Below are 57671 nucleotides of genomic sequence, written 5' to 3' on the forward strand. Positions count from 1 at the left end.
CCCTGACCAGTTTTTCACATATTACAAAAGACCCTGTTATTCAGAAATATATTAACGTGCTGGGTGAGGCAGTGGATATGGTAGGAGGACCTCAGATACGCAATATAGGAACCATCGGCGGAAATACCTGTAACGGTGTGACTTCTGCGGATTCGGCGTCTACATTATTTGCCTGGGATGCTGTCATTGAGGTGACAGGACCGGAAGGAGTACGCAGGCTTCCGATTCAGGAATTCTATATCAGAGCCGGGGTGGTGGACTTGAAACCTGCTGAAATACAGACGGCCATTCTGATACCAAGAAAATCCTATGAGGGATATTTTGGACATTATATAAAATATGCCATGAGAGGTGCTATGGATATTGCTACATTGGGGTGTTCTGTCAATGTAAAGCTGTCTGAAAATAAAAGATATCTGGAGGACGTCAGGATTGCATATGGTGTGGCAGGTCCGGTTCCTATGCGTGCAGTACATGCAGAAGCAGCAGGAAAAGGGATGGAAATCAGTGATGAGACCATTGAGAAAGTGGGAGATACAGTTTTAGAAGATGTGACTCCCCGGGATAGCTGGAGGGCAAGCAAGGCATTCAGGGAACATATTGCCAAGGTACTGTGCAAGCGTGCGCTGAGGGAGTCGGTGGAACTTGGCAGCAGATAATAAGTCAAGGTTCAATGATCCGGTGGATTGAGAATGTCTGCCTTAGTTTAAGGAGGTTTGGTTCATGAGTGAAAAGCAATATAAGCTGGTAAAATGTATTATAAATGGCGAAGCAAGGGAGGCCATGGTGGATGTGCGGGCATCTCTCACTGATATGTTAAGGAATGACTACAGACTGACCAGTGTGAAAAAGGGCTGTGAAGTGGGAGAGTGCGGAGCCTGTAATGTTATCATTAACGGAGAGTGTTATAATTCTTGCATTTACCTGGCCATATGGGCAGATGGAAAAGAAATCCGGACAGTGGAGGGCCTGATGGGGCCGGAAGGAGAACTGTCTGACATCCAGCAGGCGTTTATTGACGAAGCAGCAGTACAATGTGGCTTTTGTACGCCGGGGGTCGTTATGAGTGCGGTGGAGATATTAGACTCCGGCGAGGAATATACCAGGGAAGAGCTGCGGAAGCTTCTGGCGGGGCATCTTTGCAGGTGTACCGGATATCAGAATATACTGAATGCGGTTGAGAAAACCATGTACCGGAGGCTAGGAAGGGAATTTCCGGATTACCTTGAAAACAAATAGTGCCCCGGTGCAGGGTGGAAATACATAAAAACCTGCATGGAAAGTCATTTTACTTTTCATGCAGGTTTTTTATAAGAATTATTTAGTTGTTTTCATCAAGTGCCGTTTCCGGTACTGTCTCTTTATCTTTCGGAAGAATGATATTCAACAGTATGGCGACTAATGTGGCAATAACAACCGGTGATTTTCCGAATATAGTAGTGAACCAGGCCGGAAAAGATGCAAGTGAACCACTTGCCTGGGTAACTCCCATTCCTAAAGCAACGCCAAGCCCTACAATGGAAGTATTTCTATAGGACATCTTTTCGCTTGTAATTAACTTCATACCTGTCATAGCAATTGATGCAAATACAGATACAGTTGCTCCGCCGAGAACACAATACGGAATTGTAGTCAGCAGGGATGAGAATTTCGGAATCAGCCCTGCAATCAGAAGGATAACAGCGGCAAGGCCAAGTACACAGCGGTTTACTACTTTTGTTGTAGCTACGATGCCTACATTCTGGCTGTAAGTTGCTGTAGGAAGTCCCCCTAAAAGAGCACCGAAGATATTGGTAATACCATATCCTACGATTCCTCCCTGTAATTCATTATCTGTCGGCATACGGTCAAGGCCTCCGCTTGTTGTGGCGGAAAAGTCTCCGATAGCCTGTACAGAATTAACAACAAATAATAAACCAATTGCGATACTGGAGGAGATTTCAAATTTTACTCCGAAATGCAAAGGTGCTGTAATCTGGAAAACAGATGCCTGAGCAACAGGAGAGAAGTCTACCATACCGAAAAATAGGGCAACAATATAACCGCCGACAATTCCGATCAAAATGGATGCCAGTTTCCAAAGTCCCTTTCCGAAATGATTAAGTACTGTTACAATAATCAGCGTAATAATAGCAACCAGCCAGTTCTGCCATGAACCATAATCTGGTTTTCCTACCCCTCCTGCCATATAATTAATCGCAGTAGGATACAGAGAAAGACCAATGGTAAATACTACAGTTCCTGCAATCAACGGAGGGAAAAACTTGCGAATCTTTTTAATAAATAAACCGACAATGATTGCCGCACAGCCGCCTACAATCTGAGCTCCCAATATAGTAGGAATGTCAAAGCCTTCCGCAATGGCCTGCATACTTGGCAGGTAGGCAAAGCTGATACCCATAATAACCGGAAGACCGGCACCTATACCGAATCCCTTTGTCTTAATAAAGGGAAAAAGCTGAACGAATGTGGAGAGTGCAGATACCACTAACGCTGCCTGAATCAATTTGATACTGTCTGCTTCTGAAAGACCGGCAGTTGCTGCAACAATAATCGCGGGGGTTACAATACCGATAATTGCAGCAACAACGTGCTGAAAAGCAAGTGGGAGAGCCGCGCCCAGGGCGGGCATCCCGTTCATTTCAAATACACTTGCTTGTTTTACTTCTCTTTTCATATATGGCTCCTATCTAGGATCGGCTAATCCGGGTGCCTGTATCCCCTAAAATTCCGTCTTTGGCTTTCTCCAGTAAAGTAATCAGGGCATGACGTCCTGGTGCGGACTCTGCAAATTCTACAGCAGCCTGTACTTTTGGAAGCATGGAGCCGGGGGCAAAATGTCCTTCAGCCATATATTGTTTTGCTTCATCTACTGTGATATTATCCAGCCATTTTTCATCTGGTTTACCGTAATTGATTGCTACTTTTTCAACAGCAGTCAGAATAATCAGAAAATCTGCATCCAATTCACGTGCGAGCAGGCTGCTTGCAAAATCTTTATCGATAACAGCGCTGGCGCCTTTTAAATGATTTCCCTGACGAGTAACGGGAATTCCGCCGCCTCCGCAGGCAATCACTAAATCACCGGATTCTACCATAGTGCGGATAGTACCGATTTCTATGATTTCCTGTGGCTTTGGAGAAGATACTACACGGCGGTAGCCGCGTCCGGAATCCTCTTTCATAATATAATCATATTTTGCAGCCATTTCGTCAGCCTGCTCTTTTGTCATAAAGCGGCCGATTGGCTTGGACGGATTTTGAAATGCCTCGTCATTTTCATCTACACGAACCTGTGTAATCATGGTGGCTACCGGAATGTCTGTAATATTCCGGTCCAAAAGCTCCTCACGCAGGGCATTCTGCAAATCATATCCGATATATGCCTGGCTCATTGCCACACAGACAGACAGAGGCGTATTCGGCTGCTGTGGGTCTTCGTGGGTCAGTGCTATCATAGCGTTATTTACCATTCCAACCTGGGGGCCGTTGCCGTGGGCAACCACGACCTCACAGCCCTCCTCGATCAGGTCTACAATGGCACGGGCAGTAATTTTTACTGCAGTCATCTGCTCAGGCAGGGTGTTGCCGAGGGCATTCCCGCCAAGAGCAATAACAATTCGTTTTTTCTTTGCCATTTTATTTTCCTCCGACATATGCGATAGTTTCTACTTCACACAATACTCCCTTTGGCAGAGCCTTTACAGCAACACAGGAACGTGCCGGTTTTCCAACAAAATATTTTGCATAGATTTCATTGAATGCAGCAAAGTCACCCATATCTGCCAGAAAGCAGGTTGTCTTTACAACATCTTTAAATTCAGCTCCCTGGCTCTCCAGAAGTGCAGCCACATTTTTCATAACCTGCTCTGTCTGTTCTTCAATAGTTGTTCCCACAACTTCTCCGGTTTCTGCAGAAAGCGGAATCGCACCAGAGAAAAATGCGATATCATTTACAATGATTCCCTGTGAGTATGGTCCAATTGCTGCCGGTGCATTTTTTGTGTCAACATATTTCAACATGTTCTATACCTCCTGTATAGTTATCAGCTTATTATTTGAAGATTCTTGGTGTCTTGTTTTCTTCTAATTTCTTTAAAACCTCAGCAGGATCTGCAAATTTTGCAAGGAAAATCATAGCTGCAATAATGTATGGCTTGTAGCTGGCTTCTTTATATAAAGGATCTCTGTAACGATCAAATACAGTTGCGTCTACTTCGCCTTCTTCACAGCTTACGCCAGTAATATCAGCAGGCAGGCAGTGCATGTAGAGAGCTTTTCCGTCTTTTGTAGTAGCCATCAATTCTTCTGTACAAGCCCAGTCTTTGTGCTCTGCGTTCTGAGCAAGCAGTTCTTTTTCAAGAGCTTTAATTCCGTCTAAATCGCCTTCTCCGTAAAGGTCTGTACGTTTTTCCATAGCAGCAAATGGAGCCCAGCTCTTTGGATATACGATGTCGGCATCTTTGAAAGCTTCTGCCATATCGTTTGTCTTAGTAAATGTACCGCCGGATTTTTTAGCGTTTTCAGCAGCAACAGCCTCTACTTCCGGGAATACTTCATATCCCTCTGGATGAGCCAGAACAACATCCATTCCAAAACGTGTCATCAGACCGATGATCCCCTGAGGAACAGACAATGGTTTTCCATAAGAAGGAGAGTAAGCCCATGTCATAGCCAGCTTTTTGCCCTTCAGGTTTTCAACACCGCCGAACTCGTGGATAATGTGAAGCATATCAGCCATAGACTGAGTTGGGTGGTCAATATCGCACTGCAGGTTTACAAGAGTAGGTTTCTGCTCCAGAATACCATCTTTGTTTCCCTGTGTTACAGAGTCAACAACTTCGTGCATGTAAGCGTTACCCTTTCCGATGTACATATCATCACGGATACCGATTACATCAGCCATGAAAGAAATCATGTTAGCAGTCTCACGAACAGTCTCGCCGTGTGCTACCTGAGACTTACCTTCATCTAAATCCTGAACTTCCAGTCCAAGCAGGTTACAGGCAGAAGCAAAGGAGAAACGTGTACGGGTAGAATTGTCACGGAAAAGGGAAACACCCAGACCGCTCTCAAATACTTTTGTAGAGATGTTGTTTTCTCTCATAAAACGAAGTGCGTCAGCAACTGTGAATACAGCTTCCAATTCTTCGTCTGTCTTTTCCCATGTAAGGAAAAAGTCTCCGTTGTACATTTCCTTAAAGTTTAACGCGTTCAATTTGTCGATATAATCCTGTAAAGTTTTCATAGCAAAAATCCTCCTAATTGTTTAATTTTTAGTTATAGTCCGGCCAAAGGCTAAATTAGCATGACCGATTTGTTTTCTAAATACTCTGAATATTCTGAAAATGGTCGTCAAAAGGGTCAGTCCCTTTTCAAAAGGGACAGTCCCCTTTGCGATTATTTACAATAAAGTGTTGGCAGTGCAGCATAGACAGCAGCGCATACTACAAGGTCTGCTTTCCATGTTTTTTCATTTGGTGCATGTGCCTGTGCTTCTGCACCAGGTCCGAATCCGATACATGGAATTCCGTTTCTTCCCATGATGGATACACCGTTTGTTGAGAATGTCCATTTGTCTGTTAATGGACGTGCTTTTCTCATTTCTTCTGTCTCAGCAGTTCCGATTCTGGTTTCACCGTAGAGTCCTTTGTAAGCTTCCTCTAATGCTTTTGTTACTTCATGGTCTTCCGGAATTACCCATGTTGGGAAGTAGCACTCGATTGGATAAACAAGTCCTGTGTAAGATGGACGGTCATAGTTGTACATAGACACTTTTACGTCATCTCCATATTTCTTTACATTAGGAAGCGCACGGATTTCATCCAGGCAGCTTTCCCATGTCTCGCCTGCGGTCATACGGCGGTCAAGAGATACGGAACAGGAGTCAGCAACTGCACAGCGGCTTGGGGATGTAAAGAAAATTTCGGAAGTCGTAACAGTTCCTCTTCCGAGGAAACGTGCTTCTTTCCACTCTGGATTATATTTTTCATCCAGCATTTTTACAAGGCCTTTGATTTCTGTGCTGTCTTCAGCATCATTTTCGTTTAATGAGCGGATATCCTGAAGGATGTCAGCCATTTTGTAAATTGCGTTGTCACCGCGTTCTGGTGCGGAGCCGTGGCAGGAAACACCTTTTACATCTACACGGATTTCCATACGTCCGCGCTGTCCACGGTAAATACCGCCGTCTGTAGGCTCTGTGGATACTACGAATTCAGGACGAACCTTGCCTTCGTTGATGATGTACTGCCAGCAGAGACCGTCACAGTCTTCTTCCTGTACAGTTCCGGTTACGAGAACAGTGTATTTGTCGCTTAACAGTCCCAGATCTTTCATGATTTTTGCGCCGTATACTGCAGAAACGATACCGCCGCACTGGTCAGAAACACCGCGTCCGCCGATTTCTTCGTCATTTTCATAACCTTCGTACGGATCGAATGTCCAGTTTTCAATATTTCCGATACCTACAGTATCGATATGAGCGTCAAATCCAATAATCTTTTCGCCTGTTCCCATGTAACCAAGAACGTTGCCCTGTGGATCGATTTCTACTTTGTCAAATCCAAGTCTTCTCATTTCTTCTGCAATGCGGTCGATATGAGCCTTTTCATCACAGCTCTCGCCTGGGTATTTTACAATGTCCCTCAGGAACTTTGTCATATCTGCCTGATAATTTTGCGCAGCTTCTTTGATTTTGTTAAAGTCCATTTTCATACACTCCTTTTTAGAAATAGGTTTTAAAGTTTGTTGTTACATTATTCATAGGATTATTACATTTATCTCGATTGCCTAGCGGTCATTTCCACCCCAGACAATAGATTCATATCTTTCAGGGTCTGTATCACCCTCAGTAGAGAAGAGAAGAACTTTGGAGTTTTTATCCAGTCCAAGATGTTCTCTCAATTCTTTATATTCATCCATACACATGATGCAGGACAATGCGCCGAAAGGTGCTGCGCCTGACTCTCCGGATGTGACAGCCGGATCTCCTTTAACAGGAGCTGCCAGCATACGCATTCCTTTTGCAGCCACCCAGTCCGGTGCGGCAACAAATGTATCTACATGGTTTTTTAAGATATCCCAGGAAATGGTGTTTGGCTCTCCGCAAGCAAGACCTGCCATAATAGTAACCATATCGCCGTCTACAATCTGAAGGCTTCCGTCACCTAAAGCGGCGCCCTTGTAAAGGCAGGCAGCAGCTTCGGCTTCTACGACAACAACCTTCGGAGGATTTTCAGGATAGCGGTTTGCAAAATATCCCTGAACAGCTCCGGCGAGAGAACCTACACCAGCCTGTATGAATACATGGGTCGGTCTGTCGCAGCCCAATCCTTCTAACTGTTCTTTTGCTTCCATAGCCATTGTTCCATAACCCTGCATGATCCATGCCGGAATTTCTTCGTATCCGTCCCAGGCGGTATCTTGTACCATGATTCCGTTTTCAGTCTTGTTTGCCATGTCATTAGCCATACGTACACATTCATCATAATTGTATTCTTCGATAGTTGCTTTTGCACCCTCTGCCAGGATGTTATTCAGGCGGGTCTGGGTTGTGCCTTTGGGCATCAGTACAACAGATTTCTGGCCCAGTTTGTTAGCTGCCCATGCGACACCACGTCCGTGGTTACCGTCTGTAGCTGTGAAGAAGGTTGCCTGGCCGAATTCTTTTCTCAATCCTTCGGAAGTAAGTACCTGATAAGGCAGTTCGGAAACATCCTTGCCGACCTGCTGTGCAATGTAACGTGCCATTGCAAAAGAGCCTCCCAATACCTTGAAAGCGTTCAGTCCAAATCTGTAGGATTCATCCTTTACGTATACTTCTTTTAATCCGAGTCTGTCAGCCATTTTCTCTAACTTGACAAGGGGAGTAATTCTGTACTGAGGAAAACTCTCGTGAAAGGCCCGGGCTTTTTCTACCTCAGTAAGTGCCATAACCTTCAGTTGTGCATCGTCTGTTTTGGGCATGTGGTTTACTGCCCATTTGATTGTTTCCATGTGTAAAAAACCTCCTTCTTTCTATTTGCCTGCGTCCATGTAACTATAAAGTGTAAATTTTGAAATTCCCAAAAGCGAAGCAACTTTGTCTCCGGATTTTGTAATCAGGAAAGCACCGGCATCATTTAAGTATTGCACAACTATGACTTTATCATCCTTATTCATTAAAGCAACGGGTTTGCCGACAAGCGCTAAAGCTTGCTCAATTAATGTATCCAGCAGTTCGTTCACATTGTGAGTGATTTTTTGAGGCTGGCTATTTTTGGCTTCTGATTCTTTTGTTGTATCTGTGCTGATTAATGATTGGATTGCAGTTTCAATAGTGAGCAGTGATGTGATGTCGTAATTCAGAGAAAAAATGTAGGCAACACGGTTGTCATCATTCCGTATATACATTGTGCTGGATTTTAGAATTCGTCCGTCCTCTGTTTTTGTAAGATAAGAAAGACGGTCATGAATTTGTGAAGGGTTCCGGCTTAATGTTTCTAATACTACGCGGGAAGGTCCATCACCTAGCTTTCTATTGGAGATATGTCCGTTTTCAATATAGACGATGGAGTTCTCCAGTTCTTTTCTTGTAAGATCGTGAATAACAATCTCACATGAGCTTCCAAACTGCATCGCAAGTCCGTGTGCAAGTTGTTTTAATAAGTCCAGTTTCTGGCCCAAAGTTACCGCTCCTTTCACATGAGGTCCAGGAAATACTTCCCGAAAACTTTTTGCTTCTGAAACCATAATATCATAAAAAAAAATTAAATCAATACCTTTTCTAAAAATTTTTTAGGTAGCCTAATTTTTTTTTAGAATTTGTGTTGCAATTCTTTTATATTGATGATATTCTATATATAGCGATAGACACCTAATGACTAAAAAAGTAGTTCAAAGAACGCAAAAATACGCGCGCATACGCGGGGATTTTTGGGCAAACTAAAAAGAAAAGGAGACGAACAGTATGCTGATTTTAGGAAATGGCAGGGTGATTACAAGGGACGAAAAAAATCCGTACATGGATAATGGCGCAGTAGCCGTCGAAGGCACGGCAATCAAAAAAGTGGGGAGCCTGGATGAAGTCAGGGCAGCTTACCCTGATGCGGAGTTTATTGATGCAAAAGGAAAGGTGATTATGCCTGCATTTATTAATGCACATGAGCATATTTACAGTTCTTTTGCAAGAGGGCTATCCATAAATGGATATAATCCAAATGGCTTTTTGGATATATTGGACGGCCTGTGGTGGACAATTGACAGGAACCTTACATTGGAGGACACTTATTTAAGTGCCATGGCAACATATATTGACTGCATCAAAAATGGTGTAACAACAATTTTTGATCATCATGCAAGCTTTGGCTCCATCCGAGATTCTCTTTTCCATATTGAGAAAGCGGCAAAGGAGACAGGGGTACGTTCCTGCCTGTGTTATGAGATTTCTGACCGAGACGGTAAAGAGAAGGCAAGAGATTCCGTGATGGAAAATGCAGAGTTCATCCGCCACGCGTTGAAGGATGACAGCGGCATGATAGCAGGTATGATGGGAATGCATGCCCAGTTTACCATCTCTGATGAAACAATGGAACTGGCGGCAGCGAATAAACCGGAAGGTGTTGGGTATCATATCCATGTTGCTGAGGGAATTGAAGATTTACATCACTGTCTGAAGCATTACGGCAAACGCATTGTAGACAGGCTCATGGATTGGAACATATTAGGGGAGAAGACTCTGCTTGGCCACTGTATTTATATCAACGGGCATGAGATGGACTTGATTAAAGATACCAATACTATGGTAGTACACAATCCGGAATCCAACATGGGCAATGCCTGCGGATGTCCTCCGACTATGGAGCTGGTACACAGAGGAATCCTGACAGGGTTGGGGACAGATGGATATACCCACGATATGACGGAATCTTACAAGGTGGCAAATGTGCTGCATAAACATCACTTATGTGATGCCACAGCCGCATGGGGAGAAGTTCCGCAGATGCTTTTTGAAGGCAATGCTAAAATTGCAAACCGATACTTCAGCCAGGAACTGGGTGTCTTAAAAGAAGGTGCGGCAGGAGATGTCATAGTCGTAGATTATGACCCACTGACACCAATCAGCGGAGATAACTGCAATGGACATATCCTGTTTGGTATTAACGGAAGAAATGTAGTAACCACAGTGGCAAATGGAAAAGTTCTGATGAAAGACCGTGAACTGCAGCATATAGATGAGGCAAAAGTAATGTCAGACTGCAGACAGGCAGCGGCGGAACTCGGAAAGAGAATCAACGGATAGTTCAAAGGGGACAGACCCTTTTGAAAAGGGACTGTCCCCTTTGAACGTCGTTTTCAGAATATTCAGATAATACAGGAGGTTTACACAAATGAGTGATATTATGACCCCGATATCTTTCGGGCAGTTAGTGGATTGGATTATAACAGAACATGAGAAGTCTGGTACGGTATTTGCGGAGCACCGGGCATATCATGCGGATGAGAAGTTTAACCGGACTATTTTTGGACGGCGCCTGGAGACTCCGGTGGGGCCAGCAGCAGGACCACATACTCAGCTGACACAGAATATCGTAGCCGCATATTATACGGGAAGCCGTTTTTTTGAGCTGAAGACAGTTCAGACTATGGACGGCGCTGAGTTGGCTGCATGTGTGAATAAGCCATGTATTCGGGCAGAGGATGAGTGCTATAACTGTGAGTGGTCTACAGAACTTTATGTTCCTGAGGCTATGGAGGAGTATATTAAGGCATGGATCCTTTTGAAAGTTATGGCAAAAGAGTTTGACCTGGGAAGCATGGATGGATTCCAGTTCAATATCAGTGTAGGATATGATTTGGAAGGAATTAAGTCTGAGAAGATTGACAATTTCCTGAATACAATGAAGGATGCAAAGAATTCAGAAGTTTTCCAGTCATGCAAGCAATATCTGTTGGATAATGTGGACAAATTCCAGAAGGTTACAAAGGAAGACATTGAAAATATCCAGTCTGATATTTGTAATTCTGTGACAATTTCTACTCTTCATGGATGCCCTCCACAGGAGATTGAGAAAATTGCTATGCATCTGATTACAGAAAAAGGATTCCATACTTTCATTAAATGTAATCCTACCTTATTAGGATATGAATTTGCCAGAAAAACCATGGATGAGATGGGATATGATTACCTTGCATTTGGTGACTTCCATTTTAAAGATGATTTACAGTATGAAGATGCAATACCAATGCTTACCCGCCTTATGAAGGTATGTGAAGAGAGAAACCTGGAATTTGGTGTAAAGATTACAAACACCTTCCCGGTAGATGTAAAGCAGAACGAGCTGCCCAGCGAAGAAATGTATATGTCAGGGAAGTCACTCTATCCGCTGTCTATTTCACTGGCTGCGAAGCTGGCGAAAGAATTTGACGGGAAACTTCGGATTTCTTATTCCGGCGGAGCCGATTTCTACAATATAAAAGGAATTGTGGAAGCAGGAATCTGGCCTGTGACAGTGGCAACTACTCTGTTGAAGCCAGGCGGATATGAGAGAATGATACAGATAGCTGAGGCTGTAGAGCAGGAAAACGCCGTGTTTGAAGGTGTTAGTGTGGAAGGCTCTCAGGCACTTGCTGATGAGGCAAAAGTAAGTCCTCACCATGTGAAGGCAATTAAACCTCTTCCATCCCGTAAGCTGGATAAAAAAGTACCGCTTTTAGACTGCTTTTTAGCTCCATGTAAAGGTGGCTGTCCAATAAATCAGGATATCCCGGAATATCTGCAGCTTGTAAGCGAAGGAAAATATGAAGAGGCTATGGAGGTAATTACAGATAAGAATCCACTGCCATTCATTACAGGAACAATTTGCGCGCACAACTGTATGACCAAATGTACCCGCAACTTTTATGAGGAACCGGTACATATCCGGAATATGAAATTGGTAGCAGCACAGAATGGCTATGATGCATGGATAAAAAAAGTGGTTCCCGCAGCTATAACGCAAGAAGGAAAAGCAGCAGTTGTCGGCGGAGGCCCGGCAGGTATGGCGGCAGCATATTTCCTGAGAAAAGCAGGAATGGAAGTTACATTATTTGAGCAAACGGATTCTTTGGGCGGTGTGCCCCGCCACGTGATTTCTGGATTCAGAATGACAGATGAGGACATTGATAAAGATGCGGCAATTATGGCAGCCGTTGGCGTGGACGTTCAGTACAATACAAAGATTGAAAATGTACAGGAATTAAAGGATAAAGGCTATACATCAGTGATCCTTGCAATCGGTGCACCAAAACCAGGTGTATTGAAGCTGGAAGAAGGAGAGACTGTAAATGCCATTGAGTTCCTTACAAAATTCAAAGAGACAGCCGGAAATCTGGACATAGGAAAACATGTAGTGGTTATCGGCGGCGGAAATACTGCAATGGATGCTGCAAGAGCGGCAAAACTCACGAAAGGCGTGGAGACCTCTTCTCTTGTTTACAGAAGAACAAAACGCTTTATGCCGGCTGACGAGGAAGAGTTAATAATGGCACTTGAGGATGGTGTGGAATTTAAAGAACTTTTGGCACCTGTCAAGCTTGCAGACGGTGTTCTGACCTGCAGAGTCATGAAACTGGGAGATTATGATTCATCTGGAAGAAGAGGTGTTGTTGAGACTGAGGAAATTCGGGAAGTGCCTGCAGATACCGTTATTGTTGCAGTAGGTGAGAGTGTTCCGACTGAATTTTATGAAGCAAATGGTATCAATGTAAATGAGCGCGGAAAAGCCAGGGTAAATGAAGAAACCTGTGAAACAAGCCAGGCGGGTGTTTATGTGGTAGGAGACGGACTTGGCGGACCAGCTACAATTGTAGAAGGTATCCGGGATGGAAAAATGGCAGCGGAAGCAATCATTGGAAGAGTTCTTTCCACAGATTACCATATACAAGCCGACGAGGATCAGGTGTATGATAGAGAAGGCATCTTAAAGAGAATTGAGACAGGACGCGCTGAATCAGAGCGGTGTCTCTCATGTTCCAGCATATGTGAGAACTGTGTGGAAGTCTGTCCGAACAGAGCAAATGTTTCTGTAAGGGTTCCGGGTATGCAGCAGCATCAGATTATCCATATAGACTATATGTGTAACGAATGCGGCAACTGTAAGAGCTTCTGCCCATATGACAGTGCTCCGTATCTGGAGAAGTTTACCTTGTTCGCTGGAGCAAAAGATATGGAAGACAGCAAGAATGAGGGATTTGCAGTATTGGATGCAGAGAATGTAGTATGCCAGGTAAGATATCTTGGTGATACCTTCACATGGACAAAGGGAGAAGAAACAAGACTTCCTGTAGGTCTGCAGCAGCTGATTGAAACTGTAATCCGGGATTATCCATACTTTTTGGTATAAAGTCCCAAAGAGCTTCTAAAAATAAAACAGAATAATAAAAATTAATAAAAAGCCCATACAGAGATGTGACCAGACATATCTCTGTATGGGCCAAAAAACAATACCGGCCCAATCCCCGAGTTTTTGTTAAAGGGATTCAATTTGATTACAAGATAGAAAGAAGGAATGGCTATGAAACGTTTATTTAAAGGCGGAACAATTATCAGCGGAGATGGCATGAAACAGCTTGATATCCTTGTAAAAGGGGAGAAAATCCTTGCTGTGGGCGAGAATATGGACTTTCAGGATGCCGAAATCGAGGATGTCCGGGGAAAATATCTGTTTCCTGGCTTTATTGATCCACATACCCATATGGCTCTGGAAGTAAGCAATACCATAACTGCAGATAAATTTGATACGGGAACAAAGGCGGAAGTTGCAGGAGGAACGACCTGCATAATCGACTTTGCCACACAGAACAAAGGGGAGACACTGGCGGAAGCTCTTGATAACTGGCACAAAAAAGCTGACGGAGAGTCATCCTGTGACTATGCATTTCATCTTGCGATTTCTGACTGGAACGAGAATGTAAGCCAGGAATTGGCACAGGTAGCAGCCGATGGAATTTCTTCTTTCAAGTTATACATGACATATGACAGTATGATAGTGGATGATAAAACCATGTACGAAGTTCTCACAAGGCTTAAAGAGCTTGGCGGGATAGCCGGCGTACACTGTGAGAACAGCGGAATTATAGAAGCCAGACTGGAAGAAGTTCTGAAAAACAAGGGACACAGAAGGGATGTGTCCGATTATCCGGGAACAAGGCCGCCTGCGGCAGAAGCAGAGGCGGTGAACCGTCTTCTGAAAATTGCGAAATGCGTGGACACTCCTGTGATTGTTGTACATTTAAGTTCTGCCGAAGCCTATCGGGAAATCCAACGTGCAAGGGAAGACGGGCAGACAGTTTATGTGGAAACATGCCCACAATATTTATTACTGGACGAAAGTAAATATTCTTTGGCTGATGGAGAAGGCAGAAAATACATGATTGCACCTCCCCTCAGAAAGAAGAAAGACCAGAAGGTTCTGTGGGAAGCTCTCTCGGAGGGACGAATACAGACCATCGGCACAGACCATTGCAGCTTTACCTGGGACCAAAGGAGTGCAGGCATGGAGGACTTCACAAAGACGCCATGCGGAATGCCGGGAGGAGAAGAACGCCCTGCATTAATCTATCAGTTTGGTGTAAACGAAGGCAGAATTACCTTGGGACAGATGTGCCAGTACCTGGCGGAGAACCCGGCGAAGCTCTATCGTCTTTATCCTCAGAAGGGGACACTTTCTCCGGGAAGTGATGCAGATATTGTCGTATGGAACCCCCAGACAGAATGGGTTCTGTCAAAAGAGACACAGCAGACGAACATTGACTATTGTCCTATGGAAGGCACAAAAATAAAAGGCCGGGCAGAAAAAGTATTTCTCCGCGGGCAGTTAGTTGCAGAAAATGGGGAAATTAAGGCAGAAAAAGCAGGCAAGTATGTCCTTCACGGAGTAAAACCAGAAGAATAAATAGGATTAGATAAATTTAAAAGGAAATGCAGCTTATGGTGAAAACGTATCAGGCAGGCATCCTGAAAGAACAGCCGTCTCTCCTTCATGCACTGGGGATAGAGGATTTGAAAAGCCCTGTTGTGTCTGTAGTAGGAGCGGGAGGGAAAACAACCTTAATCAGGCAGACAGCGGAGGAGTATAGAAGGAAGGGGATTCCTGTTATTGTGACAACAACGACTCATATGATGGCAGAGAACCACCCTTGGTTTTTGCTGAGCACTTCTGTAGATAAGATGAAGGAGATTCTAGCAAGAGAAGGGATGGTCTGGATCGGATGTCCAAATAAGGCCGGAAAGATGAGGAGTCCTTCTTTGGAATTCCTGCATCAGATTCTGGCCATAGGCTGTCCTGTTCTGATAGAGGCAGATGGCTCCAGAAGGCTTCCTTTAAAGGTACCTGCCGCACATGAACCAGTACTTTTGCCGGAGACAAGTCATGTGGTAAACGTTTACGGACTGGATGCCTTGGGGAACTCCTTTGAAAATGTATGTTTCCGGGCGGATATAGCTCTGAAGCTGCTTGGAAAAAGGGAAACGGACTTGGTCTCGGAAGAGGATATTGCAAAATTGGCATTGGATAGTCTGGCGGGACGGAAAGGAATTACTTCCTCCATGTCGTACCAGATTGTTTTAAATAAAGCAGATACTCCAGAAAGAGAGGCTGCTGCACTTACCATCTGCAGGATTGCGGAAAAACAGGGTCACGCAAGTCTGACAGTGGCAGCAGAAGGGAAACGGACACAGAGATGAAAATATTAATCAAAGGGGCGGGAGACCTGGCAACAGGGATTGCTTCACGTCTCTATCACGGCGGACATCAGATTATCATGACGGAGATATCCATTCCCCTGACTGTACGCAGGATGGCGGCACTCTCCAGAGCGGTCTATGAAGGACGGGCAGCAGTGGAAGATATGACAGGTATTCTGGTGCACTCCATGGAAGAGGCAGAACAGGTTCTGGAAGTAGGGGATATTCCCGTAATTGTAGATGAGAAGGCTGAGATTTCTGAGGAATACAAACCGGATGTCATTGTAGACGCTATCCTTGCAAAAAGAAACCTGGGAACCAGAATTACTGATGCTCCTTTTGTAATAGGAATCGGTCCCGGATTCACCGCAGGCATAGACTGTCACTGCGTGGTAGAGACCATGCGCGGACACACACTGGGAAAGACCATATATAAAGGTGGTGCCATCCCGAATACAGGAATTCCGGGCAATTTAGGAGGCTTTACCACAGAACGCCTCATACGTGCCTCAGCAGATGGTGTGATGGAACCCCGTGCAGCTATCGGTGATATTGTGGAAAAAGGACAGCTTGTTGCAGTAACCGGGGATAAAGAAGTATATGCACAGATGGGCGGTGTTGTCCGGGGAATGCTCCAGCCAGGGGTAAAGGTATGGGAAAACCTTAAAATCGGGGACATTGATGCCCGCTGTGAGACAAGACACTGTTTTACTATTTCAGATAAGTCAAGGGCAATAGGCGGCGGGGTGCTTGAGGCAGTTGCGCGTTTTGAGCATATACAGGGCAAATATGCAATTGTAGTCCTGGCGGCAGGAAAAGGTGTACGCTTTGGAAGCAACAAACTGATGGCAATGGTTTCAGGTAAACCGCTGTATCAGCATACGCTGGATACAGTGAAGGCATTTTTGGATTTTCCTGTTTTTTTGGTGACGGGTTATGAGGAAATCACAGAAGCGGCAAACGGGATGGGAATAGAGACAATTATAAATAAGGAGCCGGAGCTTGGGATTTCCCACTCCATCCAACTGGGGCTGGAGGCATGTGTAAAGCAGTATCCATATATCCAGGGGATCTTATTTTCCGTATGTGACCAGCCAAACCTGCAGTCATCTACAATTCAGAAGATTTTTAATGCAGCAGGTCTGCATAAAGGGCAGATTATCTGCACAAGCCATCAGGGCAGACCGGGCAATCCGGTTCTGTGGGACAGACAATTTTTCCCCCGGTTGATGAAACTTACCGGGGATAACGGCGGAAAGCATATTATGTCGGGCATCCTTGAAAAGATTAGATATGTGGAGGCGCAGGAAAAAGAGTTGGAAGACATTGATTTTAAGATTGACATTTTAAAACAAGGCTACGGGGAATGAAAGTTTCCGGAGAAAGAGAGGTATCATATGTATACGGTTCATGTAAATGGTAAGGATTATCAAGTTGAACAGGATAAAAAGCTGATGCGTTTTTTGAGGGATGATCTCCGTCTTACGTCAGTGAAAGACGGCTGCAGTCAGGGGGCATGCGGCACTTGTACAGTTCTTGTGGATGGAAAAGCAATGCGCGCCTGTATTCCCATGATTTCCAAAGTGGAGGGAAAATCCATTGTAACGGTGGAAGGCTTGAGTGACAGAGAGAAGGAAGTTTATGTATATGCCTTCGGGAAGGCAGGCGCCGTACAATGCGGGTTCTGTATTCCAGGTATGGTAATGAGTGCAAAAGGGCTGATTGATGCAAAGCCGGACCCCACCCGTCTGGAAGTGATTGCGGCAATCCGCAATAACATCTGCCGCTGTACAGGATATAAGAAGATTATTGATGGTATTCTGCTGAGTGCTAAGATTCTTCGGGAAAATCTCCCTGTTGCGGATGATGAAGGTATTATTCTGGTGGGAGATGCCATTCAGAGAATTGATGCAAAGGAAAAGGTGCTTGGTACGGGCGAATATACGGATGATATGTATCTGGACGGCATGATATATGCAAGTGCAGTGCGTTCAGAATATCCAAGAGCAAAAGTGCTGGCCATCCATATGGAAGAAGCAAAAGCTTTGGAAGGTGTGGTTGGCGTATTCACAGCGGAAGATATTCCCGGCAGTGTAAAAGTCGGACATTTGAAACAAGATTGGGATACCATGATTGCAGTAGGGAAAACCACCCGTTATCTGGGAGATGCAATTTGCCTTGTTGCGGCTGAGACACCGGAAATTCTGGAGCAGGCGAGGAATCTTATAAAAGTAGATTATGAGGTGCTGGAGCCAGTACTGGATCCTTTTGAAGCTATGAAAGAAGGTGCTCCGCTTATACACTCTACCGGAAATATTCTGGCTCATGAGCATTTGGTACGGGGAGATGCAGATGATGTAATCGCCAAGTCCAAATATAAAGTGACAAGGCATTACGAAACCCCGTGGACAGAGCATGCATTTTTGGAGCCGGAATGTGCTGTAGCCATGCCTTTTGATGAAGGTGTTCTTATATACTCCTCAGACCAGGGTACTTATGATACACAGCATGAATGCTCTCTTATGCTTGGCTTGCCTCCGGAGAAGGTGGTTGTGGAAAACAAACTGGTAGGCGGAGGTTTTGGCGGAAAAGAAGATATGAGCGTACAGCATCATGCCGCTCTTGTCGCCTATCTGACAAAAAAGATTGTAAAGGTAAAACTCTCCAGGCAGGAAAGCATTGTAATTCATCCAAAACGTCATCCTATGTGGATAGATATTACATCAGCCTGTGATGAAAACGGCAATTTGACAGCAATGAAAGCAGAGGTTGTATCAGATACAGGAGCCTATGCATCTCTGGGCGGCCCTGTGCTGCAAAGAGCCTGTACTCACGCCGCAGGACCCTACAATTTCCAGGTAATTGATATTGACGGAAAAGCAGTTTACACAAACAATCCTCCGGCAGGGCCTTTCCGGGGATTTGGAGTGACTCAGACCTGTTTTGCTTCAGAGCGAAATCTGGACCTTCTGGCGGAGATGGTTGGGATTTCTCCATGGGAAATACGCTACCGCAACGCAGTACGTCCCGGGCAGGTACTTCCCAACGGACAGATCACTGACGCCTCCACAGGAATTGTGGAAACATTGGAGGCTGTGAAAGAAATTTATGAGAATGAGCCATATGCAGGAATTGGATGTGCTATGAAAAATGCCGGTGTAGGTGTAGGGCTTCCCGACTGGGGACGCTGCCGTTTGCTGGTAAGCGATGGAAAAGTTGAGATTCATGCCGGGGCTTCCTGTATTGGTCAGGGCCTGGGAACGGTTTTGGTGCAGGTGGTATCTGAGACAGCCAATCTCCCCATTGACAAACTCAAATACTGCGCTCCAAACACATCCAAAGCGCCTGATGCAGGAACGACTTCAGGTTCACGCCAGACTCTGATTACCGGAGAGGCTGCAAAACGGGCATCAGAAATGCTTAAGGAAGAATTGAGCGGTCATACTCTGGAAGAGCTGGAAGGAAAAGAATATCTTGGCGAATATCTTGGAAAAACAGATAAAATGGGAAGTGATGTATTAAATCCTGTATCTCATGTGGCATATGGGTATGCGACCCAGGTCTGCGTTCTGAATGAAGACGGAACCATAAAGAAAATAGTTGCAGCTCATGATGTAGGAAAAGCGGTCAATCCAATCAGCGTAGAAGGGCAGATTGAAGGCGGAGTTGTCATGAGTATGGGATACGCACTGACAGAGCAGTACGAGATCAAAGATGGATATCCGGTATCCAGATTTGGTACTTTGGGTCTCTTTAAGGCAGATAAAGTTCCGGAGCTGGAATCTATCATCATAGAAAAACCAGGTATAGACGTGGGTTACGGAGCAATTGGAATCGGAGAAATTACTTCCATTCCTACAGCACCCGCGATTGCAGGAGCATATTATAAGCTGAACGGTGAGTTTGAGACAAAGCTTCCGCTGAAAGGAACTCCTTACAGTAAGAAAAAGTAGAAGCGGTGTATAAGATGATTTCCACAAAAAAAACGGTACTTACAATGCAGGGCGGAAGTATGCCCTGCAGTGCCGTTGTATTTTTGGTTATCGAATTGTTTTTGGATACAACTTGGTGTATAATGAAAAAGGCATACATATTGAATTACTAGTGTTCAAGAAGTATGTATTTGCATTTTACAAATTAATAAAAAAGGAGAATAACGATGAGAAAGTTTCAAAAGGTAAGTAGTGTAATTTTAACGGCAATTTTAACAGGAGCCCTTGTTTTAGGCTGCGGAGCAGAGAAAGAAGAAAGCAAAGCAGATGATACAAAGAGCGCACAGACCGAAGTGTCAAAGGAAGAGGATACAAAAACTGAAGAGCCTGTAACTTTGCTGGTTGCAGCGGCGGCTAGTTTGGAGTATTCTTATGAGGATGAACTGATTCCCATGTTTGAGGAAGCAAACCCGAATATTACCGTAGAAGGTACTTATGACAGTTCAGGAAAATTACAGACTCAGATTGAGGAAGGTATCGAAGCAGATATCTTTATGTCGGCAGCCAATAAGCAAATGAACGCGTTAGTTGATGAGGCTCTGGTGGACAAGGATTCTGTGGTAGAGCTTCTGGAAAATAAAATTGTATTGATTACTTCTGCAGATTCCACATTGGACCTGAAAGAATTTACCGATATTTCAAAGGCACAGACTGTTGCAATTGGTGACCCTGAGAGTGTACCGGTAGGTCAGTATTCACAGGAGGCACTAACCAGTCTGGGACTTTGGGATGAAATTTCTGCAAAAGCAAGTCTGGGAACAAATGTAACAGAAGTGTTGAACTGGGTAGCTGAGGGCAGTGCAGAGGCAGGAATTGTTTATGCTACAGATGCAGCAACTACAGATAAAGTAAAGGTAATTGCAGAGGCGCCGGAAGGAAGCCTGGCAGAAAATGCAATTTACCCTGTGGGTATTGTATCAGCTTCGGCAAATAAAGAAGCAGCGCAGAAATTTGTGGATTTCCTGCAGAGTGATGAGGCAATTGCCGTATTTGAAAAATACGGGTTTATTCAGAATAAATAGGTAATTATTCAGTATAGATACATAAATAGATACAAAGTGGAGGGAAGAGAATGGATTTATCACCAGTACTCATATCAATGAAGACTGCAGCAGCGGCTATTATTATTACATTTTTTGTGGGTATAGCTGTGGCTTACTGGGTTGTGAACATGAAACATGAAAAGTTGAAAATGATTTTTGACGGAATCCTTACTCTTCCTCTTGTACTGCCTCCCACAGTAGCCGGATTTTTTCTGCTGTACATCTTTGGCGTGAAGAGACCGGCAGGTAAACTGCTGCTGGAGTTTTTAGGAGTGAAGATTGCTTTTTCCTGGGGAGCTACAGTATTAGCGGCAGTGGTAATTTCTTTTCCACTGATGTACCGTTCCGCAAGAGGAGCTTTTGAGCTGGTGGATTCCAATTTGCTTTATGCCGGAAGGACTTTGGGGATGTCTGAATGGAGCATCTTCTGGAGAATTTTGTTTCCCAATGCCATGTCCGGTATTCTATCCGGCGGAATCCTGGCTTTTGCCAGAGGGCTGGGAGAATTTGGTGCTACGGCAATGATTGCAGGAAATATAGCGGGAAAGACACGCACTCTTCCTCTTGCCGTTTATTCTAATGTGGCGGCAGGAGATATGCAGGGAGCATATCAATATGTGCTGATTTTAGTTGTGATATCTTTTTTTGTAGTGACAGGCATGAATTATGTCACTTATGTATTTCAAAAATATAATCTTACAGAAGAGGTTCCCCGTATCAAAAGGAAGCGGAAGCAGAGGTAGTTAAGTGAAGAAATTACAGGCGGATTTCCAGAAAAAACTGAAAAACTTTGACTTACAGATGCAGTTTGCCATGGAGGAAGGGTGCCTTGGAATACTAGGCGCATCCGGATGCGGTAAAAGCATGACTTTGAAGGCAATTGCAGGAATTGTAATGCCGGATGAGGGAAAGATTAGTACGGAAAAGGCAGTATTTTATGACAGTGCTAAAAAGCTCAGCTTAGCGCCTCAGAAGAGAAACGTAGGATACTTGTTTCAAAATTATGCGCTGTTTCCCAATATGACGGTGGCGGAAAATATTGCTGCGGGAATCCGGCCCCGGAAGGAAGGGACTACCTTTCGGGCAGGGAAACAGAATATCCGGGAGCAGGTGAAGAACCTGCTGGTGCAATTTCAACTGGAGGGCCTTGAGAACCAATATCCGGTGAAGCTCTCCGGAGGACAGCAGCAGAGAACTGCACTGGCACGTATCCTGGCATCCAGGCCCGATATCCTTCTTTTGGATGAACCGTTTTCGGCAATGGACAGTTATCTAAGGGAAGAACTGCAGATAGAACTGTATAAACGTCTAAAATCGTTTTCAGGATGTACAATTATTGTCAGCCACGACAGGGATGAAATTTACAAATTATGTACCCATACAATGATTATGGGAGAAGGCAGGAATATCATTTGTGAAGAAACGGAAAAGCTGTTCAATGATCCCGGCTATATGCAGGCGGCCAGACTGACAGGCTGTAAAAATATTTCCAGGGCAAAGCGCACAGGAGTACGTACAGTACAGGCCTTGGACTGGGGTGTAGAATTTTGTATTGACAGAGAGATGCCGGAACAGTTATCCTATATAGGAGTACGAGCCCATGACTTTATTCCTATAGATGTGAACGATGAACGCCAGGAAAATGTCATTCAGGTATGTCCCTGTGATGTAACAAGGACACCCTTTGAATGGACCTTGCTGTTCCAGAACAAAGAAGACCCCAAAAAGCATATCTGGATGAAGCAGGAAAGAGGAAAATGGCAGATACCTCAGAAGGTATGGGTGAATCAGGAAAAGATTTTGCTGCTGAAGGAATAAATAGATAACAGAGGAAGCAGCAGGAGGCAGGAAGGAAAATCCAGGCAAGGAAGGTGTATTTATGTTCCATCCGGTTGTGAAGCTAAAAGTATATAACGAAGAACTGGCATATGGGCCAGGAATGATAACTCTGTTAGAATTTCTGCGGGAAACCGGCTCTATGAAGGAAGCCTGTACAAAAATGGGTATGTCTTACAGCAAGGGCTGGAAGATTGTGAACCGGGCAGAGAAGGAGCTGGGTTATGATTTGCTGCTGCGCAGGCATGGAGGCAGCATGGGCGGTAAATGCGAGATAACAGACGAGGGAAGTTCTCTGATTATCAGATTCCGTAAGATGGAGCAAAAGGTAAATGAACTGACACAGGCCGCGTTTGAGCAATGTTTTCCTGAATATGCGGCTGGTGAACAGGAACAGAAGTAATATAATAAATTGACAATAAAGAGTTTCATATTGATGACAGAGGAAATGAGCGGTAAAAGTGCCATTTCCTTTTTTGTGTAATAGGAAATATGATTCAGTAGATTTTCAAACCTAATTGCGGTATAATAAATCGTATTCTTGAAGATGACTGATATAGGAGGTATAAAGCATGTGGACGAGAATAGAGTTGAAAATGAGAGGAAGACAGGCCTTTCAGAGGAATTATTGGTCTGCGGTTGTAGTTGCTCTGGTGATGGCTATTGTGCTATATGGAGTAACTGCATCCAACTCTAATGGCGCACGGGAACACAGTCGCTTTTATGGGAATGGGGATTATTTTTTTGAATATTCCCTGCTTTTAATGGTTATTGCATTAGTCAGTGTAATTTTGAGCCTGGGCACGATGCTGCTTGGAATCTTTGTGGGAAATGTACTGCTGGTCGGAGGATACCGTTTCTTCGTACTGAACCAGACAGAGACACCTACGGCAGGTACCCTTGGATATGGTTTTAAATCAGGAAACTACGGGAACATTGTTTTGATTATGTTTCTGAGGAATTTGTTTACATTTCTGTGGACATTGCTGTTTGTTGTGCCGGGAATCATCAAGCATTACGAGTATCTGATGGTGCCTTATATTCTTGCAGAAAATCCGGGAATGAGAAGTGAAGAGGCGTTTCTTATAAGTAAAAGGATGATGATGGGCCAGAAGTGGGATACATTTGTGCTGGATTTATCTTTCATCGGGTGGAGAATATTGGAGGGACTGACGTTCGGAATATTGGCTATTTTCTATGTAGAGCCTTATATTCAGTCCACATTTGCTGAATTATATACGGTAAACAAAGAGGTGGCTTATCGAAATGGGTATATCCGATAAGGGAAAAGGAAGGGGCTGCTGCATCGTCCATGCAACAGCCCAAAGAAAAGGGAAAATCTATTTATAAATTGTGAAATTATCTTCTTTAGTCGAAGTCCAATGGCCACGGATGCAATGCTGCAAGTGCAGCCATTGTCTTCTGTTTTTCATAAATATAGAATACCAGGTAATTGTGAATACACTGTGACAATATTTGGAAATCTTTATGAAAATTCTTAAAGGAAAATGAAGAAGTATGTTCAGTGCTTCTTATGAACAATATGCATGCTGTTCTTTGCAGAATCATGCCATCTCTCTTTTTGCTTCTCATACATTTCGTGCAGCCATTCTACTGCAGAATCCATTCCCTCCTCTGACATTGGGAAGACGGAAGAATCCTTCTCACTGTCCGGTGTCCTTTCAAAGGACCAGGGCTCCGGGTATACCGTCAAAGTGAAGGTCTCTTTACTGTCATCCACTTTAAAATAATAACGCATACCTCTGTGGCATCCGGAAAAAGGTTCCTTTTTCAGTCCGCCTATGGGAATTAACTTTTTATCTATCATAATAATTATACAGTCCTCTCTGCTTTAGTATTGCGGTCAGGGTTGTCTGATCCGCTAATATTATAGCACAGATGAAAAAAAGACAAAAGGAAAGAGTCACAACACGTGTGACTCAAAAGGGGGGAAAGTTTATGAAAAAGTGTTCTTTTCTTTCGAACAACTATATTATAAGATTTACTTGTGTAAAAACTGTGATACATTTTTGAATGAATTGTAAATTGTCTATGAATATTCCTTAACATCCTTTCATAATCTTCCCGGCAGCCAGGCAAAGAGCGCCTGATAAAATCCCTCTTATCTAATATGCTTTTTAATTGCTTCAAAGCTTTCCTTGCTGATGACATGCTCCAGTTTGCAGGCATCATCGGCGGCAATTTCTTTATCTACTCCAAGCTGTACCAGCCATTTGGTTATCAGTTCATGCCGCTCATAAATCATCTCTGCAATTGCTCTTCCTGCATCTGTGAGAGTGATAAATCCTTCTTTTGATACAGTAATATGATTCTTTTCCCGGAGATTTTTCATTGCTACGCTGACGCTGGACTTTTTGAAACCCAGTTCTTCAGCAACATCTATGGAACGCACAGTAGGATGCGCTTTACTTAGAATCAAAATGGTTTCCAGATAGTTTTCAGCAGATTCATTTGTCTTCATGGTTATTCACCTCGATTTCTATCACATTTAAGTGCTAATAAAGTTATGGTATCATATTTCAGGCAATAGAGCAAATATATTATGTCAAGTACTTTATTGATAAGTTTTCTCAATAAAGTACTTGACAATCAAAGCGTGTTAGAATATACTAACCATATAAATGAAAAGAATTATCAATTATTCAAAAGAAAGAAGATGAGTCATGATGCCATTAACAATGGTAAAAGAAGGCGAACCAAACACAATCCGTAAAGTCGGAGGAAAAGAAGAGACCAGAAGATTCTTGGAAAACCTTGGTTTTGTTGAAGGAGGAATTGTCACAGTTGTATCTGTGATTGCAGGCAATGTGATTGTTAACGTAAAAGAATCCAGAGTTGCCATCGGTAAAGATATGGCAAATAAAATCATGGTTGTCTAAAGGAGGGAGAAACGGTGAAAACATTAAAAGAAGTTCCATGCGGAGAGTCCGTGAAAGTAACGAAGTTAACTGGCGAGGGGCCGGTAAAGAGACGTATTATGGACATGGGAATTACAAAAGGTGTAGATATTTTTGTGAGAAAAGTAGCACCTTTAGGAGATCCTGTGGAAATCACAGTAAGAGGATATGAGTTATCTGTACGAAAAGCAGATGCAGAAATGATTTTAGTTGAATAGACATTTCTGCATTTAATTTTTGCAAAGGGGTTAGCCTGAACTAATCAAATGCAGAAGCATAAACTGCGAAATATCATTGCAGCATACTATTGAGTTAAACTTATCAGGAGGAAAGAGTAAATGGCTATTAAAATTGCGTTGGCAGGAAATCCAAACAGTGGAAAAACTACATTGTTCAATGCGCTGACTGGTTCCAATCAGTTTGTTGGAAACTGGCCGGGGGTTACAGTAGAAAAAAAGGAAGGAAAGCTCAAAGGAAATAAAAGTGTTATTATTACAGACTTGCCCGGGATTTATTCACTTTCCCCTTATACTTTAGAGGAAGTGGTGGCAAGAAATTATCTGATTCATGAAAAGCCGGATGCGATACTGAACATTGTAGACGGTACGAATCTTGAGAGAAACCTTTATCTGTCGACACAGTTAATGGAGCTGGGAATTCCGGTTGTCATGGCAGTAAATATGATGGATGTGGTAGAGAAAAACGGTGATAAAATACATATTGATAAGCTTTCTAAGAAATTGGGCTGTGAAGTTGTAGAAATCTCGGCTTTAAAAGGAAACGGTATCCAAAAAGCTGCCGAAAGAGCAGTAGCTGCCGCAAATGCTAAAAAAGCATCAATGCCTGTGCACACGTTTGCATCTGAAGTAGAGAGTATACTGGATGCTGTGGAAGCAAAAATTGGAAATAGTGTGCCGGAGGAACAGAAACGGTTTTTCGCAATTAAGCTGCTGGAAAGAGATGATAAAATTTCTGCACAGATGGAATTTGTGCCGGATGTAACGGAAGAGATTAATGCAATAGAGAAGGAAATGGATGATGATACGGAAAGTATTATCACCAATGAAAGATATGTTTACATTTCTTCTATTATAGATGAGTGTTCTACTAAGCTTAGTAAAGGGAAAATGACAGTTTCTGATAAAATTGACCGTATCGTTACAAATCGTTTTCTGGCACTTCCGATTTTCGCAGTTGTAATGTTTATTGTTTACTACGTTGCAGTTACAACAGTGGGAACATGGGCAACTGACTGGGCAAACGACGGCTTATTCGGTGAAGGATGGAGCCTGTTTGGGTTGGAAGTACCTGGAATTCCTGTGCTTGTGGAAGCTGGATTAAGTGCAATAGGCACCGCTGCATGGCTCCAGGGATTGATTCTGGATGGTATTGTTGCCGGTGTGGGAGCTGTTTTAGGATTCGTACCGCAGATGCTGGTACTGTTTATCTTCCTTGCATTTCTGGAAGCATGCGGATACATGTCCAGGGTTGCATTTATCATGGATAGAATTTTCCGAAAATTTGGTCTTTCAGGAAAATCCTTTATTCCGATGCTGATAGGAAGCGGCTGTGGTGTTCCGGGAGTCATGGCATCGCGTACCATTGAAAATGACCGCGACAGAAAGATGACAATTATGACTACAACCTTTGTTCCATGCGGTGCAAAACTTCCGATTATTGCGTTGATTGCAGGAGCTTTGTTCCAGGGAGCATGGTGGGTTGCACCAAGTGCTTATTTTGTAGGAATCGGGGCGATTATCTGCTCAGGTATTATTTTAAAGAAAACGAAAATGTTTGCAGGCGATCCGGCTCCTTTTGTTATGGAACTTCCGTCATACCATCTTCCGACCGTAATGAACGTGCTTCGCAGTATGTGGGAGAGAGGCTGGTCCTTTATTAAAAAGGCTGGTACAATTATTCTTCTTTCTACAATCTTTGTATGGTTTACATCTTATTTTGGATGGATAAACGGACAGTTCAGAATGTTGGATACTATGGAATTAGATCACAGTATACTTGCAGCCATGGGAAATGCTATTAGCTGGATCTTTATACCTCTTGGCTGGGGAAACTGGAGATCGTCAGTGGCAGCGCTTACTGGTCTGGTAGCAAAAGAAAATGTAGTAGGTACCTTTGGAATCCTTTATGGTTTTGCAGAAGTAGCAGAAGAAGGAAACGAAATCTGGGGAGCTCTTGCGGGCAGTATGACAGCAGTAGCGGCATATTCCTTCCTTGTCTTTAATCTTTTATGTGCACCTTGCTTTGCAGCAATGGGAGCGATTAAAAGAGAGATGAATAATACGAAATGGTTCTGGTTTGCAATTGGATATCAGACATTGCTGGCATATGTAGTATCACTGTGTGTATATCAGATAGGTACATTCATAACAACAGGTGAATTTGGAGTAGGATTAATTGCAGCAATTTTAATTGTAATCGGATTTATTTACCTGTTAGTCAGACCATATAAAGAAAGCAATACTTTAAAGGTAAATATGAAACATGTGGCAGGAACGAAGTAAAAAGCAATAAAGAGGGCCTGTCTGGTATGGAAAGGATTTCGCTTATGAAAGGAGGCAGCTTTTATGGGAACAATTCTGGTAGGGGCAATCTTAGCGGGTGCAGTAGCAATGATAATCCGGGGTATGATTCGTGATAAAAAGAATGGAAAGTCGGTTCATTGCGGTAGCGACTGTAAAAATTGCGGAGGTCACTGTGGGCACTAGAGAAGTAATCGTCGAAAAGTTAAAAGAGAACGGGTGCAGAATTACGAAGCAGCGCCTTGTATTAATTGATATTATTTTGCAAAATGAATGTCAAAGCTGCAAGGAAATCTATTATAAAGCAGTTGAGATAGATGATAAGATCGGTGTGGCAACGGTATACAGAATGGTGAATGCTCTGGAAGAAGTCGGGGCAATCAACAGAAAGCTTGTGCTTACTCTTTAATGCCTGAGGCAGGAAAAGCGCTTAATGAGAATAATTCTTGTTAAGCGCTTTTCTTTAGAAAATAAAAGAATGAGGTGAATATGAAGAAATTTGTTAACGGAATATTTATTGGGCTTGGATTTCTATTTATCGGACTGGGTATGGTGGGAGTTGCTCTGCCGCTGCTCCCATCTACTCCATTTTTAATACTGGCGGCAATTTGTTTTGCGAAAGGCTCTAAAAAGTTTCATAGTTGGTTTTTAAGTACATCCTTATATCAAAAATATGTGGAGCCTGCGTTGAGCCGGAAAGAGATGGAGAAGACTGTAAAAAGGAAAACACTGATTATACTCTGTGTAATTTTTATTATTAGTTTCTGGGCGGTGCCTGTGTGGCATGCTAAGGTCGTTATTTTACTTGTGGCCATGTTTCATATCTATTATTTTGTCTTTAAAATAAAAACTGCAAAGGCAGAAAATAAAGAGATGAATTCAGAAGGGGTTAATGATAAAATTTCTCCATAATGAAGGTTAGTTTTGACTAGCCTGAAATTTCCTTGCTATGATATACAAATAAAGCAGAATCAGGCTTATCAGACAGGAGTGATGAAGATGAAGCAGCATAAGTTCTGGGCGTGGGCAGCAGTTTTTTGCTTTGTGATGGCCATTTATACCGGACACAAACACAAATAAGAAGAATGTCTGAACAATGACCCGAAAAATGATGAGAAAGTACGATAAGGAGGAGAACAGGAATGGATATTTTTAAAATGAAAAGAATCGGTATTTTTGCAGGAGGTATTTTATTTGGCACTGCGGGGGTGAAAATTCTTTCAAGTAAAGATGCAAAGAAGGTTTACACAAACTGTACGGCCGCAGTACTGCGGGCAAAAGAATGTGTAATGAAGACCGCAACAACGGTACAGGAGAATGCGGAGGATATTCTGGAGGAGGCAAAGCAGATTAACGAAGAGCGTGCCAGACAGGAAGTAGTTCAGACAGAGGATATACCTGCAGCGGCAGAAGCTTCTGAAGAGTATTCAGAGTAGCAGCTTTGGCAGGTAAAGGAAGTATTTGGGAGGGAACTTCTTGAAATTTATAATAAAACATGAGATAAAGGGAAGGCTGCGCATTCATGTCATGCAAAGCAGGATGACATTTCGGGAAGCAGATACACTCCACTATTATCTGGCAGGATTGCCTCAGGTAAAAATGGTGAAAGTGTATGAGCGGACTGCAGATGCATCCATTCGATATGAGGGAAGCAGAGAGGAACTTCTCTGCATGCTTAAAAGATACCGTTATAGTGATATAGAGGTTCCGGAAGGGCTCATTGAGAACTCAGGCAGAGAGCTGAACGCAAAATATCAGGAACATCTGGTACAAAAAGTTATACTGCATTATGGCAGGAAACTGCTGCTCCCTTATCCGGTGCGGGCTGCTTTGATTGGGTGGAATTCCTTAAAGTATTTGTGGAAGGGATTCAAAAGCCTTTCAAAAGGGCGTTTGGACGTATCGGTGCTTGATGCGGCAGCAATTGGTGTCTCTGTATTGCGCCAAGACATGAAAACGGCAGGTTCTGTTATGTTTCTGCTTGAAATTGGGGAAATACTGGAAGAATGGACGCATAAAAAGTCAGTGGGTGATTTGGCCCGCAGTATGTCCCTGAATGTAAAAAAGGTTTGGCTGAAGTCAGGGAACCAGGAGGTTCTGACAGACACATCGGGAATTATTCCCGGAGACCAGGTGATTGTACATATGGGAAATGTGATACCCTTTGACGGAGTTGTGACGGAAGGGGACGCACTTGTGAATCAGGCATCTATGACAGGGGAAGGTCTTCCGGTCAGAAAGGAAGCCGGGTCTTATGTCTATGCGGGGACTGTTCTGGAGGAAGGCGAAATTGTAGTACAGGTAAAGCAGACCAAAGGAAGCACCCGCTTTGAAAAGATTGTATCTATGATTGAAGAGTCTGAGAAACTAAAGTCAGCAGCCCAGGGAAAAGCAGAGCATCTGGCCGACAGGCTGGTACCTTATACTTTGGGAGGGACAGGGCTTGTGTGGCTGTTTACCAGAAATGCCACGAAAGCGTTAAGTGTTTTAATGGTTGATTTTTCCTGTGCCCTGAAACTTGCCATGCCCATTGCGGTTCTGTCTGCAATCCGGGAGGCTGGAGAGTGCGGCATTACGGTGAAAGGCGGGAAGTATCTGGAAGCAGTGGCAGAGGCAGAAACCATTGTGTTTGATAAAACAGGGACTCTGACAGAGGCAAGGCCTACCGTAAAAGAGGTTATAACTTTTGGCGGAGGAGATGCAGACGAAATGCTGCGTATTGCTGCGTGCCTGGAGGAGCATTTTCCACATTCCATGGCAAAAGCGGTAGTGAAAGCAGCAAAAATAAAAGGTCTGGTTCATGAAGAGATGCACGCCAAGGTGGATTATGTTGTTGCACATGGTATTTCCTCTTCCATAGAAGGGAAAAAAGTGGTAATAGGAAGTCATCATTTTGTATTTGATGATGAAAATTGTACAGTTAGAGAAGAAGATAAGGATAAGTTTAAACAACTGCCTGCGGAATATTCCCATCTGTATCTGGCTATTGAGCAAAGCCTTGCTGCAGTTATATGTATAGAGGACCCTCTGAGAGAAGAGGCTCCTGAGGTGATAAAGGCTCTCAGGAAGACTGGAATTAAAAAAGTTGTCATGATGACAGGGGACAGCAAACACGCTGCCGCTGCTATTGCAAGGAGTGTGGGCGTAGATGAATATTACTTTGAAGTACTGCCGGAAGATAAGGCAAGATTCATTGAACAGGAGAAACGTACTGGCAGCAAAGTTATTATGATAGGTGACGGAATTAACGATTCTCCGGCACTGTCTGCGGCAGATGCAGGAATAGCTATCAGTGACGGAGCCGAAATAGCAAGAGAAATCGCAGATATTACAATAGCTGCGGACAATTTAAATGAAATCGTAACATTAAGAATTTTAAGTAAGGGTCTGATGAAAAGAGTCCATACAAATTACCGTTTTATTGTGGGCTTTAATACCGGTCTCATTATACTTGGAATAGCCGGAATCCTTATGCCTGCTGCGTCAGCCATGCTGCATAATCTATCAACGCTGGGAATCGGCCTGAGAAGTATGCAGGACCTGAGGAAGGATGAAATCAGATAAAAAGTGTTACAGTTCATACTACATCAGTATCTCATAAGCAGAATAATACGAAAAAGACGCGGCAGTAATTGATAGCCGCGTCTTTTTCTTGCAGAATATTGGACGGTTTGATAGAATGGGTATAAATGTGAATCAAAAACATGCGGGAAACATCTAAATAGAGATGAAGGCCCGTTACAGGAGATAATATGGGTGTAACAATTACGGAGATAGCAAAAGAAGCAGGGGTGTCGATTGCAACAGTATCTCACGTGCTCAACCACACGCGATACGTAAGTCCTGAACTGGCAGAAAAAATTCAGCAGATTGCCGAAGAGAAAGGCTATCAGCCGAAGCATAACAGTGAGTCGGCAGGTAAAAAGTATCGGATGGGAAAAAGCTCGGAGATTGCCTTGGTGATACCGAATACATTCAGCATTGTATATACTAGATTGGTAACGGTGCTTTCAGGACTGGCAGATACCAAGGGATATATTTTATGCATCTATCTGTCTAATGGCGATAAGAACCAGGAAAAACACGTGCTGTCTGAGCTGGTTGCCAACCGCCGAATAGCAGGGATTATTCTCTGCCCGGTTCAGTCGGATAGAAAAGCATATAAAAAGCTAATCCAATCGGCCAAACCTTTTGTCTGTCTGGAACGAAAACTGGAGGACAGTGAGTCGGACTCAGTCGTCTCAGACAATGTCCAGGGCGTTCGGGAGATGATGGAACATCTGATCAATAGCGGACATGAACGGATTGCATTGCTACTGGAAGATAAGTGTCTGACCACGGTGACGGAGCGAAAAGAAGGTTATCTCCAGGTAATCCGGGAACACGAAATCGGTTACGATGAAGAGCTGATTGCCTGTATCCAGCTAGAAGAGGAAAAGCAGACCAGAGAATGCATCAAACGGTTTATCAAAAAGAAAGTCCCGACGGCGATCCTGGCCGGCGGCAACACTCTGACGTTGAGATGCCTCAAGGCGATGGATGAAATGGGGCTTGAATGTCCGAGGGATATTTCCGTGGCCGGTTTTGGCGATGATGAGTGGTGTGAGCTGATGAATCCATCATTGACCGTCCTGACACAAGATACCGAAGAACTGGGACGTCGGGCGATTGCAATATTGTTCGATAGGATTGAACAGCGCGGGCCAGAGGAGAGCAGTCAGATCAAGGTGCCGATGGAGCTGACGGTCAGAAAGTCGACGACCAGCATCGCCAGGGGACCATTTGGTGAGAAGGTTGTATATCCGGAAGAGAACCTGCTGACCGATCAGGAGATTGAGTTGGTAAAAGCAGGAAACTACAAGGTGGCAATATCGTTTCACTATACCGGGAATGAGTGGACTAGGCTGCATGAAAAGGCAATCAAAGATTCGCTCAGTACGATGGGAGTCAGGGTACTGTCAGTGGCCGATGCCAATTTTGATCCGGAACTGCAAAACACCCAGTTGGAAGGGATTGAAATGCAGAATCCTGACGGTGTTATTGCGGTTCCAACCGATGAAATCAAGACGGCTGGGAAATTCAAAGAACTGGCGAAAAAGACGAAGTTAGTATTCGTCAACAATGTTCCCTATGGATTAAACAATGACAATTACAGCTGTTGGATTTCGGTAAATGAGCGTGAAAATGGTCAGAATGCAGCTCGGATTTTGTGCGATCATTTTACTGGCCAGTGCGATGTAAAGATTGGGCTGCTGATACATGGTACACCGTTTTTTGCTACCAAACAGAGAGATTTTTTTGCTGAGCAGGTTTTTCGTGAAGAGGGCAGTAATGTGAAGTTGGTCTCGCGCCGGATGTTTTACTCAATCGATCGCACCTATGAGGTTTGCAAGCGGATGATTCAGGATCATCCGGAGATCCAAGGCCTGTATATTACATGGGAGCGACCGGCTTTACAAGCGATTAGGGCATTAAAAGAACTGGGCCGGGAGGATATCGCGATTACAACCACTGATCTAGACTATGAAATCGCATCTTATATGGCGCGGGGCGAAATGGTTGTCGGACTGAGTTCTCAGCGCCCTTACGATCAGGGGGTAGCGGTGGCAACGGCGATGGCGAGGGCCCTGATCGGCCGCTGTGATCACCGCTGCATCGGAGTAGCACCGTATATGGTGAAAGCCAGCAACCTGGAAAAAGCGTGGCGCGAGATATTAAAAACTAAAATGCCGGATATCAGATAGAAGGCTAAAACAGACATATCCAAGTGAATATGTCTGTTTTTATATAAAAAAATAATTATAATTGCGGTTTTTTAAAGAAGTTAGATAGAGACGAAAAAAATCATGAGAAACAAATTGACATTTTAGTTAAAATGAGCTATTTTAGCTTATATAAAATCAATTTAACGGACAGGGAGAATGCATGAAAGTAACGATGAGAGAAATAGCAGAGGAAGCCGGTGTATCGATTGCAACGGTTTCCTTTGCCTTAAACCGGACCCGCTATGTCAGTCCGGAATTAGTAGAGCGTATTGAGCAGGTTGCACAAAGTAAAGGCTATCGAATCCAAACGCAGAAAAAGAAGCAGTTTCACAGTGGCAAGCTATCGGAGATAGCGCTGGTCATTCCGAGCGTCAAAAGTGATTTTTACGCCCATTTGATGACCGGAGTTTCGCGCTATGCATCGGAAAAAGGATATTTAACTTCGGTTCATGTTACCAGTGATGACCGCGAGCAGGAGCGGCGCGTATTGCAGGAGATCATCAGCAACAACCGGATTGCGGGAATTATTCTGGCTCCGGCCAGTGAAGAACGGAGTACATATGAGAAGCTGCTACAGGTCGGATCACCGCTGATCTGCATCGAGCGAACCATTGTCGGCGCGGATGTTGGGGCAGTATTATCCGATAATGAAGATGGTGTATATAAAGGGATGGAGTATCTGATCAAACGTGGTCATGAGAATATTGCGATTTTACTCGAAGACAAACATATGTCGTGTGTTGAGGAGCGGACGGAAGGGTATCAGAAAGCACTGGAACAGTACCATATTCCTTTCCGCCAGGAATTAGTGGTGTCAGTGAATCCGTACCATCAGACAGAAATGTTTGATAAAGTAGATTTGCTGTTTAAGTGTGAGGCACCGACAGCCATCTTTGCAGCCGGAAATAAATTGACGCTGAATTTACTGCGGATGCTGGCAAAACTGGAGAAAGCATATTCTGCAGATATCTCCATCATTGGTTTTGGTGATGCACAGTGGTGTGATATGATCCGGCCATCGCTGACCTGTCTCAGGCAGGATCAGGAGCGGATCAGCCGGGAAGCAGTCCGCTGCACTATCGAACAGATCGCGGTGGGCAGCGGCCCGGACATCGGAACGAAACGGATTCCGATGGAATTGTGGATTGGTGATTCGGTACAGAATATTGCCCGGGGACCATTTGGTGAACGATCCGAATACCCAGGCGAGATTGTGCTGTCAGAAGAAGATTCGACGCGGCTCAAACTAGGCCGCTATAAAGTTGGAATTTCATTTCACTATGGCGGAGATGATTGGACGACACTTCATGAGCGTGCACTGGTTGAAACCCTGAATGGATATGGCATTCAGGTCCTCTCAGTGATGGATGCACACTTTGATGCCAAACTGCAGGAAGCGCAGTTAAAAGGGCTGATGATGCAGAATCCGGATGTCATCATCGCTGTACCGGTTGAGGAAGAAAAAACTGCCAGTGTGTTTAAAGAAGTGGCGGAGAAAACCAAACTGGTGTTGATCAACAGCATGCCCAAAGGCTTTACCAGAGATGACTATGCATGTTGGATATCGGTTAATGAACGCGAGAATGGCGAGAGCGCGGCCCGGATCCTGGGGGATTACTTTGTCAATAAAGGCAGCGGAAAAGTGGCCATGCTGATACACGGTGCAGAATACTTTGCGACCAAGCAACGGGATTTTTTTGCCCGGCAAACCTTAGAAGAAGATTATCCGGGGATCGAAATTATAGCTAGTGAATCATTTGGTAAAATTGAGAATGCCTATCAGGCATGTTATACCATGATGGAATCGAACCCGGAGATTGAGGGAATCTACGTGACCTGGGAGCGGCCGGCGCTGGAGGCAATCCGGGCGCTTAAAGATATGGGCCGGCAGGATGTTGTAATCTCGACGACCGATCTTGACTATGAAATTGCCAGAATGCTGTGGCATGATGACATGGTCATCGGCCTCAGTTCACAGCGTCCGTATGACCAGGGAGTGACCGCTGCGATTGAAACCGCGAAAGTTTTGTTGGGCAAACAAAACAGTAAATGCATCGGCGTGTCGCCTTATCGAATAAACAAAGAAAACCTGGAAAAAGCATGGAAAGATCTGAAGAGAACCAAAATGCCGGATTTTAGTTAAAAAAATACTCGAAAAACACATGTTTTTACGTAAAAACATGTGTTTTTTATTTAATCAAAGAAAATCCATTGACGATAAAATAGACTGATGTTATATTTTACACAAATAGACAGTAAAAGTAATCTTTTTGTAGTAAAAACAACGAAAACAAGAACTGGGAAAGGTTATTTTTAACTAAAAAGAAAGGAGTGATGGCAGTGCTTGCAGCTAAATTGCCGTGTAAAGAAACCATTAAAGTGCTCGAAGAACCGATTCCGGTTCCAAAGAAAGGGGAGGTTTTAGTTAAAATGAAGGCATCAGCCCTCTGCCGCAGTGATTTGCATCGCTATCATGGCGTAGCGATTTTTGATGAGGATGATGAAGCGGCAAATATAACGCCGGGACATGAGCCCTGTGGGATTGTAGAGACGCTTGGTGAAGGAGTAACAAGAGTGAAAAAGGGGGACCGGGTGGCGGTATACCTGGGACTAGGCTGTGGGATTTGCCCGGATTGCCTGCGCGGCGATATCATGCTGTGCCCTGAATTTGGATGCATCGGCTTTGCCGTAAACGGAGCCCATGCGGATTACATGACGATTCCGGAAGAGAATTGTCTGTTACTTCCGGAAGGAATGGATTACATAACCGGAGCACTTGCTACTGACGTTGGTGGAACCTTATATACGGCTTGTAAAAGAGTAGAACTTAATGGAACCAAAACAGTCGTCATCATCGGCTGTGGACCGATGGGCAGCGGCGGCATCTTAATGGCCAAGGGCTTTGGCGCAGCTGTGATTGCAGTTGACACCGATGATGAAAGACTGAAAATGGCAGCTGAGCTTGGTGCCGATCATGTTATCAATCCGATTAAAGACAATACCGATCAGATTGTCAAAAAAATTACCGGCGGCGTCGGAGCTGATGCCGCAATTGTAACTGCCGGTGGCAGCGTACCACTTAATTCAGCCCTGAACGTAATTCGGACCAAAGGCCAGGTGGCCCTGATTGCCGAATCGAATGAAGCGGTGATCGATCCCAGCAATCAGTTCGTCAGAACACTTGCTGAGCTAAAAGGGTGCTGGTATTTCAACCGCGGAGACTGGGAAGAGATTGCCAATTTTATCGTTGATAAGAAGATTGATCTAAACAAAATCTCCAGTCACACCTATCCAATCTCAGAAGCAGCAACGGCATTTCCGTTGTTTGATTCAGGAAAGACACAAAAAGTAGTTTTTGTTTGGGAATAAGAAAAGGAGGAAGGTATTATGAAGAGAAAAGTAATAGCAATATTATTGTGTGTTGGGTTAGTCGCAGGAATGTTAAGCGGGTGCGGATCTGAGACAGATTCAAAACCAGCTGCTGAGACGGAGAAGAAATCAGAAGTCAATGCGGATGATTACCCCGAACTGGATCTGAAGCCAACCGAGGCGCTGAGTGTCAGCACCGAGGGTGTGAAAGCGGTAGCTCCTTCTGCGTTCACCATAACCGATGAAGAAGCAAAGAAATTAAAAGAAGGCAATTACAAGGTAGCATTTTCTTATCATACCCAGAGCGATACTTGTAATCAAACCAAAGTAGCTTCAGCGACCAAAATGCTGGAAGACTGGGGAATTGAAGTGGTTTCTGTAACCGATGCAAACTTTGATGCGGCGACACAGACCGACCAGATTGAAAGCATCATGGCAAAAAAGCCAGATGTTCTGTTTGTTATGCCTTATGATGCAGATGCCTGCGCTTCAGTACTGAATGCGAATGTAAAGAATACCGATACCAAACTGGTATTTATGGAAAATGTAGCATCTGGTTTTAAAGCTGGCGAGGATTATGTCGGCTGTGCCAGCTCTGACAGCTATGGTAATGGGAAGGCCTGTGCGGATATTATGGCAAAAGAAATCGGCTATCAGGGTAAAGTAGCGATTATGTTTTATGACCTGGTATACCCGGTAACCAATGAACGCGACCGTGGCTTTAAGGAAACAATCGAAAACGATTACCCAAAGATTGAAATTGTTATGGAGGCTGGTTTTACCGATCCGAGTGATACAGGTACTGTTGCCGATGCGATTCTGGCAAAACACTCTGATTTGGATGGCATCTACGCATCCTGGGATATTCCGGCTGAAGGTGCAATCGCATCAGCGAATTCACTGGGAATGAACGATTTGATTATTACTTGCTGCGATCTCGGAGATACAGCGGCGAAGAGTATTGCGGAAGATGGTATGATCCGCGGCGCCGGTGCGCCTCGTTCACCAGAACAGGGGGAAGCAGAAGCATTAATCGCGGCTTACGCATTATTGGGAAAAGAACTGCCTTCGACTTTCGTAACGCCGCCAGCTCTACCAGTTGTGAAATCAAACGTGCTTGAGTCATATAAGACCAGCTATGGAGTGGAAGCACCAGACTGGTTAAAAGATATAGCGAAATAGAGGTGAACCAATGGCGGATTATGTATTGGAACTAGAACAGATCCAAAAATCTTTTGGTGGAGTTCCGGTCTTAAAAGGTGTAGATTTTCGACTGAAACGGGGCAGTATACACGCACTGGTGGGCGGCAATGGAGCAGGTAAATCAACGCTGATGAAAATACTGACAGGAGTTTATACCAAAGATCAGGGTCACTGTAAAATCAACGGACAAAACGTCACCATTCATAATTACAATGAAGCCAAGAAAAGAGGAATCAGCTTAATTTTTCAGGAATTAAGCCTGATTCCCACCTTAACAGTGGCGGAGAACATATATCTAAACAAAGAAATTAAAAAAAAGGGTTTGATTGATTATAAAACAATGAACCAGAAATCTTCAGAATTATTAAACAGTCTGGGAATTGATATGGATGTCAGGGAAAAAGTGCAGAATTTAAGTGTGGGATTCTGCCAGCTGATTGAAATAGCGAAGGCCTTATCCAACAATACTTCTGTGCTGGTCATGGACGAACCGACAGCTTCACTGTCTGACAAAGAGACCGAAGTGTTATTCGGGATCATTGCAGACCTGAAAAAGAAAGGAATTTCAATCGTTTACATCTCACATCGGATGAAGGAGATCTTTCGGATATCTGATGAGATTTCGGTTCTGTATGGCGGTGAGATAATCGCCAGTAAAACGACCGAAGAGTATACTTTGGAATCGTTGATAGATTATATGATGGGTGGCAAGAAAAATGAGCAGTCGATGATCTGGAAAGAACGCTCCAGTCCGATTGGAAGCAAGAACCTGCTGGAGGTTAAATCGCTTTCCGTCGGCAACATGGTTAAAAATATTTCCTTTGAACTCAAAGAAGGCGAAGTACTGGGACTGGCCGGTCTGATGGGAAGTGGGCGGACCGAGGTGCTGGAGACGATCTTCGGCATACGCAAAAAGTCCTCAGGCGAAATTATCATGGATGGCAAGCCGGTTCATTTCCGCAATGTGCGGCAGGCCATTCGCGGGAAGGCGGCTCTGGTACCAGAAGACCGGCGTCGTCAGGGATTGGTTTTGATGCACGAACTACGGGAAAATCTTATCTTAACCGATCTTGATAAAGTCAAGAAAAAAGGATTTATACATCCCCCGACTGTCAATGAAGTGAGTAAGAAGGCGATTCAGGATTTTGTGATTAAAGCCGACAGCGTTCGGACTAAAATTTTTCATCTGTCAGGTGGGAATCAACAAAAAGTAGTTTTGGCAAAATGGTTGAATACCGGTCCTAAGCTCTTAATGCTGGATGAGCCAACCGCCGGGGTGGACGTTGCTGCGAAAGGTGAAATCATCGAAATTATCAGGCAGTTTGTCAACCGTGGACATAGTGTCATCTTTGTCTCCTCTGAATTGGCGGAGATGATGGCGATCTGCGACCGGGTGATCGTGCTGCGGGACGGTGTTAAGACTGGGGAATTAACACACGAAGAAATTGATACAGAGGAGGTATTGCAGCGTGCAATTCAAAAGTAAGAAAAAAATAGATCTATATCAGCATATGGTTTACATCATTTTTGTAATCGTCCTGATATTTTTCGCAATCTGGTTAGGTCCCAGCTTCTTTTCTATGTCCAATCTACTGAATATTACCAGACAAACGGCGATGGTATCGGTTATGGCGGTGGCGATGACCTATGTAATTGCCAGCGGTCAGATCGATCTCTCGATTGGCGCGGTAGTTGCATTGTCTTCGCTGATTGCGGCGTGGCTGCTGGAAAGAACCGACAATATTTTGTTGGCACTTGCGTGCTCATTAGGGGTTGGACTGATCGTCGGAATTGTCAATGGTCTGCTGGTAACTTACCTCAAGATTCCGGCATTCCTGGCCACTCTCGGAACCCAAAGTATTATCCGGGGATCGGCGATGTGGCTGACCGCAACCAAGGCAATCACGATCCGCAATACAACTTTCAACAATATCTTTGGCATGGGAACACTGGCGGGAATACCAATTGTATTTATCTGGACGGCGCTCGCTCTTTTGATCGGCCATATCGCCCTGCGGTATATGTCATATGGCAAAAAAGTGCTTTCGATTGGTGGCAACGAAACATCTGCCTTTTATTCTGGAATTAACATCATCCGCATCAAAATCACAGTCTTTGCAGTGATGGGCCTGTCGGCGGCATTTGCGGGTATCATTTATTCGGCCAGAATGCAGACAGCTCGTTATACTTACGGCGAAGGTGATGAAATGAATGTTATCGCTTCAGTCGTTTTGGGCGGTACCTCGATGGCCGGAGGAAGTGGAAATATTATTGAAGCTGTGGTGGGTTCACTGTTGCTGGGAATCATCAACAACGGTCTGATCATCGGTGGGCTTGACGCCAGTCAGCAGCAGGTGGTCCGCGGATGTATTATCATTCTAGCCGTTGCACTCAGTACATTTAACACGAAAAAACAATCTTAAAATAAAGGAGACGACAATTATGAAATATGCATTTAATACTTGGGCTTACAGTCATTTTCCATGCTGGGTACCATCATATTCTTTCGAAGAAACAATAACGAGACTTGCAAAAATCGGCTATGACGGAGTTGAGATAGGTTGTGCACAACCGCAGGCATGGCCTTATTATATCAACGCTGAACGCAGGAAAGAGATGAAAAAGTGCCTGCAGGATAACCAGATTGCAGTGGCGTCGATGTTGCCGGCTCCTGGTGGCGGTCCTGGTGGAAATATCGCATCCGCTTGCAAGGAAGAGCGCGAGTGGACCAGACAGTACTGGAAAGACTGTGTTGAACTGGGGGTGGAAATCGGAGAGTGCAAGACACTGCTCTGCGTGTGCGGCTGGTACATTTATGGAACCAAAGAAAGAGATGCCTGGAATTGGGCGATGGAGGGGCTTTCGGATGTTGCCGATTATGCGGCAAAAAGCGGCGTAACATTAATGCTTGAGCCGACTGCTTCTGACAGTAACCTGGTTGAATCCTGCGAGGATGCGATTAACATGATGGAAGACGTCGGCAAAGCAAATGTCAAGCTGATGTTCGATACCACCCATGCACTCTATCGCAATGAGGTTCCGACAGATTATGTATATCAGATGGGAGCAGATTTAAAACACGTACATATGGCGGATTACAACCGTGAAGCTCCAGGTACCAATGGATGTGATTTTGTAGCGATCATGCAGGCTTTGAAAGATATTAATTACGATGGATATGTAGCAATGGAAAACGGATTCCCATCAAGGTCCTGCCATCCAGATTCGGTTGCCAGAATGTCGCTTGAAAATTTGAAAGCAATTGAGCAGTCATTAAAATAAAGACTGAGAGATTCGAAGTGAGAAAACGAGAGAGGATGGAAAAGATGATCAATATAGGAGTAATCGGTTGCGGTAAAATCGCTCAGGTCAGACACCTGCCGGAATATGCAGATCATAAAGATGCCAATATCAAAGCGGTCTTTGACTTATGTAAAGAGCGTGCCGATCAAATTGCTGTTGAATATGGAGCCAAGAGTTATGATTCCTGGCAGGAGCTGTTGGTAGACCCGGAGATCGACGCAGTCAGTGTGTGCGCAGCCAATGCGGTTCATTGTGAGATCACAGTCGCAGCGCTGCGGGCTGGAAAACATGTACTCTGCGAAAAGCCGATGGCAATCAAGCTGAGCGAATGTGAGGAGATGGTAAAGGTTGCCAATGAGACCGGCAAATATCTGATGATCGGCCACAATCAACGTTTGGCCAAGGCGCATGCCAAGGCACGTGAGTTGATCCTAAGTGGCGAGATTGGTGATATCGTAACTTTTGAAACAAGGTTCGGCCACAGTGGTCCGGAGACCTGGGTAATCGACAGCAACAACATCTGGTTCTTCGATAAGAAAACTGCAGTGTTTGGAGCACTGGCAGATCTCGGCATCCACAAAACCGATTTGATCCAGTTTCTAACCGAGCAGAAAGTAAAGGAAGTATCGGCATTCGTCGGTACTCTGCAAAAAGCATATGCCAGCGGGACTCCAATCGGTGTCGATGACAATGCCATCTGCATTTATAGGATGGACGGCGGAGCAGTTGGGACGATGACAGCCAGCTGGACCTGCTATGGACCTGAAGATAATTCAACAGTGCTCTATGGCACTGAAGGAATCATGCGGATTTACGATGATCCTGAATACTCGATTATCATTCAAAAGAAAGATGGAACAGAGATTAACTATCAGGTCGATCAAATTCAAACTAATGACAATCAAACCAAATCCGGTGTAATCGACTTATGGATGGAATCGCTGATTGAGCAGAAGCCGCCGGAGATTTCCGGAGAAGAGGCTTTAAGTGCGATGAAAGCGGTCTTTGCAGCGATGGAATCCAGTGAGACCGGCCAGCGAATCGTGATTCAATAGGAGGATGTAAGATGACAAGACCAATTACGCTGGCTTCTGGGCAATTCGGTGATATGTCCCTTGAAGCTTTGTGCAAAATGACATCAGAAATCGGATACCAGGGACTGGAATTGGCGACGCATGCCCACTTTGATGTTGCCAGGGCGCTCGAAGATCCAGGCTATATTCCGCAGATAAAATCAGTGTTGGCGGCACATAACCTGAACTGTTATGCGATTTCGGCCCATCTGACCGGCCAATGTGTCGGTGATGTCTGGGATCCCCGGCTTGACAATTTTGCTCCGGCAGAATTGTCTGGGAATCCGGAAGAAATTCGTAAGTGGGCGGTGCAGGAAATGATTCGTACGGTCAAAGCCGCGCATCAAATGGGGGTTAAGGTGATTACCTGCTTCACCGGTTCGCCAATCTGGGCCTGGTGGTATTCCTATCCTCAGACTACCCCACAGATGATTGAGGACGGATTTCAGCTAATCTATGATCTCTGGACCCCGATTTTTGATATGTTTGACCAGTACGATATTAAATTTGCACTGGAGGTTCATCCAACGGAAATCGCATTTGACTATTACTCGACTCAGATGTTGCTGAAAAAATTCAAATATCGGAAAACACTGGGCATCAATTACGATCCCAGTCATCTGGTCTGGCAGGGCGTCAATGAGCTGGCTTTCCTTAGAGAATTTGCCGATCGGATTTATCATGTTCATGTCAAAGACGTCAAGATGAACCGCAATGAAAAGGCGGGGATTCTCGGCTCGCATCTGGAGTTTGGCGACACCAGACGGGGATGGAATTTCGTATCGGTCGGCCACGGCGATGTAGATTTCGATGGAATCATCCGCGAACTGAACCAGATGGGGTACGATGGGCCGCTTTCGGTTGAGTGGGAAGACTCGGGAATGAAGCGCGAATTAGGTGCGGCGGAATCTTTTGAATATATCAACCAGATGAATTTTACACCATCTAATATAGCGTTTGATGCCGCTCTAAAAGCAGAATAATACGATTTAGAATTCAATGATAGGAGCATTGCGATGCTGCCATTTGGGCGCACCGCAATGCTCCTTTTTAAATTATGTTTTTTGAGTGATGCCGTCGTTGCGGGGATTCCCTTTTCAATCATTGAATGTAGCTATCCCTGGACATCTGTATGGCTGAGCTGTAACAAGAAATTGATGAAATTTATCTTTTCTTGATGAAATTTATCTTTTTTTATGGTAAAATTAATAAAATTTCTATAATTAAAAAATGAGAAGGGGATTCTATGGAACATAGAAAGAGGACATAAATTATGGAATCAAAGTTGGAAAAAAGATATGGCTTTTTTACAGCCGTTGCAATGGTTATAGGTATCGTTGTCGGCAGCGGTGTGTTTTTCAAGGCAGAAAAGATATTAACGGCAACAGGTGGTAATTTAAAGCAGGGAATTCTTGCATGGCTGATTGGTGGAGTCATTATGATTTCTTGTGCATATACCTTTGCAGTTATGGCAACGAAATATCAGTATGTCAATGGCCTGGTAGATTATGCGGAAGCTACAGTAGGAAAAAAATATGCCTATTATATAGGCTGGTTTATGGCAATTATTTATTATCCTGCAATTACATCTGTTTTGGCATGGGCTTCTGCACGCTATACCTGTGTTATTTTCGATTTACCCATTACAGGCGGAGAGTGTATGACAATTGCCTGCCTTTACCTGGTGGGAAGCTTCACACTTAATGCATTATCTCCCGTTTTAGCCGGGAAGTTTCAGGTAAGTACTACAGTTATCAAGTTAATTCCGCTATTTTTAATGGCTATAGCAGGTACAGCTATGGGACTCCACAGTGGAATGACAAAGTATAATTTTACTAATTACGTGTCCCAAAGTAACTCCAACGGATTGCTGACAGCAGTAGTTGCGGCAGCCTTTGCTTATGAGGGGTGGATCATTGCAACCAGTATCAATGCAGAATTAAAAAATGCAAAGAAAAACCTTCCTCTGGCTTTGATTTTGGGTACTTTTATTATCATGTCTGTTTATATCCTGTATTATATCGGTGTAGCAGGAACCGTTAAAAATGAAGTCATGATGGCCGGTGGGGAAGCCGGCGCCAAGCTGGCATTTCAGACAGTTTTTTCCTCGGTAGGGGGAACATTGCTGTTTGTGTTTGTTATCATCTCCTGTCTGGGTACTTTAAATGGACTAATGCTAGGCTGTACCAGGGGAATCTATTCCATTGCCGCAAGAGGCCTCGGTCCCAAGCCTAAGGTTTTCAGCCATGTAGATGCTACTACGAACATGCCTGTAAATTCTGCAATCCTGGGGGTATTTCTCTGCGCTGTCTGGCTGTTTTATTTTTACGGGGCTAACTTAACTGAGAGCTGGTTCGGGTTCTTTAGTTTTGATTCTTCCGAATTGCCCATCGTCACGGTGTATGCCCTATATATTCCTATTTTTATCATGTTTATGGTAAAGGAGAAGGAACTTAACTTTTTTAACCGCATATTCATGCCATTTATATCCCTGGTAAGCTGTATATTTATGATGATTGCTGCCTACTTTGCCCATGGGATGGCTGTAGTTGCTTTTCTAATCGTGTTTTCTGTTGTTATGGTATTTGGTGCTTTTATATACCGTAAATCAGCATAATATAACAAACATAAGCCAGTCCGTTCTATTTACAGAACAGACTGGCTTTTATATAATGGGAGACTGTGTTTCCCATTATATAAAAACCCTCTGGGAGATCGCATTGCGGCGGCAAAGAAGTTGTTGCTATTACAGCCCGCCGCAAGCGGAGAATTTCGCTTGCGAGATTCTTCTTGAAAGCAATAAACACACTAATGATAAACATTATCAATAGTAAAGGTTGATTTTTATTTTGATAATGGTTATCATATAGATACTAGTTAGACGCAACTAACCAATCGCTTATAAGGAGGCTTCTATGAGTATAGTAATTATCGGAGGGCATGACCGTATGGTATGTCAATATAAAAAAGTCTGTAAACAATTTCAATGTAAAGCTAAGGTATTTACCCAAATGTCCGCAAGTTTGGGTAAGCAGATAGGAAGTCCTGATTTGATTGTTCTTTTTACGAATACGGTTTCCCATAAGATGGTGAAATGTGCTGTGGAAGAGGCAGGCCGCTGCAACGCAGATGTGATCAGATGCCATACGAGCAGCCGGAGTGCTTTGGAAGAAATATTATGCGGTGTCTGCGGTAAATAATGCATATTTTTGGAGGGAGTTCAATCTCCCTCCAAAACAATTTTCCAGGCATGGGTCAGTACTGATTTAATTTGCAATTTCTACAGAAGCTGTATATAAAAGGCCGCAGTTTGCGGGGGGATACTGGTCGTTTGAAAGTTGGCATGGATGATTTTGACCGTTTGCCCGGGGGTGAGAGATTGTATACTGATAGGAAATCCGGTGGTATCTCTTATGGAAGTTCTGTCGGATATGGTAAATATTATTTCGCTGTCTAAGTTATCCGGATCTTTTGTGTAAAGCAAGTTATTATCAATGTCTACCATAACAATCTGGTGCGCTACAGAATTCAGACGAAATCTGGAATCTGTTTGCAAAACTATTAAAAATGCGTTTGATTGCGGTGGAATGCTTCGGGTCATAACCGGAGAGAATATAGCATCTATCAGCATACCTTTTTGGATCTCACATATACATATGGACGAACCAAATGAGTCCAAAAGGACGGTGTTACTGTTTATATTTAATCTCAAAAGTTCGATAAAGGTCATGGTATTTGATCCGATGACGTTATAGGAAATTAACAAGTGGCTGGTTTCTCCCATTGGAGTAAATACATTTTCCACTAAAGCGTTTTCTGCAAAGAGAATATTGCCGCACTGTGTTACTGTACCTCTTTTATCACTACTCATATTTAGCCTCGAATATTAGATGTTCTCACTTTATATTATATGATAGACATGAAAAATGTTTCGCTTCGATCTTGTGAAGATACTATCTGGAAGAGGTAATACTATTTAGCTGCTTTTTGGGCAAACTCAGTAGTAATCAAATCTTCATAAGGTGCTCTTGAGTCAAGTTCTCCTGCACTCTCAAGGATATCTTGAAGTAAATCAAAACTACTTTCCTCGAATACAAGATTATCTTTCCATGTATCCTGGTCATAATATCTTGTTACAATTTTGGTAATAGTATCAAGATCTGTTTCCGGGAACTGTGGTTCAATGGTTTTAGCAATTTCTTCTGGAGTATGGGACTGTACATAGTCCATTCCCTTTTGAAGCGCATTTACAAACTGCTGGATAACATCCGGGTTCTTTTCAATAAAACTCTGTTTTGCACTGTAAGCAGTGTAAGGTACATATCCACTGTCTTCACCCAGGGACGCAACAACGTAGCCCTTCCCCTCAGATTCCAAAGTGGTAGCACCGGGTTCAAATGATGGAGTTATAATAAGACTAACCAAAGAAAGCCAGTGTTTATGCGGGTTTGTGGGGATTAGTCTAAAATAAAAATGGAAGGAAAGGAGCGTTTTCTAAGAAATAGCTAGATAAAAACGGTTTTAGTACAGTGAAAGGGTGATTCATATTTTCTGAATTGCCCTTTCACATTATCATATAGTGCAGATTTATAGATTGCGTTTATGGGTAGTAGCCCAGGCAGCTATACGTAGTAGGTAGGGGTTCTAATCTATAATTTGATTTTAAGGTAGTTTATGAGTAGGTATTGGCTTTTCGCGAAGCGAATGGCGGTTATCTGCGAAAAGGTTAATGGAATGACCTTACTGTTGAAGTATGTATAATTTAAACATCTGGCCCCGTCTATATAGGCGGGGGTTTTGTGCAGAAAAAATTGATATTATGTCCATAAAAGATTTGAACTGGGGATAGCTTGTTTTACTTGCTTTTGTAGACGCTGGCAGAGGGTCACAACTGATAAAAGTGCCTTAAATACAGGGTTTTATACTTATGATGGAGGGTAAAATAGGCCTTGTTTAAATTATTTTGGAGTAACTGAATAATAAATTACATTACATAGCCGACTTATTTTCAAAAATGAAAAATCAATCGGCTTTTTATGTCGACTTTTAGTACATAGCCATTAATCTACAAAAATATAATTTATTAGAAAGGATAATGGGACATATGACCGGTGGAGATATACGTTTTCAGCCATATATTAAGTAGAGATTGTCCAAAGTTCATAATTGGATTATAATATTTAGTAAAAGCAGATAAATGTAAAATATCTTGCAAAGTATTTGGGACTAGAGTGGAGGATATTTAATGCTTGTCAGGCCGGATTGTAAGGGGTTTGAGGACGAAATGAGAGGTTGCAGGTTAGTCTATACTAGATCGACTAATGGAATTTGTGGATTTTACGATAAAAATCTGTAATGGTGAAAAAGGATAGTGTGAGAATTAGAAAAGTACAGTAAGGAGATAAAAGAGATAATGGTAGAAAAGCTAGTAGATATTTTGAAAATATTTTTAGAAAAATATTTTATACCGACGATAATCGCGGTTGTTCTTTCATTTGTGACCTACTATATTACTCCAGAAGATAATGCAGTATTAATCAAGTTTGGGGTTATGGGGTTTTCAGTATGTTGTTTTTTAATATGGTTTTTGATTGTTGAAATGGTAATGGGGATATTCAAAGGAATTATCAGTGCTGTTAATAGGAAAATTAAGGGTGAAAAACGCCAAATCTATGAAAATGATCGAATAGAGAGGGAAAATAAAGAAATTCTTGAAGTATTGTGGACAAGGGTAGATGAAATGAATGCCAGGGATTACCAATTACTAGTGGAATTTATAAACAATGGTAATCAGCCACACTATGAAGCAGGACAATATTTTGGGGATTGTTTGCTTAATTCTGATTGGGTACATAAAACAGTTGTACAGGCGGAAAAGCAAGTTCCAATAAAAATTGAACGTTCGTCAATGGAAGGTATACATAGATTTCCGATATATGAAACGATATCGGCACGATATCAGTATGTTTTAAAGGATGAACTTTATAAAGCATTAAAATATTCCATGGATAAACATGGAAAGATATCACATTTTGAGAGGTGAGAAAAAGTATATAATTTATTTAATCATTTTAATTTTAAATGATATTGTTAGATTAGAATGTTGATAATATTTGAGTGATTAATAAAAGAACCATTAAAAATAACGGAGGATTTGGATGTTTAGTAAATCAGATTTCGATAATATTGATAATAGATTAAAAAAGATAACGATGCAGCCTGTTGAACAGATAGAAATTGGGTCCAATATACCACCTACAATTGATGAATTGGAGGACAATAATAAGACCTTTGTGATACAACCTGCAATTTTATTTATAGATATTCGTAAATCAACATATCTTACGGAGAATAGCCAGGCTAAGAGTATGGTTAAAATTTATCGTTCATTTATGCGAATGGCAGTTGATTGTGTGAGAAAAAACGGTGGGGTTACAAGGCAGTTTTTAGGAGATAGAATTATGGGAGTGTTTATGGATTCTATTAACGAGGAAGGAAGTATTACAGAAAAGGCTGTCGATAAGGCGGTAAATTGTGCGAGAAGTCTTTCCACAGTGATTGATTTTAGTTTAAATAAGTACTTGAAAAATAATGTAAATGGTAAACTAATTGAGTGTGGTATTGGAATTGACTATGGAAAAATATTAGTTACTAAGGTTGGGATGTATGGTGTGGAACTTGATGAAACGAGAGAGGATGAAACAGATTGCGTTTGGGTAGGAAATACTACAAATCATGCCAGCAAGTATTCGGATCTTGCTTCAGGAGGAGAAGTATTTATTTCTAAAAATGCTTATAAAGCATTATCAAATAATTTAAAAGAAGCAGATATATGGAAGAAATCTGCTAAGTATAAGGGAACAAAGTTATTTGAGGGATATGTAGTTCAAGATTATTATCTGGACTTTGTAGAAGAATTGGAAAATCCGGTAAAGGTAGATAATGATAATACAGCTAGTCAAGACACATCATTTCAATTAGCTGAAGGAATTCTTGAGATTGAAAGATTACAAAAAAGGCTAATAGATAGAGAAAAGGAATTAGTTTTATTAGGGGATAAGTTGCAAAAGGAAAATTCGGAATATGAGGCTAAATATAATAATGAATGTAAGGCTCGTATGGCAGCAGAAAGAGAACTGGATAGCAGCGCCAAGACTTCTTATAAAATGGTAGAACTATATTATTGTAAATTGAGGAATATTCTCGCAAAGGTTCATGTAGATAAATACTCTTTTATGGATGAATTAGGGGGGGCAGATTTATGTGATATTATTGATGATTTGTATGGATTTGGAAAATGTTTAGGAAAAGAAAAAGAAGATATTACAATTGAATTAGCCTGCTATCTTATAACTGTTTACAATTATTTTAAGATGTATAAAGAAGCTTACGATGTCATGGTAATGATGGCTTCAAAGTCTTCATGGGTATGTTTAAGAAGAGAAACAATTCAGTGGGCTAAAAAAGAAGATTTAACATGGAAATTATGGGGAGCGTTAGACAATAATATTAAAAACAGTAAAAATCAAAAAGCTGATTGGGAAAGATATATGGAATACTTTAAAGAGATGGGGGGGTACTAGAGAGTGGGGAAAGACACATCACAACCAACTGGATGCTATACAAAAGAAGATGCATATCAGTCTTTACAGATGGTTAATTCTTGGATAAGTAATATAGATGCAAAAATATCATTTACTATGGCTTTTGTAGCTGTTTTAATGGGGTTTGTTTTTTCTAATGGAATACCAAGCGTTTTTATTGAGATATCCAAGCTAAATGGTGTTCAACAAATATCATGTGCACAAGTGTTTTTTTGTGTATTGGTTATTGCTTTATATCTACTGTGCTTATTATCTATCGCATCATTAATTATGGCGCTTACAGCAAGAGTGAAAAATACCTCTACAGATACGTCAGTGTTCTTTTTTGCAGATATAGCTAAAAGAACATTTGATGATTTAAAAAATGATATGGATTATATTTCAGAAAGAAAGTTATTAAAGGACTTACAGGGACAAATTTACGTTAATTCTCAAATTTGTACTAAGAAAGCTAAGTTTTTTAATTATGGTTTATACTATTTTGTTGGTGGCATTTTCTTATACTTTATTTGTAGTAGCTTGCAAATACTATAGGAATAGAAAGAAACGATACATGGCTGATTGGCTTTCAAAAACGAAAATCAGTCGGTTTTTTCATGTCTGTTTATAGTACATAGCCATTCATCGTAAAGGCATTGGCTATTAAATTTTTCAGGAAAGGAGGCAGGCTGTGATGTCAAAATACAGAGTAATCTCCATGAGGAAGTTTACCATGAAATTTTTATAATGAATCTTAAATCCTCGAAAAAGCCTGTATTGATGGATATTCTGGGGATTTAGAGATCGTATCTCCAAAATACTATCTCAAACTTTACCTCTTTCTTATAAAAAATTCGCGTGTCATCTCTTTTTTAGTAATATAGTTCTCTCAAAATTGATATTTGATAATCTGATTGCTGAAAGACTGCAATTAGATTATAATAAATGAGGATAAAGACTGACTGGATATGTTGTAGAGTATTTCATTTCCTTAAAGGGTCTAGGTAATTTAATGTGTGGTTTTGGGGATTTTTCGTACTGGGAAGTATGGGGGCGGAGAAGAAGAGAGTATGGATTGTATGGTAATGAACTTGTAACTGATTTGGTGGAAGTTCGTATAGAGAGAATGAAATAGGATGAGGAGAGAAGAATATGTTTCAATTGGATTCGCAAGAAAAGATAGTTTTAGCTAAGACATATAGTATACTTGGAAAATATTTTGATAGAGCTATTCAGCAAACAGAGGACGGAGAAATTATTTTGAGATGTGCAGGTCTATCATCTCTTGTTGACAAGTACAAAACAGATTTGATTCCATATTATATGAATGGAATTTGGAAAAACGATAATCCCCAATATAGTCCGGTTAAAACTTGTTTTGCAATTTGTCAAGAAATAGAAAATAATAAACAAGCATTGGGAAGTTTTTTGAAAGAAATATTTGATAGAACTCGAAAAATTGAAGGAAATGATTTTGAAATATTGAGCAATTATTTAGAAATAATTGGATATGAATTGACAAGAGAACATATAGAGGACGATTATGAGTATGATTTGTATAAATATCAATTGACAGCTTTTTCAGAAGGAGCTATTGGCAGGCAAGAAGATAAGACATTTTTATTGGCAGCGTTGGAACAGAAACATGGTGATTTATTACCATATTATTTAGAGGCTATATCAAATTATGGAAATTCAGAATATAAAAGTTGCTTGGACAATACTAGAAGTGTTTTTGAAGGGTTTTTTAAGAAACTAGACTCACAGAATGATTATGCGAAAGGTATTTTGGTAGCAACAAATGAGAGTATTATTGATAATTCCAATACTCAACTTGTATCCATTAAAAAAATTTTTACATATTGGTTAGATAATAAAAAAGGTGCTAATAGATATAGATTATTTGTAAGTATGTATAGTGCGATGTCTGGATTAGGAACACATGGCGAAGAAATTCCATCCAAAGAGGATGCTTTAATGTTTTTAAGAATTACAGAAGATATTTTAATTTGGTGTTTACAGCATAATATAGGGTATTAAGTCATATAAAAGTATTTTATAAGAAAAACGTTACATAGCCGATTGATTTTCAAAAACGAAAATCAGTCGGCTTTTTTCATGTCTATTTTAGTACATAGCCATTCCCCACAAAGGAAGGGCTATATTAAATTTTCAGGAAAGGAGGTAGACCGTGATGTCAAAATGCAAGGTAATTGCCATTGCGAACCAGAAAGGAGGAACTGGAAAGACTACAACAACAGTAAATTTAGGCATTGGACTTGCAAATGCAGGAAAGCGAGTGTTGCTTGTGGATGCTGATCCCCAGGGAGACTTGACTACTTCTTTAGGTTGGGGAGATCAGGATAATCTTCCAACAACACTGGCAACGCAGATGGACGGGTTAATCCGTGATGAACCATTCGACTACCATGAGGGAATTTTACACCATGTTGAGGGTGTAGACCTTATCCCATCTAATATTGAATTGTCTGGAATGGAGATGACGTTGGTAAATGCTATGAGTAGGGAGTTTACCATGAAATCCTATCTGAGTGAACTAAAGAAAGATTATAATTACGTTCTCATTGACTGTATGCCAAGTTTAGGTATGTTAACAATCAATGCCCTTGCGGCGGCTGACAGCGTAATTGTTCCGGTGCAGGCTCATTACCTGCCTTTAAAAGGAATGACACAGCTTATGCGGACAATTAGTAAGGTACAAAGACAAATCAATCCCGGATTAAAAGTGGATGGGGTTCTGTTAACTTTAGCAGATATGCGGACAAATCTTGCCCGCGCAACAGCAGAAAGTTTACAACAGAATTATGGCAGGATAATAAAAGTGTATCAGTCCGTGATACCCGTTGCAGTAAAAGCAGCGGAAACAAGTGCAGCGGGACAAAGCATTTACAGTTATGACAAAAACGGAGCGGCGGCAAAAGCGTATGAATCATTTACTAGGGAGGTGATACAAGATGGCCAAAAGCAAAGGCATCAACATGAATCTTCCCGCAGCAGATGATTTGTTCACTACACAGGCAGAGCGTGATGTAGCTGGTCAGGAAAGCATTATGGATATTTCGATAGTAGAAATCAGTGATTTTCCAAATCATCCGTTTAAGGTAAAAATGGATGAAAAAATGCTGGATATGGTGGAAAGCATAAAGCAGTATGGTGTGTTAGTGCCGGCTCTTGTCAGGCCAAAGCCGGAGGGTGGCTATGAAATGATAGCCGGACACAGACGGAAAATGGCAAGTGAATTGGCAGAGCAAAAAGAAATCCCTTGTATTGTGCGGAACTTATCGGATGATGAAGCCACAATCGTTATGGTGGATTCCAACTTACAGAGAGAGCAGATTCTGCCCTCAGAAAAAGCATTTGCTTACAAAATGAAGTTAGAGGCTATGAGTAGGCAAGGACAAAGAACAGACTTAACTTCGACACCAGTGGTGTCAAAGTTTCGTGCTAATGAAGAATTGGCGAAACAAGCGGGAGAAAGCAGAGAAACAATCCGTCGCTATATCCGTTTAACCGAACTTATTACACCTCTTTTGGATATGGTGGATGAAGGCAAAATTGCCATTCGCCCAGCGGTAGAATTATCTTACCTGCCGAAAACAGAGCAGGAAGAGCTATTTGACACCATGCAGTTGGAGGACTGCACACCGAGCCACGCACAGGCAATCAAAATGCGGAAGTTTTTCGAAGAGGGGCGGCTTAACAAAGATGTTATCTTTTCCATTATGACAGAGGAAAAAGGCAATCAAAAAGAACAGTTCCGTATGCCAAAGGAACGTATCAGCAAATATTTTTCGCCGGGGACGCCCGCAAAGCAAATGGAAGAAACGATTGTTAAGGCATTGGAGATGTATCGAAAACGAGAACGCAGCAGAGAAAGATAATCCATCCGCCGAGGGCGAAGTGGGTCTTTTGGTGAGAACCCCGGTTTTTTTTGTTTCCCCTCCCCACACCCCACCCCTTCCAGTTTACCAACAGATTACCAGCCGAAAAACAATATAGGAGCCTGTGGCTATCCTTTTTTGGCAAACAAACTAAAGATTCAAAGACAGACTCCCTGCAAAAAGAAAAGATTGTAGGAATTTTTTTATACAGGCAAAAAGAAAAGGAGGAAAACAAGTTGAAAAAGTGGAAACAGATTGTGAGGAAAGGAGTTGCAGCGGCGCTGGCGTTAGCCACGGTTGTGTCAGTGCTTCCGGAAACAATAATATCGGCAGCATCGGAAAGGGCCACTATGACTTTTGATTATTGTTACGATGAGGCAGGAAACAGTATCCGTTATCAGCAGACCCATTCCCATAATGGAATTACCTGTGGTTATGCAGGAGAGCTCGTGACCCGTATCTATGCAGATGGGGAAAATGCTTACTGCATCCAGCCCGGTATGCCATTGAATGTGGGAAACACCCTACAGAAGAATGCATCCGACACATGGAATGCATTAAGCGAAAATCAGAAAAGCGCGGTAAACCTTGCACTGCTTTATGGGGCACAGGGGAGCATGGGAAGTTTATCTGGAACAGAGAGTGAAAAGGTGCTTGCCACGCAGATGCTTATATGGGAAATCGTTACGGAATGCAGAAATGCCACCTCACCTTATGGGAGAACAGATAGTAAATTCTATGAAGGATTGTGTGCCGGAGGAGCAAATGGTGGTATATCAACAGCTTATAACAAGATTATAGAAAGCATGAAGAATCATGCCAAAATCCCCAGTTTTGCGACTTCTAAAAAGGACAGTGCAGCAAAGGAATTAAAGTGGGATGGGGAGAAATATGTGCTGAAACTGAATGATGAAAAGGGTATCCTTTCCAAGTTTAGTTTCACTTCGTCTAACAGTGATGTCAAAGTTAGTGTTTCTGGCAATACACTGACCATCACATCCACAAAAGCATTGCAGGAGGAAGTCCTTTTATCTGCGACAAAGAACATTCCTACTGTCAGCAGCAGTGCAAAGCTGGTGGCTTATGGACATCCCTCTCTGCAGGATGTTGTAACCGGGGTGGAAAATACAGGGGAGGTGAAAGCCTATCTGAATATCAAAATCCCATACGGTCATATGCAGATTGTGAAAGCCTCAGAAGATGGTGTGGTAGAGGGAATGAAATTCCATATTACCGGGAATGGAGTGGATCAGACGGTTACAACGGGTAAAGACGGGACCATGAAGGTGGAAAACTTAAATCCGGGAACTTACACTGTGAAAGAGCTGACTGAGAACCGTTATGAGCCACAGAAAGAACAGAAAGTTACGGTAAAAGGTGGAGAGACCGCAAAGGTGGAGTTTTCCAATCTCTTGAAACGTGGTGATTTGAAAGTTGTAAAAAGTTCTGAGGATAAGCTGGTAGAAGGGATGAAGTTCCACTTATATGGCACTGCACTTTCCGGTGCAGCCGTGGATGAATATGCGGTCACAGATAAAAATGGTGTTGCCACATTTTCAAAAATACTGGTTTCCGGTGCGACACCTTATTCCCTGGAAGAAGTGGATACCGCAGTCCGTTACGTTGTTCCACAAAAACAGAATGTGACAATCAAATGGAATGAGGTCGCAAACAGCACCGTGACCAATGTCTTAAAGAAATTCCGTGTCAATGTGAAAAAGAGCGATGCGGAAACAGGCACGCCCCAAGGGGATGCGACATTAGCAGGTGCAGTCTATGGAATTTACAATGGGGATACCTTAGTGGACACTTATACCACAGATGCAGAAGGAAGCTTTATTACAAAATACTATATCTGTGGGGATAACTGGACAATCCGTGAGATATCTCCATCAGAAGGATACTTGTTAGATGAAAAAGTACATCATGTAGGGGCAGAGGCAAAGAATTATACGGTTGAGCTGAATGCCACAGCAAATGATGTACCAGAGCAGGTTATCAAAGGTCATGTTTCCATTATCAAACATGCGGATGATGGCAGCACAAAGATTGAAACGCCAGAAAAGGGTGCGGAATTTCAGGTATACCTGAAACAGGCCGGGGGACATGATAAGGCAAAGGAAAGCGAGCGTGACATACTGGTATGTGATGAAAATGGATATGCACAGACGAAAGAGCTTCCTTATGGAGTTTATACCATACACCAGACGAAAGGATGGGAAGGAAGAGAGTTGATTGCTGATTTTGATGTGTATATCAGCAAAAATGAGGGAGTTTACCGATATCTGATAAACAACAGTGTTTTTGAATCTTATATCAAAATTGTAAAAAAGGATGCGGAAACTGGAAAGGTTATTCCCTTATCCGGGGCAGGATTTCATATTTATGGTGAAACGGGAACTCTTGTGACTATGAAATACACTTATCCGGAAGTCACCACAATTGATACGTTCTACACCAATTCAGAAGGTTATCTGATTACACCGGAAGTGTTGTCTTATGGAAATTATAAACTGGTAGAGGTGCAGGCCCCTTATGGTTATGTGCTGGATGGTACACCGATTCCATTTACTGTTACACAGGGAAATTCCTCAGAGGAAAGTGGAGTGACAGTTGTGACAGTCGAAAAGAAAGATATGCCACAGAAAGGGAAAATCAAAGTCCACAAAAGCGGCGAGGACTTTGCCAGTGTCCAAATATCCGGTGATGGTGTGATAAACAAAGATGGAAACCTAGTAGAGGGTGAAAATATTTATACACCTATTTATGACATTATAGGACAGGCTGGAGCAGTGTATGAGATAGTTGCCCTTGCGGATATTGTGACATCGGATGGAACTGTAAGAGCCTCTGCAGGAGATGCGTTAGACACACTGACCACAGACAAAGAAGGAAATGCGGAATCAAAGGAGCTGTATTTAGGGAAGTACAAAGTTGTGGAAAAGACTGCACCGGAGGGAATGGTACTAAACACGACACCCAATGAAGTGGAGCTTATCTATGCCGGACAGGAAACTTCTGTCACAGGTACAGATACCAGCTTTTACAATGAACGTCAGAAAGTTCAAATTGATTTGAACAAAGCACTGGAGCAGGATGAAACCTTTGGTATTGGAAATAGAGGCGAAATCCAAAATGTTGCTTTTGGTCTGTATGCAGCAGAGGAGTTAAAGGCAGCTGACGGTACTGTCATTCCAGTAGATGGATTGCTAGAAGTTATGTACTGTAATACGGAGGGAAAAGCATCATTTACCAGTGACCTGACCTTTGGGAAATATTATGTGAAAGAGGTTGTAACGGATCAGCACTATCTTTTGTCTGATAAAAAATATCCGCTGGAGTTCAGTTATCAGGGACAGGATGCTGCCCTTATTGTGATTCACTCAAATGATGGAAATGCCATAGAAAATAAATTGATTCGTGGTAGCATTTCCGGTC

The 57671-nt window shown here is 42.8% G+C and carries 51 protein-coding genes and 1 pseudogene (1 of these 52 running past the window's edge); 41 read left to right on the forward strand and 11 right to left on the reverse strand.

Features of this window, described 5'->3' with window-relative positions; translation table 11 throughout:
* Positions 1-659, forward strand: a 659-nt coding sequence (xdhB, locus tag A8805_RS18285) for a xanthine dehydrogenase subunit XdhB (RefSeq protein ID WP_109713846.1), incomplete at its 5' end; no start/stop codon positions are given.
* Positions 660-723: 64 nt separating this feature from the next.
* Complete coding sequence (gene xdhC, locus A8805_RS18290; RefSeq protein ID WP_109713848.1) at positions 724-1239, forward strand: xanthine dehydrogenase subunit XdhC; 516 nt, start codon at positions 724-726, stop codon at positions 1237-1239.
* Positions 1240-1321: 82 nt separating this feature from the next.
* Here the strand turns inward: xdhC and A8805_RS18295 are convergent, their stop codons facing one another.
* The 7 genes from A8805_RS18295 to A8805_RS18325 all read right to left on the reverse strand — a co-directional run bounded on the left by A8805_RS18295 (position 1322) and on the right by A8805_RS18325 (position 8667).
* The gene (locus A8805_RS18295; RefSeq protein ID WP_109713850.1) at positions 1322-2677 is read right to left on the reverse strand and encodes a uracil-xanthine permease family protein; all 1356 of its coding nucleotides are present in this window, start codon (positions 2675-2677) and stop codon (positions 1322-1324) included.
* Positions 2678-2690: 13 nt separating this feature from the next.
* The gene (arcC, locus tag A8805_RS18300; RefSeq protein WP_109713852.1) at positions 2691-3638 is read right to left on the reverse strand and encodes a carbamate kinase; all 948 of its coding nucleotides are present in this window, start codon (positions 3636-3638) and stop codon (positions 2691-2693) included.
* A 1-nt stretch (position 3639) separates the two neighbouring features.
* Positions 3640-4023, reverse strand: coding sequence for a RidA family protein (locus A8805_RS18305; protein WP_109713854.1), 384 nt, complete (start codon positions 4021-4023; stop codon positions 3640-3642).
* 31 nt (positions 4024-4054) lie between these two features.
* Positions 4055-5248 (reverse strand): knotted carbamoyltransferase YgeW, encoded by a 1194-nt coding sequence (gene ygeW / locus A8805_RS18310; RefSeq protein ID WP_109713856.1) that lies wholly within the window; start codon positions 5246-5248, stop codon positions 4055-4057.
* A gap of 152 nt (positions 5249-5400) precedes the next feature.
* Positions 5401-6717: a YgeY family selenium metabolism-linked hydrolase gene (locus A8805_RS18315; protein ID WP_181392910.1), complete on the reverse strand. Its 1317-nt coding sequence runs from the start codon at positions 6715-6717 to the stop codon at positions 5401-5403.
* Positions 6718-6792: 75 nt separating this feature from the next.
* A complete protein-coding gene (dpaL, locus tag A8805_RS18320) occupies positions 6793-7998 on the reverse strand; it encodes a diaminopropionate ammonia-lyase (protein ID WP_109713859.1) in 1206 nt (401 codons plus the stop codon).
* 21 nt (positions 7999-8019) lie between these two features.
* Positions 8020-8667, reverse strand: a complete 648-nt coding sequence (locus A8805_RS18325) for a helix-turn-helix transcriptional regulator (RefSeq protein WP_109713986.1) — start codon at positions 8665-8667, stop codon at positions 8020-8022.
* Positions 8668-8950: 283 nt separating this feature from the next.
* Between A8805_RS18325 and ssnA the strand changes: the two genes are divergently transcribed.
* From ssnA to A8805_RS18380, 12 genes are all read left to right on the forward strand, one after another.
* The gene (ssnA, locus tag A8805_RS18330) at positions 8951-10282 is read left to right on the forward strand and encodes a putative aminohydrolase SsnA (protein WP_109713861.1); all 1332 of its coding nucleotides are present in this window, start codon (positions 8951-8953) and stop codon (positions 10280-10282) included.
* A gap of 88 nt (positions 10283-10370) precedes the next feature.
* Positions 10371-13364: a putative selenate reductase subunit YgfK gene (ygfK, locus tag A8805_RS18335; protein WP_109713863.1), complete on the forward strand. Its 2994-nt coding sequence runs from the start codon at positions 10371-10373 to the stop codon at positions 13362-13364.
* A 171-nt stretch (positions 13365-13535) separates the two neighbouring features.
* Positions 13536-14915 carry a dihydropyrimidinase gene (hydA, locus tag A8805_RS18340; protein ID WP_109713865.1) on the forward strand — a complete coding sequence of 460 codons (1380 nt, stop codon included), beginning with the start codon at positions 13536-13538 and terminating at the stop codon, positions 14913-14915.
* A 35-nt stretch (positions 14916-14950) separates the two neighbouring features.
* Positions 14951-15706, forward strand: coding sequence for a selenium cofactor biosynthesis protein YqeC (gene yqeC, locus A8805_RS18345; RefSeq protein ID WP_181392911.1), 756 nt, complete (start codon positions 14951-14953; stop codon positions 15704-15706).
* Positions 15703-17076 carry a selenium-dependent molybdenum cofactor biosynthesis protein YqeB gene (gene yqeB / locus A8805_RS18350; protein ID WP_109713869.1) on the forward strand — a complete coding sequence of 458 codons (1374 nt, stop codon included), beginning with the start codon at positions 15703-15705 and terminating at the stop codon, positions 17074-17076. The genes yqeC and yqeB overlap by 4 nt, the downstream gene beginning before the upstream one ends.
* Before the next feature lie 27 nt (positions 17077-17103).
* Complete coding sequence (gene xdh / locus A8805_RS18355) at positions 17104-19659, forward strand: selenium-dependent xanthine dehydrogenase (protein ID WP_109713872.1); 2556 nt, start codon at positions 17104-17106, stop codon at positions 19657-19659.
* A 5-nt stretch (positions 19660-19664) separates the two neighbouring features.
* Positions 19665-19811: a hypothetical protein gene (locus A8805_RS22395; protein ID WP_207657729.1), complete on the forward strand. Its 147-nt coding sequence runs from the start codon at positions 19665-19667 to the stop codon at positions 19809-19811.
* Between the two features lie 54 nt (positions 19812-19865).
* Positions 19866-20720, forward strand: a complete 855-nt coding sequence (gene modA, locus A8805_RS18360; protein WP_109713874.1) for a molybdate ABC transporter substrate-binding protein — start codon at positions 19866-19868, stop codon at positions 20718-20720.
* 50 nt (positions 20721-20770) lie between these two features.
* A complete protein-coding gene (gene modB / locus A8805_RS18365; protein ID WP_109713876.1) occupies positions 20771-21484 on the forward strand; it encodes a molybdate ABC transporter permease subunit in 714 nt (237 codons plus the stop codon).
* Between the two features lie 4 nt (positions 21485-21488).
* Positions 21489-22559, forward strand: a complete 1071-nt coding sequence (locus A8805_RS18370; protein WP_109713878.1) for a sulfate/molybdate ABC transporter ATP-binding protein — start codon at positions 21489-21491, stop codon at positions 22557-22559.
* 76 nt (positions 22560-22635) lie between these two features.
* Positions 22636-22980 carry a winged helix-turn-helix domain-containing protein gene (locus A8805_RS18375; protein WP_242992476.1) on the forward strand — a complete coding sequence of 115 codons (345 nt, stop codon included), beginning with the start codon at positions 22636-22638 and terminating at the stop codon, positions 22978-22980.
* 169 nt (positions 22981-23149) lie between these two features.
* On the forward strand, positions 23150-23860 hold the full coding sequence (locus A8805_RS18380) for a DUF975 family protein (protein ID WP_109713882.1): 711 nt from the start codon (positions 23150-23152) through the stop codon (positions 23858-23860).
* A 239-nt stretch (positions 23861-24099) separates the two neighbouring features.
* Here the strand turns inward: A8805_RS18380 and A8805_RS18385 are convergent, their stop codons facing one another.
* Both A8805_RS18385 and A8805_RS18390 read right to left on the reverse strand, forming a co-directional pair.
* Complete coding sequence (locus tag A8805_RS18385) at positions 24100-24405, reverse strand: hypothetical protein (RefSeq protein WP_109713884.1); 306 nt, start codon at positions 24403-24405, stop codon at positions 24100-24102.
* Positions 24406-24699: 294 nt separating this feature from the next.
* The gene (locus tag A8805_RS18390) at positions 24700-25059 is read right to left on the reverse strand and encodes a metal-dependent transcriptional regulator (RefSeq protein ID WP_109713886.1); all 360 of its coding nucleotides are present in this window, start codon (positions 25057-25059) and stop codon (positions 24700-24702) included.
* A gap of 202 nt (positions 25060-25261) precedes the next feature.
* On the opposite strand from A8805_RS18390, the gene A8805_RS18395 reads away from it, so the two are divergent.
* The 20 genes and pseudogenes from A8805_RS18395 (at position 25262) to A8805_RS18485 (ending at position 45948) form a co-directional block, all read left to right on the forward strand.
* A complete protein-coding gene (locus A8805_RS18395) occupies positions 25262-25477 on the forward strand; it encodes a FeoA family protein (RefSeq protein WP_109713887.1) in 216 nt (71 codons plus the stop codon).
* A 14-nt stretch (positions 25478-25491) separates the two neighbouring features.
* Positions 25492-25713: a FeoA family protein gene (locus A8805_RS18400; RefSeq protein ID WP_109713889.1), complete on the forward strand. Its 222-nt coding sequence runs from the start codon at positions 25492-25494 to the stop codon at positions 25711-25713.
* Between the two features lie 120 nt (positions 25714-25833).
* Positions 25834-28017, forward strand: a complete 2184-nt coding sequence (gene feoB / locus A8805_RS18405) for a ferrous iron transport protein B (RefSeq protein ID WP_109713891.1) — start codon at positions 25834-25836, stop codon at positions 28015-28017.
* Between the two features lie 63 nt (positions 28018-28080).
* Positions 28081-28221: a FeoB-associated Cys-rich membrane protein gene (locus A8805_RS18410; RefSeq protein ID WP_109713893.1), complete on the forward strand. Its 141-nt coding sequence runs from the start codon at positions 28081-28083 to the stop codon at positions 28219-28221.
* Positions 28160-28426: pseudogene (locus A8805_RS18415) on the forward strand (transcriptional repressor); the annotation flags it as partial. The gene A8805_RS18410 and the pseudogene A8805_RS18415, both read left to right, overlap by 62 nt.
* Positions 28427-28524: 98 nt before the next feature.
* Positions 28525-28947: a YbaN family protein gene (locus A8805_RS18420; RefSeq protein ID WP_109713897.1), complete on the forward strand. Its 423-nt coding sequence runs from the start codon at positions 28525-28527 to the stop codon at positions 28945-28947.
* Positions 28948-29028: 81 nt separating this feature from the next.
* Complete coding sequence (locus tag A8805_RS23170) at positions 29029-29115, forward strand: DUF6219 family protein (RefSeq protein WP_420319481.1); 87 nt, start codon at positions 29029-29031, stop codon at positions 29113-29115.
* A gap of 62 nt (positions 29116-29177) precedes the next feature.
* Complete coding sequence (locus A8805_RS18425) at positions 29178-29471, forward strand: DUF6110 family protein (RefSeq protein WP_109713899.1); 294 nt, start codon at positions 29178-29180, stop codon at positions 29469-29471.
* A 40-nt stretch (positions 29472-29511) separates the two neighbouring features.
* Complete coding sequence (locus tag A8805_RS18430) at positions 29512-31599, forward strand: heavy metal translocating P-type ATPase (RefSeq protein ID WP_109713901.1); 2088 nt, start codon at positions 29512-29514, stop codon at positions 31597-31599.
* A 188-nt stretch (positions 31600-31787) separates the two neighbouring features.
* Entirely contained in the window at positions 31788-33779 is a 1992-nt protein-coding gene (locus tag A8805_RS18435; protein ID WP_109713903.1) for a LacI family DNA-binding transcriptional regulator, read from the forward strand.
* Positions 33780-33960: 181 nt separating this feature from the next.
* Complete coding sequence (locus A8805_RS18440) at positions 33961-35943, forward strand: LacI family DNA-binding transcriptional regulator (RefSeq protein ID WP_109713905.1); 1983 nt, start codon at positions 33961-33963, stop codon at positions 35941-35943.
* Between the two features lie 197 nt (positions 35944-36140).
* Positions 36141-37169 carry an alcohol dehydrogenase catalytic domain-containing protein gene (locus A8805_RS18445; protein WP_207657730.1) on the forward strand — a complete coding sequence of 343 codons (1029 nt, stop codon included), beginning with the start codon at positions 36141-36143 and terminating at the stop codon, positions 37167-37169.
* A gap of 18 nt (positions 37170-37187) precedes the next feature.
* Positions 37188-38351 carry a substrate-binding domain-containing protein gene (locus A8805_RS18450; protein ID WP_109713909.1) on the forward strand — a complete coding sequence of 388 codons (1164 nt, stop codon included), beginning with the start codon at positions 37188-37190 and terminating at the stop codon, positions 38349-38351.
* Positions 38352-38361: 10 nt separating this feature from the next.
* Positions 38362-39858: a sugar ABC transporter ATP-binding protein gene (locus tag A8805_RS18455; RefSeq protein WP_109713911.1), complete on the forward strand. Its 1497-nt coding sequence runs from the start codon at positions 38362-38364 to the stop codon at positions 39856-39858.
* Complete coding sequence (locus A8805_RS18460; RefSeq protein WP_109713913.1) at positions 39842-40795, forward strand: ABC transporter permease; 954 nt, start codon at positions 39842-39844, stop codon at positions 40793-40795. The genes A8805_RS18455 and A8805_RS18460 overlap by 17 nt, the downstream gene beginning before the upstream one ends.
* Positions 40796-40814: 19 nt before the next feature.
* Positions 40815-41654, forward strand: a complete 840-nt coding sequence (locus A8805_RS18465; protein ID WP_109713915.1) for a sugar phosphate isomerase/epimerase family protein — start codon at positions 40815-40817, stop codon at positions 41652-41654.
* A 44-nt stretch (positions 41655-41698) separates the two neighbouring features.
* Positions 41699-42730, forward strand: a complete 1032-nt coding sequence (locus tag A8805_RS18470) for a Gfo/Idh/MocA family protein (protein ID WP_109713917.1) — start codon at positions 41699-41701, stop codon at positions 42728-42730.
* A gap of 11 nt (positions 42731-42741) precedes the next feature.
* Entirely contained in the window at positions 42742-43731 is a 990-nt protein-coding gene (locus A8805_RS18475; protein ID WP_109713919.1) for a sugar phosphate isomerase/epimerase family protein, read from the forward strand.
* Between the two features lie 290 nt (positions 43732-44021).
* Positions 44022-45365 (forward strand): APC family permease, encoded by a 1344-nt coding sequence (locus A8805_RS18480; protein ID WP_109713920.1) that lies wholly within the window; start codon positions 44022-44024, stop codon positions 45363-45365.
* 298 nt (positions 45366-45663) lie between these two features.
* The gene (locus A8805_RS18485) at positions 45664-45948 is read left to right on the forward strand and encodes a DUF2325 domain-containing protein (RefSeq protein WP_109713922.1); all 285 of its coding nucleotides are present in this window, start codon (positions 45664-45666) and stop codon (positions 45946-45948) included.
* A gap of 80 nt (positions 45949-46028) precedes the next feature.
* Here the strand turns inward: A8805_RS18485 and A8805_RS22670 are convergent, their stop codons facing one another.
* Positions 46029-46619 carry a hypothetical protein gene (locus tag A8805_RS22670; protein WP_242992478.1) on the reverse strand — a complete coding sequence of 197 codons (591 nt, stop codon included), beginning with the start codon at positions 46617-46619 and terminating at the stop codon, positions 46029-46031.
* A gap of 101 nt (positions 46620-46720) precedes the next feature.
* Positions 46721-47173, reverse strand: a complete 453-nt coding sequence (locus A8805_RS18495; RefSeq protein WP_242992480.1) for an ABC transporter substrate-binding protein — start codon at positions 47171-47173, stop codon at positions 46721-46723.
* Positions 47174-48161: 988 nt separating this feature from the next.
* On the opposite strand from A8805_RS18495, the gene A8805_RS18500 reads away from it, so the two are divergent.
* The 7 genes from A8805_RS18500 to A8805_RS18530 all read left to right on the forward strand — a co-directional run.
* The gene (locus A8805_RS18500) at positions 48162-48791 is read left to right on the forward strand and encodes a hypothetical protein (RefSeq protein ID WP_109713924.1); all 630 of its coding nucleotides are present in this window, start codon (positions 48162-48164) and stop codon (positions 48789-48791) included.
* 115 nt (positions 48792-48906) lie between these two features.
* Entirely contained in the window at positions 48907-50331 is a 1425-nt protein-coding gene (locus A8805_RS18505) for an adenylate/guanylate cyclase domain-containing protein (protein WP_109713926.1), read from the forward strand.
* Positions 50332-50334: 3 nt separating this feature from the next.
* Positions 50335-50886 (forward strand): Pycsar system effector family protein, encoded by a 552-nt coding sequence (locus tag A8805_RS18510; protein ID WP_109713928.1) that lies wholly within the window; start codon positions 50335-50337, stop codon positions 50884-50886.
* Positions 50887-51483: 597 nt separating this feature from the next.
* Positions 51484-52371 carry a hypothetical protein gene (locus A8805_RS18515; RefSeq protein ID WP_109713930.1) on the forward strand — a complete coding sequence of 296 codons (888 nt, stop codon included), beginning with the start codon at positions 51484-51486 and terminating at the stop codon, positions 52369-52371.
* 154 nt (positions 52372-52525) lie between these two features.
* Complete coding sequence (locus A8805_RS18520; protein ID WP_109713931.1) at positions 52526-53353, forward strand: ParA family protein; 828 nt, start codon at positions 52526-52528, stop codon at positions 53351-53353.
* Positions 53307-54233 (forward strand): ParB/RepB/Spo0J family partition protein, encoded by a 927-nt coding sequence (locus A8805_RS18525; protein WP_109713933.1) that lies wholly within the window; start codon positions 53307-53309, stop codon positions 54231-54233. The genes A8805_RS18520 and A8805_RS18525 overlap by 47 nt, the downstream gene beginning before the upstream one ends.
* Positions 54234-54469: 236 nt before the next feature.
* On the forward strand, positions 54470-57671 hold the 5' portion of the coding sequence (locus A8805_RS18530; protein ID WP_109713936.1) for a SpaA isopeptide-forming pilin-related protein. It continues 1052 nt past the right edge of the window; the window shows 3202 of its 4254 coding nt (coding positions 1-3202); its start codon is at positions 54470-54472; its stop codon lies off the right edge, out of view.

Origin of the sequence: Faecalicatena contorta (assembly GCF_003149105.1) — a bacterium.
GTDB lineage: Bacteria > Bacillota > Clostridia > Lachnospirales > Lachnospiraceae > Muricomes > Muricomes contortus_C.

Excerpts from the sequence above, each read along its gene's own strand:
- feoB (WP_109713891.1), top strand. The coding sequence starts at position 25,834 with ATGGCTATTAAAATTGCGTTGGCAGGAAATCCAAACAGTGGAAAAACT.
- A8805_RS18520 (WP_109713931.1), top strand. The coding sequence starts at position 52,526 with ATGTCAAAATGCAAGGTAATTGCCATTGCGAACCAGAAAGGAGGAACT.
- ssnA (WP_109713861.1), top strand. The coding sequence starts at position 8,951 with ATGCTGATTTTAGGAAATGGCAGGGTGATTACAAGGGACGAAAAAAAT.
- A8805_RS18315 (WP_181392910.1), bottom strand. The coding sequence starts at position 6,717 with ATGAAAATGGACTTTAACAAAATCAAAGAAGCTGCGCAAAATTATCAG.
- A8805_RS18435 (WP_109713903.1), top strand. The coding sequence starts at position 31,788 with ATGGGTGTAACAATTACGGAGATAGCAAAAGAAGCAGGGGTGTCGATT.
- A8805_RS18470 (WP_109713917.1), top strand. The coding sequence starts at position 41,699 with ATGATCAATATAGGAGTAATCGGTTGCGGTAAAATCGCTCAGGTCAGA.
- A8805_RS18455 (WP_109713911.1), top strand. The coding sequence starts at position 38,362 with ATGGCGGATTATGTATTGGAACTAGAACAGATCCAAAAATCTTTTGGT.
- xdhC (WP_109713848.1), top strand. The coding sequence starts at position 724 with ATGAGTGAAAAGCAATATAAGCTGGTAAAATGTATTATAAATGGCGAA.
- A8805_RS18395 (WP_109713887.1), top strand. The coding sequence starts at position 25,262 with ATGATGCCATTAACAATGGTAAAAGAAGGCGAACCAAACACAATCCGT.
- A8805_RS18305 (WP_109713854.1), bottom strand. The coding sequence starts at position 4,023 with ATGTTGAAATATGTTGACACAAAAAATGCACCGGCAGCAATTGGACCA.
- A8805_RS18500 (WP_109713924.1), top strand. The coding sequence starts at position 48,162 with ATGGTAGAAAAGCTAGTAGATATTTTGAAAATATTTTTAGAAAAATAT.
- A8805_RS18515 (WP_109713930.1), top strand. The coding sequence starts at position 51,484 with ATGTTTCAATTGGATTCGCAAGAAAAGATAGTTTTAGCTAAGACATAT.
- A8805_RS18505 (WP_109713926.1), top strand. The coding sequence starts at position 48,907 with ATGTTTAGTAAATCAGATTTCGATAATATTGATAATAGATTAAAAAAG.
- dpaL (WP_109713859.1), bottom strand. The coding sequence starts at position 7,998 with ATGGAAACAATCAAATGGGCAGTAAACCACATGCCCAAAACAGACGAT.
- A8805_RS18450 (WP_109713909.1), top strand. The coding sequence starts at position 37,188 with ATGAAGAGAAAAGTAATAGCAATATTATTGTGTGTTGGGTTAGTCGCA.
- A8805_RS18480 (WP_109713920.1), top strand. The coding sequence starts at position 44,022 with ATGGAATCAAAGTTGGAAAAAAGATATGGCTTTTTTACAGCCGTTGCA.
- A8805_RS18525 (WP_109713933.1), top strand. The coding sequence starts at position 53,307 with ATGGCCAAAAGCAAAGGCATCAACATGAATCTTCCCGCAGCAGATGAT.
- A8805_RS22670 (WP_242992478.1), bottom strand. The coding sequence starts at position 46,619 with ATGAGTAGTGATAAAAGAGGTACAGTAACACAGTGCGGCAATATTCTC.
- arcC (WP_109713852.1), bottom strand. The coding sequence starts at position 3,638 with ATGGCAAAGAAAAAACGAATTGTTATTGCTCTTGGCGGGAATGCCCTC.
- A8805_RS18390 (WP_109713886.1), bottom strand. The coding sequence starts at position 25,059 with ATGAAGACAAATGAATCTGCTGAAAACTATCTGGAAACCATTTTGATT.
- A8805_RS18465 (WP_109713915.1), top strand. The coding sequence starts at position 40,815 with ATGAAATATGCATTTAATACTTGGGCTTACAGTCATTTTCCATGCTGG.
- A8805_RS18485 (WP_109713922.1), top strand. The coding sequence starts at position 45,664 with ATGAGTATAGTAATTATCGGAGGGCATGACCGTATGGTATGTCAATAT.
- modB (WP_109713876.1), top strand. The coding sequence starts at position 20,771 with ATGGATTTATCACCAGTACTCATATCAATGAAGACTGCAGCAGCGGCT.
- A8805_RS23170 (WP_420319481.1), top strand. The coding sequence starts at position 29,029 with ATGAAGATGAAGCAGCATAAGTTCTGGGCGTGGGCAGCAGTTTTTTGC.
- A8805_RS18410 (WP_109713893.1), top strand. The coding sequence starts at position 28,081 with ATGGGAACAATTCTGGTAGGGGCAATCTTAGCGGGTGCAGTAGCAATG.
- A8805_RS18420 (WP_109713897.1), top strand. The coding sequence starts at position 28,525 with ATGAAGAAATTTGTTAACGGAATATTTATTGGGCTTGGATTTCTATTT.
- ygfK (WP_109713863.1), top strand. The coding sequence starts at position 10,371 with ATGAGTGATATTATGACCCCGATATCTTTCGGGCAGTTAGTGGATTGG.
- A8805_RS18425 (WP_109713899.1), top strand. The coding sequence starts at position 29,178 with ATGGATATTTTTAAAATGAAAAGAATCGGTATTTTTGCAGGAGGTATT.
- hydA (WP_109713865.1), top strand. The coding sequence starts at position 13,536 with ATGAAACGTTTATTTAAAGGCGGAACAATTATCAGCGGAGATGGCATG.
- A8805_RS18385 (WP_109713884.1), bottom strand. The coding sequence starts at position 24,405 with ATGATAGATAAAAAGTTAATTCCCATAGGCGGACTGAAAAAGGAACCT.
- yqeB (WP_109713869.1), top strand. The coding sequence starts at position 15,703 with ATGAAAATATTAATCAAAGGGGCGGGAGACCTGGCAACAGGGATTGCT.
- ygeW (WP_109713856.1), bottom strand. The coding sequence starts at position 5,248 with ATGAAAACTTTACAGGATTATATCGACAAATTGAACGCGTTAAACTTT.
- A8805_RS18440 (WP_109713905.1), top strand. The coding sequence starts at position 33,961 with ATGAAAGTAACGATGAGAGAAATAGCAGAGGAAGCCGGTGTATCGATT.
- A8805_RS18295 (WP_109713850.1), bottom strand. The coding sequence starts at position 2,677 with ATGAAAAGAGAAGTAAAACAAGCAAGTGTATTTGAAATGAACGGGATG.
- modA (WP_109713874.1), top strand. The coding sequence starts at position 19,866 with ATGAGAAAGTTTCAAAAGGTAAGTAGTGTAATTTTAACGGCAATTTTA.
- A8805_RS18475 (WP_109713919.1), top strand. The coding sequence starts at position 42,742 with ATGACAAGACCAATTACGCTGGCTTCTGGGCAATTCGGTGATATGTCC.
- A8805_RS18380 (WP_109713882.1), top strand. The coding sequence starts at position 23,150 with ATGTGGACGAGAATAGAGTTGAAAATGAGAGGAAGACAGGCCTTTCAG.
- xdh (WP_109713872.1), top strand. The coding sequence starts at position 17,104 with ATGTATACGGTTCATGTAAATGGTAAGGATTATCAAGTTGAACAGGAT.
- yqeC (WP_181392911.1), top strand. The coding sequence starts at position 14,951 with ATGGTGAAAACGTATCAGGCAGGCATCCTGAAAGAACAGCCGTCTCTC.